Below are 53,638 nucleotides of genomic sequence, written 5' to 3'. Positions count from 1 at the left end.
TTGTTTACGCCGACAGTGAAGCCATTTCCCGGAGACCTCCAAGGCGGTCGTTACTGACGCCGTTCAGTAACCTGCCAAGTCGCCAGCCCCTTCGCCCGCAAGGTCGCAACCGAAGGGCGGCGACGTCCAGGGCCGGGAGCGGTGAGGCCAGGTTCCCAAGAGCCGGACACAAGGTGAAGTTGCGCCTGTTGGATCTGATCGAAATTATTGGTGTAAAGGCGATTGATAATACTCTCGACGGCCATCCGCCCCAACAGTTCGTAGTTTTGCCAGATGCCGCTCAGCGCGGAACCCGCCCGATCCACACCGAGCAAGATCATGCCGGTCGAAACAGGTATCAGCTTTTGTATGTCAAATTCGTTGTTGTTGAGAATGACGACGTCCGGCTTCCAGGTTTTCAGCCAGCCAGGCAGGACGGACGGCAGCTCGGTGTCGCGCATCGGCATGAGCGGAGGAATGCGCTGGTCGAAATGGTATTGTTCGATGGCCTGGCGGTACCCACCCAACCAACGGTGCTCCAGACGCCGGGAGTCTTCCTCGCAGACGACGATACCGACGCGCCGGTAACCGAGCCGCGCGCATTGCGCGACGGCCAGCGAGGCGGACTGAAAGTGGTCGTTGGCGACGCGCGTGACCATCGGGAACGTGATGCTCATGCCAAGCCCCGCCACGGCCATGTTGGAGATGTCGAAATCGAGCCGGGTTTCCTCATGGGGCAGGGGGCCGATCAATACGCCGGTGATGTTGCGTGTATCCAAAATCTCACGCATACGGACGGCGGTCATCCCCGGGGCGCGAAGATCAAATTCCTCCAGAGCGAAATCCTTCTCGGCGGCATGGGACCGGGCGCCGTGAAACATGCTCACAAAGCTGGCATAACGGCGCCAAGGGTTGCTCTGGGGATGACTCGCGAGCCAGGCGATCCTGGTTTGCGCACCGGTAAAGGATTTGCGCTGACGGTGCAGGCTCATGAGCGAGGCGACCATCGGATTGGTGCGGTAACCGAGTTTGCGCGCCACGGCCTGAATGTGGAGTCGTGTGCTTTCCGGGATGGTCCGATCTCCGCGCAACGCCATCGATACCGCGGCCCGGGAGAACCCGGAGGCGCGGGCGACCTCCTGCATGGTGGGAGCGGGTTTCATGATGTGTGTGGTGAAAGCCGCCACATTGTTTTTTCCTCGTGCCAGGTTCCCTCGATCAGGATGCAGCGGTGCGGTGGGTTTTTTCCCGCGTGGCCACGGGCAGCGTCAGGTCGTCATTCAACACCGGCGATATCGTCGAATAATGATAACCGGTTCGCCAAGCGATGTCTCGAAGGGTGACTCTGCGCTCCATGCGCAACAATTTGCGTGACCAGCTTGTTGATGTCGATTCCAACCTGAGCGACCTGCCACACACACCCAATGCCCACGCCCTGCCCACAACACCGTTTTGTCTGTTTCAGAAAACCATCCGTGACGATCCGGGCCAGCGGCTCATAGGCTTCCGGCACATGAAAAATCCCAGGGACAAACACTGCATCGCCCGGCTGATTGACTCGGTGCTGCGCCGGCCTGCGTCCGGGCGGGTGTTTCTCTCGCACGAAAAGGCACGCCACTGTCTCACCGCTCTCGATTGCCCGCGTTTCAGCATCTGTCTGTGGGGGGAGGCACGTTACCACATCTGGCAAAACGGCGTGCGCTCGGAAGTGCGCTTGCGGCGCGGCGATGTCATTTATGCCAGCGCCGGGTGCATGATGGAACCCGCGCCAGAGGCAAATTATCTCTCGCTCGGCGTGGTGCCGCACGCCCATCTGACGCGCTTCCTCGTCGCGCAAAAACGCTGGAGTCACGCCAACGCCAACGCGAACGGCCCCCTCCCCCCCCCCTCCCCCCCTGTCACCCGGCACCAATTTCTCGTCACCCACCACACGCAAAAAACTCTCGACGCTGACGGACGGCATCTCTGCGAAGCCATCGACCGCTGCGCGGGACGCAACCCGGAGGACCGCTGGTTGCGGGCCTTGTTTCGGGCGCTGCTCATTCGGTCTCACGAACTGTTGCTCGCGGACAGCGAACCCGGGCGGGAGGGGGGGGAGGAGGGGCGCTCACATTTTCGCTGGCAGGCGGCGTGCCAGTTCATCCGCGACCACTTGCACGAACCCTTGGGGCGGGAGACGGTCGCCAGCTTCCTGCAACTACACCCCAATCACATCTCGCGTTTGTTCGCCCGGTTTTCAAAGGCGCCTTTCAACCAATACGTCATGAGCGAACGAATACGGCGTGCGCGGCATTTGTTAAAAAACCCCGGACTCAATCTGGCCGACATCGCGGCAGCGTGCGGATTTTCCGATCCCAATTACTTCAGCCGTTGTTACCGCAAGGTCGTCGGGCGGGCACCGCGGGTGGACCGGTGAAAAATTCGCAAGACGCGGCAGGTTACATCTGTGCTAGAAATGCGCCGGTTTTCAGTCCGTCCGGACGCACGCAAAGCGCGTATGCTGCGGAGCATGAACTCCTGCTCCACCGTTCACCAAATCCACGAACCTGCACGCGACATCCCTGTCGTGCGCGAAACCGACATCCTCGTCTGCGGCGGCGGCCCGGCCGGCATCGCCGCGGCCTTCACCGCCGCCCGGACCGGCGCGCGTGTGTTGTTGCTCGAACGCCACCCCTTCCTCGGCGGCATCTGGACCGCCGGCGGGCTGACCATCATTCTCGACAGCCAGAACAAGTCCGGCCTCATCCGTGAGCTGGAGACACGGCTCAAAGCGCGGGGTGCTTGCGGTTATTTCGAGCCATGGAAGGGCGGTCCAATTTATGGTATCGAAGCGATGAAGGGCCTGCTCGACGAGATGGCGCATGAGACGGGCATCGAGGTCCAGCTCTATACCCATGTCACTGCCGTCGCCCGCGAGGGCTCGCGTGTGACCGGCGTTTTTACCGAAAGCAAATCCGGACGCGAGTTCATCAAAGCTCGTATCGTAATCGACACTACGGGCGACGGCGACGTGTGCGCGCAGGCCGGTTGCGCCTTCAAGCACGGGCGTCCCGAAGATGGCAAGGTGCAGCCGATGACGCTTTATGGCCGCATCGGTGGCTACCGGGGCAATGGAGCCCGTCACCAACCGATGCTCGGTATCGCGCAGGCGGCCGGGTTTCAGCTCAGCTACGAGCGCGTTTCACTCTTCCAACAGCCCGGCCAGCCCGGCGTGTTCATGCTCATGGCCACGCACCTTTGGGGTAGCGGCATCGACGTGCGCAACCTCACGCGTGCCGAATTCCAAGGACGCCGCGAAATCCGCGAACTCGTCCATATCCTCAAGACCCGCGGCGGCGACGACTGGAAGGACATTTACCTGATCGACACCGGACCCTTCCTCGGCGTGCGCGAGGCGCGCCGTATCCTCGGCCGGTATTACCTCACGCAGGAAGATCTACAGGCGGGGCGACGCTTTGAGGACGGTATCTGCCACGTGCGTTTCAACGTGGACATCCACCATCCCGATCCGACGGAGGGGCGCGGTCTCTACCACCTGCCGATGCAGCCTTACGACATCCCCTACCGCTGTTTGCTGGCTCAGGATGTGGACAACCTGATGATGGCCGGTCGCTGCATTTCGGGCGACCATATCGCCCATGCCAGCTACCGGGTGACAGGCGACGCGGTGGCCACCGGCGAGGCCGCTGGCCTGGCTGCGGCCCTCGCGTGCCAATCAAACATCGATCCGGTCAACATCGACACCGCGCAACTGCTCATGCGACTGACGGAGATCCGCAATCAACACCTGCCGGATGTGTGATTGGCAAAGCCGTTGCCACTACCGGGTGCCACTACCGGACGTCCTCGAAGAGCGGCACGTTTTCGTAGTGATGGACTTCGAGCACGAGGCCACCGGCGCGGTCGTCGGCCTCGTGTCCGCTGGTCACCACGTCCACAATGTCGAAACGATGATGCTCGGGCGGCGGATGCAGACGGTTGAGGTAGGCGCGGCAGGCGCGGCGAAGGACGGCTTTTTTCTTTCGCGTCACGGTGTGGTAGCCGGGCACGAGCGCGGAGGTGGCGCGGGTCTTGACTTCCACGAACACCAGCACGCCGTCGTCTTCGCACACGAGGTCGATTTCCTCGCGGCGGTCGCGCGGATTGCGCCAGTTGCGCGCAATGATCGTGAGTCCCGCAGTCCGGAGATGAGCGGCGGCGGCGCGTTCACCGGCATCGCCTCCCGCCACGCCGGGAAAGGTCCGCGCAAACAGGGATCGAAATCGCGTCCACCAACTCATGGACGCGAAGGAAAGAAGTTACGCTTCGAAATGTCGAAGCCGGAAAGTCAGCGCTTCAAGGCGGCGTTGGCGCGGATGAGGGCAAGGCGTTGATCGACGGCGCGGCGCGTGGTGAGCGCGTCTTCGGGGGTGTTGAGGCACCAGTCGATGAGCTTCGCCGTCGTGGTGCGCGCCACGTAGCAACGCGTGTCGGAACCTCCGTAATAGAGCAGGATCGTCTGCGCTTTATCGGGAAGCTGCACCCAGCCGTTGGTGAAGGTGACGTTGGACACGTCGCCCACGCGCTCGCCTTCGTAGGGTGCGAGGAAATGTCCGCCGGGCCGCGCAATGATGCGCGAAGGATCGTCGAGCGCGGTCATGAAGGCGTAGAGCACGTAACGCAGCCCCGCCGCGCAACCGCGCACGCCGTGCGCCATGTGGAGCCAGCCTTGCGGCGTCTTGATCGGGGCGGGGCCCTGGCCGTTTTTCGATTCCTTGATCGTGTGGTAGGCGCGTTCGTCGATGATTTTTTCAGGACCGGTTTTGCCCGTCGTGATGTCTTTGCAGAGTGTCCAGCCAATGCCGCCACCGCTGCCGACGTCGATGAAGCCGTCCATCGGACGCGTGTAAAAGGCGTATTGGCCGTTTACATACTCGGGATGGAGCACGACGTTGCGCTGCTGCGAGGCGGGGGTGCGGAGGTTGGGCAGGCGTTCCCATTTTTTGAAGTCGCGCGTGCGCACGAGGCCCGCTTGCGCAACGGCGCTGGAGAGATCGGCGGGTGCGGCCTTGGGGTCGCGCGATTCAGCGCAGAACACGCCGTAAATCCAGCCGTCTTCGTGCGGGGTGATGCGCATGTCATAGACGTTGGTTTCGGGCGCGATTTCGGGGAGGTCGATGGGCTCGGGCCAGAAGCGGAAGCCGTCAATGCCGTTGGCGGACTCGGCGATGGAGAAAAAACTTTTGCGGTCGTAGCCTTCGGTGCGCACGACGAGGCACACTTTGCCTTTCCACAAAAACGCGCCGGGGTTGAGCGTGGCGTTGATGCCGAGGCGCTCCATGAAAAAGGGGTTGGTGGCCGGGTTGAAATCGTAGCGCCATTCGAGGGGCGTGTGGCGGTCGGTGACGACAGGGTAACGGAAGCGTTCAAACACGCCGTTGTCCCACACGGAATCGACAGGATTTTTGCGGCGCAAAAACGCCTCGTGCGCAGCGCGGATTTTTTTGACGCGTGCGGTAAAGGCGGGCGTGGGTGTGGTTTTGGTGCGGGTGGCTTTGCTCATGGCGGGATGGGAACGGTAGGGAGGCCTCTCCGAGTCCTCGGCTGCGAGCGTGAAACGCAACGCAAGCGGATGGTGTTGCGCAACGCGTTGCGCACGTCATAAGCGCATACGTCCACAACCAATGCCTCCGATTTCCGATTCCAGCCATCAGCCGTCCGGCGTCAGCCATGTGCCGCTGTCAGCCATCGCGCGCGAGGCAGGCGTGGCGACGAGCACGGTGTCGCGGGCGTTGCGCGGGGATACGCGCATCGGCATCGATACACGCGAGCGTGTGCGGGAGGTGGCGCGACGCCTGGGCCACCGGGCGCATCCGCTCGTGGCCGCGCTCATGGCGCAGGTGCGCAATCATCGCCCGCCCACGGCAAGATGGAATCTTGCCTGGCTCGACTTTCACGATTCGCCGCAAGGCTGGCGGGCCGATGCGGTGTCGGTGGCGTTTTACAACGGGGTGCGCGCGCGGGCCGAGGCGGCGGGCTACGCGATCGAACGCGTGTGGGCGCGCGATCCGCGGTTGCGCGGCGCGGGCGATGCATCCGCTGGCGGCAGGCCGGCGGGCGGCACGCTGCCCCATCCGGCCCGCCTCACCGACATGCTGCTGGCCCGCGGCGTGCGCGGACTGTTGTTGCAGGGATTTGCCGAAGGCGCGGACGGTTCGGCGACCGCCATCCCGGTTGACTTGAACCAATTCGCCATCGTGGGCGTGGGCACGGCGTATCATTCCCCCGCGTTGCACTTCGCCAGCAACGACCAGCATCTGTCCACGCAACTGGCGGTGCGCGAGCTTCGCCGCCTCGGGTACCGCAGGATTGGATACATCGGGGAGCCGTTGACGGAGACGGTGGTGGCGAATCGTTTCGCGGCCGGCTACCTGGCGACGATGCGGCAGGAGTTTCGCCTCGCGCCGTTGCCTCCGCTCGTGACGCTGGACGACGATGTGGTGGCGGCGTGGGTGAAAAAATACCGTCCGGAGGTAATTATTTCGACGGAAAAACACATCCCGCGCGTGCTGCGCGCACATGGCTTCTCAGTGCCGCATGACATCGGTTTTTCCCACTTGCACGTGGCGGAGGCCGACCGTGTGACAACCGGCATTTGTCAGCAAAGCGAAGCCGTGGCCGCCGCGGCGACGGATTTGCTGATCGGCGCGCTGATCAACAACGAAACCCGCGTGCCCGAGCATCCGCGCGGTGTGCTCATTCCGGGTCGCTGGAGGCCGGGGAGGACGGTGCGGGATTTGCGTAGTTAAAAACTAACTACGGTTCATTCCTTCCGTGCCTTGGGCAGGATCAGATTGAGCACGATGCCAAGAATGCCGGCCAGACCGATGCCTTCGAGGGCGAAGGATTGTTTGTCGCCGATCACCATGCCGCCGATGCCGCACACGAGGATGAGCGACACGATGGTCATGTTGCGCGGTTCGAGCAGGTCTTGTTTCGCACGCACCAGGGTTTGCAGCCCCACGGTGGCGATGGCGCCAAACAGCAGCGTCATGATGCCACCCATCACCGGCACCGGAATCGAGCCGAGGATCGCGCCGACTTTGCCGACGAACGCCAGCGCGATTGCCGTGACCGCCGCCCACGTCATGATGGCCGGGTTGAACGCCCGCGTGAGGGCAACCGCACCGATCACTTCGCTGTAAGTCGTGCACGGAGGACCGCCCAACATGCCTGCGACCGAGGTCGCCAGTCCATCGCCGACGAGGCAGCGGTGGATGCCGGGATTGGCCACGTAGTCGCGGCCCGTAATCTGGCCGATGGCCTGGACTGCGCCGTAGTGCTCGATGATCGGCGCGAGCGCGACCGGAGCGATGAACAGGATGGCCGACAGGTTCCACACCGGCGCGGTGAAGGCCGGCACGGCGATCCACGCCGCGTTTTTGATGCCGTTGAAGTCAACGTATCCAAATGCCATTGACGCCACATAACCCGCGCCGATGCCGCACAGAATCGGCAGCAGTCGCAACATGCCGCGCGCACGCAATGATACGAGAATCATCGTGGCCAGCGATATGCCCGCGATGGTGAGCGCCTGCCAGGTGGGAATCGTGCAGCCGGGCGTCTTGCCCATTGCCATGCCCGCCCCCACCGGCGCGAGCAGCAGGCCGATCACCATGACCACCGGGCCAATGACGACCGGCGGCAGGATTTTTTGCAGGAGGCCAATGCCACGCCATTTGATGAGCGCACCCACAATGAAATACATCACACCCGCCCCGACTAGTCCGCACAGCGTGCCCGGGATACCCCATTGCTCCACACCGGCTGAGATCGGCGCGATGAACGCGAAACTTGATGCGATGAACACCGGCACCCTGCCACGCGTGATGATCTGGTAGATGAGCGTGCCGAGACCGGCGGTGAAAAGCGCGACATTGGGATTGAGGCCGGTAAGGATGGGCACCAGCACGAGCGCTCCGAAGGCGACGAAAAGCATCTGCGCTCCGATGAGCGCGTCGCCGAAGCGGAATTTGTAGTCGGCCGCGGAGGAGGCGGTCGTGGCCGGCGCGGGTGTCACGGCTGGCGAAGATTCAGACGAGGGAGGCGGTGTGTTTTGCATAAAAGCCGGGAAGCGTAGTGAGGAGAAAGCATGCGGACCTCAATCCCTCCGTGGCAAAAACGACACATGCCCGCGCACCCGCGCGATCGTCGCCGGCGGCAGATACCCCGCAAACGCCACCGTTGGCATCACCAACGCCCGGCGGCCCAAGATCGACCCCGGATTGAGCACCGAATTGCAACCGGCCTCCGCCCCATCACCCAACAACGCCCCAAACTTGCGCAAACCCGTATTCACCACGCCACCGTTTGCCGTCCCTTCAGTCGTTGCGGGCAGACGCACGGTGATCGCTTTCTGGTCGAGCCGCAGATTGGAGCAAATCACTCCCGCTCCCAAGTGGGCCTTGTTGCCCAGGATCGAGTCGCCCACGTAGCTGAAATGCGGCACCTGCACGCCATCGAGCAGCAGACAGTTCTTAAACTCGCACGCATTGCCGAGCACACATCCCTCCCCCGTGATCACATTGCCGCGCACGAACGCCCCCGGACGGATTTCCGTTCCCGCGCCAATCCATGCCGGGCCGATGATCGTCGCATAGGCCGGCAGCTTGACGCTCGGATCAATCCACACCGTCCCCTCAATCCGCACCGCAGCGGACACCGCTTCTTTCACCGCATGTGCCGGAGGGGGGGGGGGGGGGGGAGGGAGCGATTTCAACGCCGGCCCGATCTGTCGCAGCCATTCCCAAGGCGCAACCTCCGCACGAAAAAACTCCGCAAAACGCGAAAGCGAGGCCGGCAGTTCAAAGAGATCGGAGGCGAGCATGATGGCCAGCGAAACGCCAAACTCCCGCTGTTCAAATCCCAAACTCTCGCGCGAAGCATTCCTACGCCAATGTAGCCATTTGATACCTGGTAGGGAGGCCTCTCCGAGGCCTCCGAAACCACGCTCCATCCACCTATGAGCTTTGTATCCTCTCACCACGCACAACGGAGGCCTCGGACGGAGCGCAGCAGCGCGGAGATGGCATCGCCAAAGGCGATGGCCCGAAGGGCTGCCCTCGACAGAGGGCACAAAGGCCTCCCTACCGTTAAGACAACGGACACATCTCAACTTATACCGCCCTAGCTTTTCAGAACAGGCGAAGCCTGAAGCATCCGCACGCGGCGTTCTTTTCTGGGGAATTGCAGCGTGACCACCGTGCCCACGTCTTCACGACTCTCGATGCTCACCTGGCCGCCGTGCTCGCGCATGATGCGCTGCACAATCATCAATCCCAACCCGTTGCCATCGGATTTGGACGTCTGGAATGGCTGGAACAATTTCACCAAATCCCGCTGCTTGATGCCGCTCCCTGTGTCACCAAAAAGCAGATACACATGTTCGTCGTCCGTGTGCGATTTGATGCGCAGACGCCCGCCCGGCTGCATCGCCTGCACCGCATTCTTGATGATGTTAAAAAACACCTGTTTCAACTGCTCCCTGTCCGCCATCACACGCGGCAAGTCCGGCGCTGTCGTCGCATCTATCTCGATTCCCCGGTCCTCAAGCTCGCGCTGCTGAAAATGCAGCACGTCACCCAAAATTTCCATCAAATCGGTCTCCGTCAGATCGGGTGGACGCGGACGGATCGCCTCCAGAAAATGCGTCACGATCCCGTCCAGCCGCGTAACCTCCTCCTGACATATCCGAATCGAGTCTCCCAGTGAGGCGCTCTCGCGCGATGAGGCCTTCAACTTCTTCAACTTCCGCTCGATCAATTGCAAATGGATCGTCAGCGAATTGAGCGGATTGCCCAGCTCATGCGCCACACTCGCCGCCAGCAGCAGGATGGACGATGTCCGTTCGCTCTCGATCCGTTCCTCCGTGGTCTGTTTATCGCGCGTGATATCCGAAAGGATGACCGCAAAATGCGGTCCACCCGACCGCCCCTCCCCGTGAAACGGCACCATGTAAAGCCGCACCATGCGTGGCTCCGGGTACGTCAGTTCAAACTCACGCGCCATCACCGGCGCCGTCCCATCAAGCGATGGCTCCAACGACGGACGCAACCCCGGCACCAGCCGCCACAACACCATGCCCTGCAACTCCTGCCCCGGCAGTGCGATGAGTCCGTGCGCCGCCACGTTGGCGTAGTCGATCTGCCCGTCCGTGCGGATGACCAGCACGCCTTCCTGAAGCGTGTTAAAAATCTCCTCGAACAACTCGCGTTCCCGCGCCAGTCGCTGCACCAGATTGGTTAGGTTGACCGTATCAAGCGAATCCACTCGCCCGAGCACACGATCAAGCGAAGAATGTTTTTTACTTGGTATCGAAGCCGACATGACGAGATGATTGAAATCACGCGCACTTAAAAAATCAACCCACCTGCCGCTGCCTTCGAAGCCAATGGAGAACCTCCGATTCCGTATCATTGAATACCTGACGCAGAAAGGACGGCCCAACCAGAACGCCCCAGTAACGTGGGACCGTCAACGTCTTACCTAGGTCTTCCCCCGCGTAAAGAGGACGCGCCTTGCGTATCAACGTTTGGCCCACGTCTTGCCACATCCGCCAATCCCGCTGCTCGTTGGCATCCGCCAGCGTCGATCTAGCCACAAGGGCAAGATCGCGATTGGACAATACAAATCAAAGAAAGACTATTCGTTTGTTAGTGTGCGGATTATTTTGCAGGGATTGCCAACAGCCAAACTATTTGGAGGAATGTCTTTTGTAACGACACTGCCTGCACCGATTACACTGTTCTCACCGATAGTTACCCCCGGCAATATAATCGCTCCTGCGCAAATCCACACATTATCACCGATATTTACCGGGTGGGTATATTCCAATCCTGCCAGACGTTGTCTAACATTCATTGCATGTTCTTCTGTTATAATGCAGACATTTGGTGCAATGAATACGTTATTTCCAATTGTAATTTTCCCACTGTCCATAAGCTTGCAATTAACGTTGAGGAAAAAATTATCGCCCACCTCCGTATTATACCCATAAGTGCAAAAAAGCGGTTGCTCCACAACGCAGTTATCTCCAGCCTTGCCTAACAACTCGCGTATGGCAATTTGTCGTGCATCACGGTCGAGTGGATTTAATTTATTGTAATCATACAACTTCTTAATAGTAATGTCGCGATCTGCTACAAGCTCAGGGTCACTGGGCTGATATAACATTCCCGCATGCGATTTTTCTTTTTCCGTCATAATGAAATCTCCTTATTTTTCATTTTTTATAAAGATATAACAAAATATAATACAGGCGTCCAAAACAAAGTGATGATCCCCCCTGCAATAACCGATAATATAACAAATGACTGTGGATTCATTGGATCTAATTTTGCCTAGAGCATTGTCGGTTCAATTTGTCGCAAGATTTAAGAGATCACGCAGAGACACAGAGACGCAGAGAAAACTCATGTCACTAGGTATAAGTAAATTAAAAATATTACATTTCCCTCCCTCTGCGTTCTCCGCGCCTCCGCGTGAGACAAAATAAACCGAAAATGCTCTAACATCATAGATGAGCCACAGCCGCTCTCGCGGCTGGTTAGCCTTCTTTGGGGTGGCGCTCCGCCCACGCGAGAAATGCGAGAACGATGTCCTCCAGCCTTCCTGGCGCGCCTCTTCCGACGAAATAATCCTCGGTCCGACTGCACACCATCCAATCGATGGAAGATTCGTAATGGTCTTTCTTCTCTTCAAACGGCACCGCCGCGAGTGGCGTGTCCCGAAGATCGACCTCAATGGCGACGCCGGGATTATCGAGAGTCGAAATCTTAAAGCCGTAGCTGTGCTACCAATCGCCGTCGCACTGGGAGGCATACCATTCTGACAAACGCTGGAGCGCGTCGAGGTGCAACGCTTTGCTAGACCGCTCCCCCGCTGACTTGAGCGAGAATACTGTGCTGTATCTCCGGTGATAGCCTCCGAGCTTTCATGGCATGGCCTAACAGGTCAGCGTCGCAGCCATTCTGCTTCATCCATGTAATCATTGGTTCGTATCGGTCCGGGCGGTTCCGCAGCAGTTCTGTGGCGAGACGCAGTTCCAATGCAACCGTCGGCACACGGTACGGCCCCACCGCAATCAGAGTCTGATACTTCCATGGGCCGTCTCCAAACGTCTCGATATAAACAGAATCTGTAGTCACCTCAACCGTGCTCGCCTCGACTTTGATAGCGTTTACATTGTAAGCGGCGTAATATTGCTTGGCTCCCTCCAAGAGAGTTGGTGGCGTGAGAGCGGGAAAAGAAGAGAGTGCCACAGCAAAGGCGTCCACATGGGTACGTTCCTTCATCAGGAAGTCCACATCGCCTGCGGCGGACAAGGGAACGCCATGCAACATGGCGGCAGCTGTCCCGACCAAACAATAGTTGACTTGCTCGAAGTGTGACGCCGCATGCTCAAGAACCTTTTCCAAGGTTTCCCGTAGGCGCGGCTGATCAAGCGGTTCTATCGATTTTATTTTGACGATAGTTGGTACGTCTGCCATCTCATTCCTCCTGTGTTCGCCATTACTTCGGCTTTCGTCCAATGCACGCAACGTCGAGCCCACCCACGACTGCCCGTGGCGCGACTCCTGCAAGGAGCGAAGCGACAGCAGGAGGCGTGACGCGGGTAGCCGTTGGGTGCAGCGCCTTGTTAGCTTTATTTATTTGCATTCTGTAGAGCACGAGAATCTTCTTCTGTATATTCTGAAAGTGGAGATATGGCAGGTGCAGAAAAATCAAGCATTATGACATTGAAATGTTCTTTACTCTTCAATGGCCAGTTCATTGCCGCTTGGCAGGCGTCCACGCCCCAACGTCCGCCACTCCAGTCCTTCTGCCATTCAATATGAATCCGTTGAAGTCCATAATCTCGTTTCGCAGGCCAGACATGAGGAATTGTAACTTTGGTGAGGTAGTATCCGTTCTTCTCAATTCTTATTTCGGTCTCTTCTCCTTTTGTTTTTGTGAGATTGAATTCACTCGTGGCAACTTGGAATGCCTCTTCTCGGCGTGTCTTGCCGCCTCTGATGATGTCGAAGCGGGGTGACGAATGGACTACCTTTACGGCAAGATCGGAGACAGGCTTCCCTTGCTCATCTACAAATGACAGGGGGATTTCGTATGTGGCGGTACTTGCTCTCGGTGTAACATAAAATCCAAATACTCCGCCAACAGTCAGAATAATCGTCGGAATAACGTATGCTAGCTTCAGTGCTGCACGACGGGGCCGCTGCCATAATAAAATCCCAAGTCCGACTATAAAGGGCGCCATCACCAATGAAACAAATGTGTATGGAAGCGCGATAAGCGCTTCCATACCTTGCGATGGAATTCTTGGTGCGTTCGACCACATCACAAGAAAATAACCCGCGACAATTCCGCACAATGTGATTGCGGGCAGCCAAAAGACGAAATATGCAGGGCGGGAGCGCATTTCTGTTAGCTAGAGCAACGTTCAAGATGAGCCATGCGAGGCTCTGAGTTTAGATTACTAAAAATGCCTTGCGAAAACCAGCGTAGCAACAATCGCATTGGCTCTGGCGCCTTGTTAGGCGTCTTTCCTTGTATTTTTCTCTATTGCGATTTGGCACAGCGCTTGTTGTGCCTGTAACTTCAGCGCAAAAGCTTTAGCGCGTGCAGATGATAATGATATGAAACAAAGAAGAATTGCGCAAACCATTGCGATAAGCAGTTCGTTTCCAGGAGACGTAACACGTCCTAGAAAATAACCACCAAGCAAACCAACAAGTATGCCTCCTAGTGCATAGCTCAGGAATAGCTGCTTCGCTTGTGTATAGAGCTTATTTGCAAAGCTCTGAATAACATCTGGATTGTAGTCTATATTTTTAGCCATAGAATTCGATTTTTTGCCTAACATCAAAGATGAGCCATGCGACTGCGAACACAAAATTGCGGTCTCGATTGCGTGTAGAAGCGCCGAACAACGCGACGCCAGTCGCGTTGGTTCTAGCGCCTTGTTAGGCCTCTTTATTCTTCTCGAATTGGCACAGGACTCTCAGAGAGTCGTAAGATATCATCTATGCTGCGCACCGGAAACAAATCACCATAACTTCCTATAATTACAACATGCCCATCTTGTAAATTAATAGAGAAACAAAAGATCTTTTTTTTTCTTATCATGCATTGGAATTACCGTCGGTTGTTGAAACATAACGCCAAGAGTTGTTTTAGATATTTCCAAGACAATTCCGTTCTCCTTTGGCATCATCATCCATCTTCCCATATGTTTATCCCAATCAGTTTTTGTATGAATAAGATGCTCGGGAGATTTTTCTGCATTCGTCCAAATAAAAAAACGATTTAACGGCTCGATTTTTTCTCCACAAATCAGATTTTCGGACGATAACACTAAAAACAATCTTCCAATAATATTCTCAAAGCTAGGTTTTTCATTGTTTTGGGCATAAATGCAGATTGGAAATATGAACAATATAATGAGAATGCTTTTAGGTTTCATGCTCGGTATTTTGCTTAACGTCCAAGCTCAGCCATGAAGGTAGTTGGCGCGGCTCGTGCGAAAGCACGAGACTTAACAGCTACCGGAATTGGCTGTATCACCTTGTTCGGCTCATTTTTCATTTCTGATTTCTGACGGTGACAAAACCAGATGTCCATTCATCTTGATTCAAGACATAGCGGTCAATGATAAATCCGTCTGGATGCTTTTTGAAGCCTGGGAGCTTCGACGACCGCGCCTGCGCTTCTTCTGCTGCTTTCCGGCTGGAGTATACTCCAATGAGCTTCGTGTCTTTTTCATCGGTGCTAATTTCATGCACGTGATAGAGCAAATAAACGGCTTTGGCTCTCATTTTATGTATAGCGACGAAAGCGTATCTTCTTCTGCCGAACGTCAAAGCTCAGCCACGGAGGTAGATGGCGCGACTCGTGCGTCAGCACGAGGCGTGATAGCTACTGGACGGCTTGTTAGGCTCCTTCTTCATTTTCTGTATAGCAATCAATGGGTAAATCGCACTCAAGTTCTGATAACATCCTTATCTCTTCACGGGAAAAACCAATCGCACACTGCGATCGACAAAAATAAGAAATATGCAGCCGAAACTCTTCGGCTCCCGCTGCACGTAACGCTTTCAGGTGTGGTGAAACTATACGATGCAGGTAAGCAATCTTTTCTTTTTCGACTTCGGGAACTTGGAAATCTGCTACTCCATAAGGAACGGGCCGATCTTTATAGCGGCCAAGCTTGCCGATAACCCCCGGATTATGGCTGGATGAGTATGGCGCAGTCACTCTCGATGGGTAGAATCGTTCGCCTTGGGCGATAAATGTCATTTGCTCGCGCTCGATCATATTTCTGCCTAACGTTATAGATGAGCCATGCGAGATGGCGAGTAACAAAAATCAAAATGCTTTACAAATACCTGCGTAGCAACAATCGCATTGGCTCCATCTACTGGTTGGGCTCATTCTTCCTTACATTTAAATTCTGAATACAGTTTAAGTAGTTCGGAAATCGCAGGGAGGCGCCCAAGCTCTTTCTCTATAGATTTTAACCTCTTGCAGATTCGTTTTCGACTCTGACTCGCAGCCTCTTCTTTAAATAAATCGGTTTTTGAATCGTCTTTTGCAAGGTTTTCCATTTTTGCCTTTTCCTCTTCCGCAATCTTTTTAAGAGCGGTCACTTGCTTAACGCTGATTGAAGCTGCAAGTGCTTCAGTCGAAACATTATTAAGTCCACTAAATGATCCATCTGAAGTAACGGATTGGTTTTTGTCACCTCCTTTTCTGAAGTGTAGGTATAGGCTTGATAAGGCAATAAACAGACTACTGATTAATTTCCAATCAATCTCTAGTGATTTACGCTCGGGCGTTTTCCCATCGAGCACTATGTTTATAGTATCGGCAAATAAAGTATTGTTACGGATTTCGAAATTCTTGAATTCTTGGGCAGAGGGCGCAGTCGCCAGAATCTTTGGGAAATCCTGATTTAGTATCGTCATGAGCCCATCTGAGATTAACTTCCTCTCATGGCTATCGCCTATGTCATCGTAAATATTTTTTATTTCCTTATTTAAGGCGATGAGTTCTTTTTTTAGGTGCTCAGACTTCCAATTTGCAGAAAAGGTGGAAAGACCCGCTAGTTTGATAATCAGGCGCTTAAGGCGACCTGGAACACCCAATCGAGCTTCCTTAGCATCAACTCGATACATGGGTCGCTCCGATGCAACTATGCCATCAACTACAATCGATCTCGAAAAATACTTCGAGCTTTCGTATGCTTGATCAACTGCCTCGCGAAAATTTGCGGACGAGAGCAGAAACGCAGCAAGACTTCCTAAAATAGTGCATTTAATTGTTAACGATCCACTCTCTACTTTGAGTTCATAGTTTACGTCCGCTTGGAAAAAATACGGCGATCTTAGTCTGATGCTAGCCTCGAGCATGCGCCTAATCTTGGCTTCGGCGTCAGAGGTAAGCTCATAATCCGCTATGTAAATGTAGGATTCGCTTAGAATCAGTTTATCTATATAGTTTGCCATTTTTGTTTTTAATTCTGCCAACGTTTAAGGTCAGACACGACCCGCACAGAATACTGGGTGGAATCGCATTGGTAAAGATAATCGAAGTCGTGGAGCTGCGGGTCGTTGTCTGTAGTGCCTAGTTGGGCTCCGTGGTTTTCATCATTCGATTTTAAAATAAGCTATCTGGTTTTCGCTTACCCAAAGTGAAATAATTCCTTCTTTATCGGTTTCTTGCGAGACCGCCTTCCAGATATAGCGCACTTCCGTTTCTGATATTTTTATTTTAGAAATATAATCCAATGTATAATTCGTCTTAAAATCTCTAGCCAGTAATTCTCTGGAATGCTCCAATATGATCACCTTGAAATCATCGGTTAGATGCGTGATTCTGCCGAATGTGGCGTAGTCTCGGGACTGTATAGCAGTAAGTGCATCTTTCAGTAAGGCAGTGGCTTCAGCTGGTGGCTCATCTGATTCGGACTGACTGTCGGCTGGCATGAAATAAAACATGCTGGCTGCGCCGACTAGGAGCGAAATAATGATGCCCACGCATAGCTTCATATTTTTGCCCAACATCGAAGATCAGCCACGGAGGTAGATGGCGCGACTCGTGCGACAGCACGAGGCGTGACAGCTACCGGAGTTGGCTGCATCGCCTTGTTGGGCCTTTTATTTTCCGGTCTTCTCTTTGAGATCATCCTTTTCGAGGGTCGCTTCGAACTTCCGCATCTGAGCCAGAACGCTATCCATGTCCGCGCGCCAGAATGTGCCATCCTCGAATCGGAGCTCCGAAACATAAACCACGCCCGTCCCATACTTCTTAAACAGGAAGGCAGCGTAGGGCGACTGAGTCCAAACACCATCAGTCTCCACTTTAGGCGCAAGCTCTTCGATGGAGACTCCGCCAAATCTTCCCATGAAATTGTTGAACGCATCGAAGGCCGCAATTCCGATCCTCAATGCCACAATTTTCTTCTCAGAAACGTTCGAATACTTGAGTGAGTGTTTGATGCGGTCCGAATGTGAGTCGTAGCGACCACGGGACTCCGGCTCAAAGACGGCTTCGTAGCTTGTGATCTTAAGCGGTGAACCCTTTTGCTCGAGAACGACTGCGGTTTCGGCGCTCGCTATGCTGGCCGCTGCAAGCGCGATTATGGTTAGTATGCTGGATTTCATAGGAAGAATTGCTTAGCCCAACGTTACAGCTGAGCCACGCGGAGCTGCAACGGTTAAATTGCAGGACAATCGTCCATCCGCGTTGGCTCTAACGACTGGTTCGCCTCTTTCTTCATCGAAACTCTCCGCCGCGCCACTTCCAAAATCCTATTGGCAAATCAAGCAAACAGGGGGAAATATCTATGCGCTCTAAAATCTTTCTTTCTCGGTCGCACACACGAACCGCCAATGCAAACTCTGCTGTATGGTTCGGGCCTGCTTCTGTGCGCCAGAAACCTTCTAGCAAATCCATAACATTGTGTAGCGCGGTATCAACTGCTTCGGAAACTGTCGTATCGTATGCTTCTTGTGTGGTCGGCAATGGCTTAGAAGCCGCAATCTTTAAGGCTTCCGCCCGGCAATGGCGCATGAAATAATATCCAAATACATAGGCGGCATCTTCTGCGCGGTCTCCTTGTGTAATCCGCCACTCTTCATAAGGTTTTGGAGTGCTCACGTTGCTCATCTTAGGCGAACGTCGAAGCTCACCTACGCCTACCCGCGTCACACTTCCTGCACGGGAGCGAAGCGACCAGCAGGAAGTGTGACGCGGGTAGGCGTTAGGTGCAGCGCCTTGTTAGCCATCACTTAAACATAAATGGAATCTTGGCTCCCGTCAGAAACGCCGCCCGATCAGAAACGAGAAATGAGATAATCTCAGCCACATCTTGGGGAGTGGTAGTCGATCTCCGATCCCATGCAGCGGCATGGTCAGACAAGGCAACTGCTTCTTCCAACGACGCAATCTCACCGACCGGTCCGGGGCAGACCAGATTCATCGTAATTCCCAACGCCCATAGTGATAGCCATGCTTGGTCAAAATATGCCGCTCTTGCTCCTTTCGCAGCGTTGTAGGCAAAAGCAGGAGAAGGTTTCGAGAGGTTTACGCCAATGCCAACAATGCGTCCGAAAGACCGGGACTTCATAATTGGGACTACCTGTTCTATCAGGTAGCAGATGGGAGCAAGTTCCGCATGACTGTCCGATAAAACATCGCTCCCGGATAACTTGTCCAACGAAGCAGGGTGCCAGCCTGCCCCTGGACCAATAACAAGAATATCGACCGTGCCAAATGCCTCAATAGTCCGTTCGACCAAACGGGTGCAGTCGTCAGCCACAGTAACGTCTGCTTTGCATGTGATGGCGTCTCCACCTCTTGAGGTAATCTGGTCAGCTACGCGAGCCGCATCTTTATCTGAGCTGCGATAGTTTACCACAATGCGAGCACCGTCTCGTGCAAGCGTCAATGCCGTGCTGCGGCCAATTCCTTTTCCCGCTGCACCAGTTACAATAGCAACTCGGTTTTTCATATTTTTTGCTAACGTTAAAGATGAGTCATGCGAGATAAGGAGTAACGAAAGCCAAGGATGCTTTCCGAAAACCAGCGTAGGAACAATCGCATTGGCTCTAGCGACTGGTTGGGCTTTTTCGTTTTAAGGCGAGCAAAGTGAAGCCTTGCTTTGAATCTTCGCTGGCGATCACGAGCACAGTGGAGGAAATGAGAATGCCGTCCTTCTCCACAACGCAGTCTTGGGGCACGAAAATCTCGAAGCCGCGAAGTTCATTCGGCGAAACGTAGAATCCGCGTGAGACGAGAAACCCATCCACGCGCCTTTCAGCCAGACGAATCGGAAATCGCAATCCTTCTTTCGGCAGCTCTCGCTTCGCAATAAGAGTCAAGAAGGCGCTGTAAGTGCCCGAAACCAACGTTTCTTCTTTTTCTTGGCACGCGATCATCGTCGCGCGGTAGCTCTTGTCGGCTGCGATTGCCCCCGACGTGATCAATAGGAGGAACAGTAGTCGGTGCATTTCTTTCGCCCAACGTCCAAACTGAGCGAGCCGGTTGCCTGGCGCGATCGGTGCCCGTGCGCAGCACGGAAATAGCACTGATCGTGACAGGCAACCGGCTTCGCTCTAGTGCTTTGTTAGCCTCCATATTTTTCCGTTCTTCTGCCTAAATGCGATGATTTTTTTTATGTCGAACGGTTCGTCGATCATCGCATCCTCTCCATTATAGATAGAAATATTCGGAATGATGCGACCGTCATCAAGGCATATATCTAATATCTGAGCCCCCATGCTGGTTTCCGGAATTTCAGCAAGCAAGTCTCTGATGTCAGATGATAGGTGAATACGCTGCTTCATCTTTCAGGAATAATAACGGGGCCGGTAACTGTGCCGCTTGGGCTTCCATCCACGAAGATAACCTCTACACCGCCGCCAGGTTCCCCATATGCTGGTTCGACTATGCCTCTTTTCAATTTTGTATTTCCAGGTGGCTTAATGGTGAATACCTTATTTGCTGGCGCTTTATTCTCAAGCGCATATCGTAATACTGCTTCGATACCTGTCCCCACATTTAATGCATCCTCGGCTGTGGTGGCGTATGTTCCAGCCGTGAGCCCCCTCATCGTGGTGACACGGAAATCGTTCGCATATGCGCTAAACCTTTTGAAAACTTCTCCGTGCGTAGTATAAGAATCTTCTGCATCTTTAGCACCTGCACGCTTCTCATTCACGGTCGACATCGAAAAGCTGTGCAGTCTTATTTTCCGAATACCACGAATTTCGCTAGCCGGTCGCTCAATAAGCGACGCACCAATTACCTTTAGTGCATTAAATCTGGCATTAAATAACAACTGTTCGTATTGGGCGAAGAGGTTCGGAATAGACTGCGCATCTGAAAATTTCAAAAACACCTCGCCGTTCAAGATTATGCCCTCTTCTGTTCCGTTTGAATTTAAACGGACGCTACCGACCTGATAGCCCATTCCGTATTCGGGAAGTCGGCTAAGCTGCGCTTTTAATTCGGGGCTTACGATGATCATGGTTTGTTTTTGGCTAACGTCAAAGATCAGCCATGTAGGTAGATGGCGCGTCTCGTGCGTCAGCACGAGGCGTGACAGCTACCGGAATTGGCTGCATCGCCTTGTTAGGCCCCATTTATTTTTTAGGGTGTTTTGAAGAATTCGATAGCATCTCGAATTGAGTCCACGAGCTTCGTATTACCGCTACTTACCGCCTGATGAAGGAGACCCGAAAGGATCGCATTGCGGGTGGCTTCGGGGATCACGCAGGGGCTCAGCACCGCGCGCGAAAGCGGATAATCGCTCCAGTGAACTCCGAGGGCCTTATCGCCTCCGTTGTTTTGATTCTTGTGGTCGTAGTGTCCGATAATGAGAACCAAGCCCTCATCATCGTATATTTGTTTTGGATTCTTCCAGTAAGATATCATGTTGTTTATTTGTTTCTGCCTAACGCTCAAACTGAGCCATGCGGTTGCTTGGCGCAGATCATGCCCGAACGAAGTGAGGAAAAAGCATGATCTGTGACAAGCAATCGCATTGGCTCCAGTGCTTTGTTGAGCAATTTTATATTCCAAACATACCCGAATTAATATCAGGCCAGAGAGAAACAGCAGCTCCGGTCCGCATAGTTGCTTTGACGCCTCCGTCGGATGATATAATAAACCCAACCGCCTCCTCGAACGTTGAGCAGAATCTAAAGGCGGATCTATGCCGTGTGCCGTAATCTGCAATCATCTTCTTTTTTCCATTCGGCAGCAAGACCTCGGTCAGATTCTGCGACTGCGCCAATACTTCGGCCCCGAATCCTAACACTCGAAAGCGGTCGGTGATTACAACTGCACCATCTACTCCAGTAAGCCCGGCTATAAACTTTACGGAGTCGGCGATTGCCTCTTCCAGGCTCTCCCTTCGGAAATCATGCATCGTCAGATCATTCAATCTATCTTTGGTAAGATCCATTCCATCTGAGAGTGGAAAGTATAGGTCATAGTATTGTCTATGCACCGCAACGGAGTCGACGAGAAGGCGCCAGACAACGTCGTAGCTCACCGGGTATTTAATGTTTATGCGGTCAAGCAGCCTGGTGTCGTTATGTTTGATGTAATCTGGGACAAAGAAAATGGTCCCACCATGGTCCTTTTCTCTTACATGAAACAGCAGTCGCTCTATGAAGAAATTATAATATCTATTCGGAAAGGATTCATCATGACCCTTCGGGTCATACTTCTCGGTCTTCAGGGCTTTTACCACGTCACTATGGAAACGTGTGGCGGCAGGCTCAAAAAAATCGGCAACACTACCGGACGTGAGTGCATCACGGCTTGGTTCAATAATAGTGCCATTACGCAAGTTCAGGTAAATCTCGCCTTGGGCGGAAATCGTTAACTGTCCGGGCCCTAAGCATGAAATAGTAACGAAATTTGGCGGTGGCATTCCGTGATTGGATTCATGATGCATAAAGTCCCACCATGAACTTCCGCTATTTAGTAGCCCCCAAATATACAGTGTTCGATCTCCTTTGACCTTCCTTTCGTAAACACATATCAATGCCTGGGTGACATCTAGGGCAGGAGCGATTCGTAAAAGCTCGGCGATCGAAAACGCACGAGGTGATTCGAATGTTATCGGTTGCCGCGCTTCATGTCCGGGCCTCGGATGGCCTACCCCCTTCAAATCATTTGGAGATACAAATAGTATACGAAAATGTAGCTTTCGCCCTTCCTCCGTTAAAAAGCTTGCATGATAACAGGTTTCAAGGAGCGCCAATAGTGTCGTCTCGTTGATCTTTGGAGGTATTTTAGTGTGTGGAGATCGAGATACTCTTAGTTTTTCGATCAAGGGTTTTACGATAGTAGGAGGGTATATCATAGAGTTGTGCCTAGCGGGCTAGTTTGGTTTGAAGTCGGTTTGCCTTGGTTTTCGTGCCCAACGTCCAAGATGAGCCATTACCTATGCTGGCGCGGAGCGTGCGCAGCACGATCCGTGACAGCGTAGGTAATTGGCTCTGGCGCTTGGTTGGGCTCTTTCTTAATAGAGTTCATAAACGGCTGCGAACTCCTCGTAAGCGTCGAGAAGGATATGGAAATAACTGTCGGCAAGAGAACAGCCCTTCGGATATTCAAGAAGGAGTCGACCTACGCTTAAGCCCTTCATCTCTGTGCTGGGAACACCAAGCGAAGCCGCAAGCTTGCTTATCGAAGTCGACGCCGTCGCCGGATCATGCGCCACACGATTCCGAAGCTCGTGAGCCACGGTCAAAGTCTCAAACAAGATATCTCCGAGTGCCTTTCTCAGATCTCCGAAAAGAGACTCTTTCGTGAGCAGGTTCTTTCCGCGAATCGCTAGTCGCTCAGGGATAGCCCAGCCGAAAATTCCTTTCGTGCCACGATCGGCATTCCCGACCACGAACTCGCTACGTGTGGTCGTAATCTTATACCACCTGCAGACATCATATTGAAATGCGAGGTAGGCGAATGACTCAAATTTCGCAGACACTTCAAGGAAGATGAAAGCGATGATCTCTCTTCGATCTGTCGGAGGAATCATCGTAGTAACTCCAGCGACCTTTTCATAACGCCCATGCTGCACGAGCGATTCGCTAAGCGCTCGTGCGCGTTGCAACGCTTCGCGGAAGTCAGCGAGATAACGGCGTTTTGTCGTGATGGTCATTTTCTTTGCCCAACGTCCGAGATGAGCCATGCGAGATGGCGAGTAACGAAAATCAAAAATGCTTTACGAATACCTGCGTAGCAACAATCGCATTGGCTCTGGCGTCTTGTTCGGTGGTTTGTTTTTCTTTTCTTATTACCAGCGACTTTCGCTTGCCGATTTGCTTCTTTTTCAGGCTGACGGTTTTTTGCGGTGCCTCTCAGTTTTTTCAGGCTGACGGTTTTAGTTTTTAATATATCGCCTCCCCCCCCCCCCCCCCTCTTACCGAACGTTAGAGATGAGCCATGCGAGATGGCGAGTAACGAAAATCAAAAATACTTTCCGAAAATCTGCGTAGCAACAATCGCATTGGCTCCAGCGCCTTGTTAGGGAGTGTAGTCACGAGATAAGATTGACTGAGTTTTTTTGTGATGGAGAATGTCAGCATGGCGAAAGATCAACACCGTCACGACATTTCGGACCGAGTTTGGAGCGTTCTGGAGCCGCTGCTACCTGGAAGGAAAGGAGCGTGGGGAGGGGTGGCGGAGGACAACCGCAAGTTCCTCAACGCGGTTCTGTGGATTTTACGCACTGGTGCGCCTTGGAGGGATCTTCCAGAGGATTACGGAGGGTGGAGCAACACGCACAGGCGTTTTTGTCGCTGGAGAGACAAGGGGCATTGGGAGCGCCTGTTGTCGGAACTGATGAACGAGCCCGATTTTGAGTGGCTGATGATTGATGCCAGTCATGTCAAAATCCATCCGCATGCAGCGGGAGCCAGAGGTGGAAACGAGGCGATCGGTCTGACAAAAGGGGGCGAAACACCAAACTACATTTGGCCGTGGATGCGCATGGTATGCCGGTGCGAGTCATTGTTACAGCGGGTTCCACGGCTGATTGCACACAGGCTGGCAGGTTGATTGAAGGCATTGCCGCAGACCATCTGATCGCCGACAAGGGATATGACACCAACGCCATCATCGAAATGGCGCAGGCCGCAGGCATCTGCCCGCAGATTCCTCCAAAGACCAATCGCATAGAACAACGCGAATATGACCCTTATCTTTATCGGATCAGGCATCTGGTAGAAAATGCATTCCTACGACTCAAGCAATGGCGCGGCATCGCAACCCGATACGCAAAACGAGCCTCCTCTTTCCTCGCTGCCGTCCAATTCAGGTGTGCCATCCTCTGGGCTTCAATCTCGTGACTACACGCTCTAGGCGACTTCCTTATTTTTTTGTTTCGTTTTCCGATCATTCCACAACGCATACGCTGCGACTGCAATCGTCAGGGCGGGCGGTAACCAAGAAACCCACGAATTTGTGAATCTTTCTTCCGTTCGTTCGGCGACCTCTGCGATCTCTTGATCGGTTAATTTTTCTCTGGCGCTTTGGGGCAGCGTAAGACCTCGATAATAGGCATGAGTGAGGATGTTCTCGGCATATAGCGAAAGCGTCCATATAATGGCGATGAATATGATAGTTCGGAGGGCGTTTTGCATATCTTCTGCCGAACGTCCGAGATGAGCCATGCGAGATGGCGAGTAACGAAAATCAAAAATGCTTTACGAATACCTGCGTAGCAACAATCGCATTGGCTCTGGCGTCTTGTTCGGTGGTTTGTTTTTCTTTTCTTATTACCAGCGACTTTCGCTTGCCGATTTGCTTCTTTTTCAGGCTGACGGTTTTAGTTTTTAATATATCGCCTCCCCCCCCCCCCTCTTACCGAACGTCAAAGCTCAGCCATGGAGGTAGTTGGCGCGCAGCCTGCGTTAGCAGGATGCGTGACAACTACCGGAATTGGCTGCAGCGCCTTGTTAGGCCGGTTTGGTTTTTTCTTCTGGTTTTTCTCTCTTCGCTTTCGTTTGCGCTTTATTAGACTCATTCACTCCCTATGCGCGTGCTCTTTGATAATGCGCGCAATCTTCGCATTGAGCTTGGCTTGCTCATCTGCAAATTTCGCCTGCTCCTTTTCAAATCTTGCCTGCTGTGCTCGTAATGCCTGTGCTCCTTGTGGATCAAAGCGATCACCGACATAATTTGCCGGATTTTCTTCCGGAAAATCCTCGAAATAATCATACCATTCGCTCATTTTGTGCGCCTTTGTTGATGTTGCTTTTGTAGTGTTCTTTTTGCCTAACGTCGAAGATCAGCCATGGAGGTAGATGGCGCGGCTCGTGCGTAAGCACGAGGCGTGACAGCTACCGGAATTGGCTGCATCGCCTTGTTAGGCTCCTTTCTTTTCTGGTTTTCGATTGAAAAATGATGCTGTAAGGAAGGTAAATAATCCCGGAATTAAAATAAATAGAGCTACTCCTAAGGATGACAATAGGGGCTCACTCCAATATGTGACGATGCCGACTGCCAGAATAAGTGCAGCTATGGCTGGAGAAATGACATTACATGGACGCCGCCAGATTGGACTATCGGCGCTGCACAAAAGATAAAGTATGAGAAATCCTATGTTTGCCGCAGTGGCGAAATGGGTGGCCGCGCGAATACAGCGGATCACAACACGGAAGGCGTGGGTAAAGCTTAGCTGGAAAAGGGAGATTGCCAGATAGAATATGAGCCAGCCTACAGCTAGTGCGATCATGCCTTTTAACAATTTTAGAATCCAGTATCTTGTCTTCATTTTGCCTAACGTTAGAGATGAGCCATGCGAGATGGCGAGTGACGAAAATCAAAAGCCTTTACGACTACTTGCGTAGCAACAATCGCATTGGCTCTAGCGCCTTGTTAGGCTCACTTTTCATTTTCTGATAGCTTCTTAGCGACGGAATCTGCTACTGGCTTCCAATCTCCATAGTTCGATGATCCATCACGATAGCCGGATAAAAACCTTTTCTTTGCGTTTGTGGCGTATTCTTCAATTGCCTCCACTCCTCTTTCTTTTAATAATGATTCAATTCTCATGATCGTCATGGTCTCAAATAAACCTTTAAGGGAAAGCTCTGTGACCGCATTTTTACTAAAACCGCGCATTTGCTCCATCAGCATCCGAAAATCATCCTTAGTAAGTTTCTGGAATTCCTCCTTAAAATCTTCAGAAATGACCTCAGAAATGGCATCATGTATCTTCGATACTTTTTTGGCTTCGCTGTGCCCCCATAGACGACCGATCGCTAGACTTACCAAAATAAGGAGAACCGAAAGAATTACTGTAAGAATTTTCTTTTTCATGTTTTTTGCCTAACGTCCGAGATGAGCCATGCGAGATGGCGAGTAACGAAAACCAAAAATGCTTTACAAATACCTGCGTAGCAACAATCGCATTGGCTCTGGCGTCTTGTTCGGTGGTTTGTTTTTCTTTTCTTATTACCAGCGACTTTCGCTTGCCGATTTGCTTCTTTTTCAGGCTGACGGTTTTTTGCGGTGCCTCTCAGTTTTTTCAGGCTGACGGTTTTAGTTTTTAATATATCGCCTCCCCCCCCCTCTTACCGAACGTTAAAGATGAGCCATGGAAGTAGATGGCGCGCAGCCTGCGCAAGCAGGATGCGTGACAGCTACTGGAATTGGCTCTAGCGCCTTGTTAGGCTCAGTCTTCATTCCTTCTTTTTAAAATGACCTTGCCAGCCCAATTTGCTTTTAACGTGTCATGATCTATAATTTGTATTTCTGGCGGATCATATAAAACTCCATCCTGATTATTTTTAAGATAAAAAACAATATTTCTTCCTTCAATTCGATAATTATGCGTAGAATCATCTTTCAATTGGCTTCCTGTAGAATCAACGAGATAAATCGCAGCACTACCTTCGGAGCGGAAGTTAACCTCAAGATAAACCGAAGGGTTACGATTATCTGCAACGGGCCGAATTGATTTAAATACCCCATCAATACTGTGAATCTCTTCTTGCCGCGCACAACTACCAGTCAACATGACCATCATTATTACTAACAGTTTATAGAACATTTTTTTACCTAACGTCGAAGGTCAGCCACGGAGGTAGATGGCGCGGGCTGTGCGACAGCACAGGCCGTGACAGCTACCGGAGTTGGCTCCATCGCTTTGTTAGACTTAGTTTTCTTTTCGCTAATTCATAAGCTGTAATTCCACTTATCAAGAGTATACCAGCAAACCAGAAGGGAGCAGCTATCAATAATAGGCGGCGGCGGTGCCCACTCTCCCATTCGTAGTGCTGCCGCTCCCACCAGAAACCGAGGCGGTTCCAACGGCTAGCGATCAGCCATCCCCATGAACTTCCTTCTACGTAAGGCTCGCTCTTCCAGTCGATGTCCCAATCTGGCCCACGGGGGGAGGTGAGGTCGCGGAACATCTCGTCGATGGGCTGGCTATCAAACCAGAACCACAAACGGAAGCCGTGAGGACCCCAGCCAACCTTGAAACTCCTGTCTATCGTCACGAGCGACTGAGACACTTCCGTGCGGCTGATTTCCAGCGACTCGTCGAGAACGCGGCTCCTTAAGTGGAGGTGAACAAGTGACCCGGCCACCAGCGCGAAAGTGATTACCCGGAGCCTCATTGTATTTTCTCTGCCGAACGTCGAAGATGAGCCATGCGAGTCTGTGACCCACAAACACTAAAAATTCTTTGCGAATACTTGCGTAACTTCGATCTCATTGGCTCTAGCGCCTTGTCAGGCTCCGTTCTTTATATGAATATGTTCCGTTTGGACCAATATCATCGTCATATTTTCGAACAATAGTGAAAGTTCGTTTTTCCCTATCCAAGTTAATCTCTTTAATCTGAGAACTCACATTACTCTCTTCTGGAACATCGTTAAATTTTTCATATACTCTAAACTCTCCTTTGATGTATTTTTCTTTCACGCCGTCCAATTCAAAGCGATAATTAACACTCAATCGTCCTACCTTCGCAAAGCAGGGTGCAATAATAATCCCTGTTTTGGAACGAGTAAAATTAAATTCTGTTTCGGAGGATTGCCGAAATTTTGTCGAAGTGACACATCCGGTTAATGAGATTGCCAGCAATATCAAGAATATCGTTTTCATATTTTTGCCTAACGTTAAAGATAGGCCATTACCTATATTGGCACCTGATTGGGCGGTTTGGTCATGAGCGTCCAAAAACATAAGGTGCGAAAATCAGGATTCCAATCGTCGCCGCTCCGATAGCGGCAGCGAGAACTGAAAATGCAGCGATGTCCTTCGCGTGCTTGATTCGCTCGCGCCACTCAAGGCTTACTTCATCTGCTAGAAACTCGAGTGCGGTATTCATCGCTTCAGAAAGCCAGATGATGGAAATAGAGAACACAATGAGTGCCCACTCAAGACTCGTGATGTGATAGAGGAACCCAAGGGAAACTGTGACGACGGTGGCGACCACGTGGAACCTAGCGTGTGGTTGTGTCGCGATGAGTGTGCGCGCTCCGTGGAAAGCGTGTTTAAAGGCCTCGATTCGCGCTTTCATGTATCGGCTTGCCCAACGTTAAAGATCAGCCATGAAGATGGATGGCGCGACACGTGCAAAAGCACGTGGCGTGACAGCTACCGGAATTGGCTGCATCGCCTTGTTAGGCTTCTCCTTCTTTTTCATTCTTTTTCTTTCTGAATGCAAGCCAAGCCATCACCAGCGGGAAAACCAACGTGAGAGCAAAAAAGGCCTTCAGTCTATCATTATCGACGGCGCTAGAAAATGCCTCGCCGAAAGCCAAAAATAAGTGAAGACCTCCACAAATAGCACCAATAAGGACCGTGGAGAGAATAATCCAAATCGTAAGGCCGGTAGGTCCCATACCGGTTTTCATGAATCGGGAAAGCAACCAAGCGAACGGAGTTGTAATCAGAAGCCATGCGATGGCCCAAGAGGCAATATCGAATACAAGCCAGCGGAGGCACTCCGCTAGTGCTTGAAAAACCAACTCAGTATTCGATGCTGTTCCCATGTTTGTTTCTGCCGAACGTCCGAGATGAGCCATGCGAGATGGCGAGTAACGAAAATCAAAAATGCTTTACGAATACCTGCGTAGCAACAATCGCATTGGCTCTGGCGTCTTGTTCGGTGGTTTGTTTTTCTTTTCTTATTACCAGCGACTTTCGCTTGCCGATTTGCTTCTTTTTCAGGCTGACGGTTTTAGTTTTTAATATATCGCCTCCCCCCCCCCCCTCTTACCGAACGTTAGAGATCAGCCATGCGAGATGGCGAATAACGAAAATCAAAGAACCTTTGCGAATACTTGCGTAGGAACAATCGCATTGGCTGCATCGCCTTGTTAGGCTCCGTTCTTCTTTTCTTGAATTTTATATTCCTCCACCTCGCAAAAATTCCCATATTGCAGATGGAACACGGAACACCCAAGGCGCTATGAAACCTAGAAAAATAGGTGATGCAATATTTCTAGATCCCTCCCTTTCTCTGTTGTATATGAACGAGAAGATCCCTCCGAACAGGGTTCCCGCACAAATCAAACCAATAATTGCGGCACCGACATTCCATTCTTCCCTTATGCTCGGAATATATATGGCTACGATACGGAACAGGAGATAGCCAACAGCAAGGGATATTCCAAAAACCAAACAGGTTTTCGAAAAGCTATCTTTGGATTTGTAGTGATTGGCATCCATGTTATTGCCTAACGTCAAAGATGAGCCGCGTGGCTGCAAACAAAAAAGGGGAATCGCTTTCTCAAAAATATCACGAACAACGTGGCGCCAGCCACGTTGGCTCCAGCGCCTTGTTCGGCAGTTTGTCTTCTTTTCTTTTTCAGGCTGACGGGGGGGGGAGGGATAATAATATACTACAACTCCGCCACCTGATCTTCTTTTCCGTGCCTCTCAGCTTTGCCGAACGTCCGAGATGAGCCATGCGAGATGGCGAGTAACGAAAATCAAAAATGCTTTACGAATACCTGCGTAGCAACAATCGCATTGGCTCTGGCGTCTTGTTCGGTGGTTTGTTTTTCTTTTCTTATTACCAGCGACTTTCGCTTGCCGATTTGCTTCTTTTTCAGGCTGACGGTTTTTTGCGGTGCCTCTCAGTTTTTTCAGGCTGACGGTTTTAGTTTTTAATATATCGCCTCCCCCCCCCCCTCTTACCGAACGTCCGAGATGAGCCATGCGAGATGGCGAGTAACGAAAATCAAAAATGCTTTACGAATACCTGCGTAGCAACAATCGCATTGGCTCTGGCGTCTTGTTCGGTGGTTTGTTTTTCTTTTCTTATTACCAGCGACTTTCGCTTGCCGATTTGCTTCTTTTTCAGGCTGACGGTTTTTTGCGGTGCCTCTCAGTTTTTTCAGGCTGACGGTTTTAGTTTTTAATATATCGCCTCCCCCCCCCCCCCTCTTACCGAACGTCCGAGATGAGCCATGCGAGATGGCGAGTAACGAAAATCAAAAATGCTTTACGAATACCTGCGTAGCAACAATCGCATTGGCTCTGGCGTCTTGTTCGGTGGTTTGTTTTTCTTTTCTTATTACCAGCGACTTTCGCTTGCCGATTTGCTTCTTTTTCAGGCTGACGGTTTTTTGCGGTGCCTCTCAGTTTTTTCAGGCTGACGGTTTTAGTTTTTAATATATCGCCTCCCCCCCCCCCCTCTTACCGAACAGTGTTATTATCCTGCACTGAGTGCAGGAGTGGAGGAGGTGTCGGAAGTGGGTTTAAAATCGCTTAAGTTGTTCATGGGACGCTCTCATTTTGTCTGAGTGCTGTATTTCTGGATTGATATGTGATCCGAAAAAGCTGCACTGGATTGATGGCAGGCAAATGGGATAATGAACAGATGGCAATTTCTTTTCCGCAATGGAATGATTGTCTGACTTCATCGGATTGGGACGAAATAACCAAATCGAAGATGCGACAGGCAATTATTGGCTTTTTGCGGTGGTGCAAACAAAGGCAAACTTTTGTATGCGTGGCATCAATCAAGGTTTTAGGAGGCCCTAAAAATTCATTTTTGCACAGAAGGTAACCAAGAAAACAAAGATAAAGGCAGGGAGCATAATGTGTTTTAGTTTATTTATTTTCAATGGGTTGTTGAGAACAAACATTTCATCTCAATTGGTTTTCTTCGTTACCTTCTGTGCAATTTTTAGAGGTTCCGGAGGGGACGCCGAGGTTGATGGCGGAGCTGGCTTACGGGAGCGGGTTGCGGTTGATGGAATTATTGCGGTTGAGGGTCCATCATCTGGATTTGGAACGGGGGCAGATCAAGGTTTACTCGGGAAAGGGGGACAAGGATCGAATGACGGTTCTGCCGTCCCGCCTGACGGCGGGGGTGCGCTCGCCTTTGGATGGTTGAGGAGGGGGGAGGGGGGGGGGAGGACGAAATATGAATTGAGATTTGTGCGAGCTTCGCCCTGTCACGTCCCGAGGATGACGTGCTGGAGGCGGGTGCTTGGGTATGTGCAGGCTGACACTGAGGACGCGGTTTCGCGGCGATGCTGAGTGGAGGAATTTTGAGGGATCGCGTGCGCTGGGAGGTGAAGCGGGTGGTTTGCTTAATTGCGCATGAAACTGGATTATGACCGTCGGGTGACAAGTCATCTTTATGGGATGCAAACAAAAATTTGCGCGGAACAGGCTGTATGCGGGCGGGACGCCCGCGCCACTTTTATTCCAGCACCCGCACGCCGCCCAGGTCGGCGCTGGCGACCATGCTGGCGTAGGCTCGGAGGGATTTGGGGACGATGCGGTCGCGGATGGGCTTGTAGGCGAGTTTGCCCTTGGCTTTCTCGGCGTCGCGGCGGGCGTCGAGTTCGGCGGCGGTGAGGCGGACGTTGATCGCGCGGGCGGGGATGTCTATCTCTATGATGTCGCCGTCGCGGACGAGGGCGATGTCGCCGCCGGAGGCGGCTTCGGGAGAGATGTGTCCGATGGAGAGGCCGGAGGTGCCGCCGGAAAAGCGTCCGTCGGTGATGAGGGCGCAGGCTTTGCCGAGGTGCTTGGATTTGATGTAACTGGTGGGATACAACATTTCCTGCATTCCGGGGCCGCCCTTGGGGCCTTCGTAGGTGATGACAACGACGTCGCCCGCCTTCACTTGGTCGAGGAGGATGCTTTGCACGGCGGCGTCCTGGGAGTGGAAGACTTTGGCCGGGCCGGTGAACTTGTGGATGCTGGCGTCAACGCCGGCGGTTTTCACGACGCAACCTTTTTGGGCGATGTTGCCCTTGAGGACGGCAAGGCCGCCATCCTTGGAGTAGGCGTGGGCGATGTCGCGGATGCAACCGGCGGCGCGGTCGGTGTCGAGCGTGGCGTAGGCGGCGTCCTGCGAGCCGAGGGTGAGGTTGAAGCGGTTGCCGGGGGCGCTGCTGAAAATGCGGTGCGCCTCGTCTTGTGTTGCAGCGGCGTTTTCCTCACGCGGAGACGCGGAGGCGCGGAGATTTTTTTGGATACTGTATTTTTGAATGGCAGCGCCAAGCGTCAGGCTGTCCACGCGTGGCAGGGAGGTGTCAACGAGATCGGCTTTGGCGAGTTCGCCGAGGATGCCGAGGATGCCGCCGGCACGGTTGACGTCCTGCATGAAGTATTTGTCGGAGTTGGGGGCGACTTTGCACAGGCAGGGGACGCGACGGGAGAGGGCGTCAATGTCGGCCATCGTGAAGTCCACGCCGGCCTCGGAGGCGATGGCAAGGAGGTGGAGGATGGTGTTGGTGGAGCCGCCCATCGCGATGTCGAGCGCCATGGCGTTGAGGAACGCGGGGCGGGTGGCGATGGAGCGGGGGAGCACGGTGGTGTCGCCGTCGCGGTAGTGGCGGCGGGCGTTTTCGACGATGAGGCGGGCGGCGTCCTGGAAGAGGCGGGTGCGGTTTTTGTGGGTTGCGACAATGGTGCCGTTGCCGGGGAGCGCCAGGCCAATGGCCTCGTTGAGGCAGTTCATGGAGTTGGCCGTGAACATGCCCGAGCAGGAGCCGCAGGTGGGACAGGCGTTTTGCTCGACGGTGAGCAGGTCGGCGTCGGACACGGAGGCGTCGGCGGCCTTGACCATCGCGTGGATGAGGTCGAGGCCGCGTCCGTCGGGGGCCAGGCCGGCTTCCATGGGGCCGCCGGAGACGAAGACGGCGGGGATGTTGAGGCGCATGGCGGCCATCAACATGCCGGGGGTGATTTTGTCGCAGTTGGAGATGCAGATCATGGCGTCGGCCTTGTGGGCGTTGACCATGTATTCGACGCTGTCGGCGATGAGGTCGCGCGAGGGGAGCGAGTAGAGCATGCCGTCGTGGCCCATCGCGATGCCGTCATCAATGGCGATGGTGTTGAACTCGGCGGCGAAACAGCCTTGCGCCTCGATTTCGCGTTTCACGGCCTGCCCGATTCCGTGGAGGTGGGTGTGGCCGGGCACGAATTGGGTGAAGGAGTTGACGATGGCGATGAGGGGCTGGCCGAATTGGGCGTCCTTCATGCCGTTGGCACGCCAGAGGGCGCGGGCTCCGGCCATGCGCCGGCCTTCGGTGCTGATGGAACTGCGAAGCGGGATTTTTGCGGAAAGGGCGGCGGCGGTGGTGGCGGCGGGTGTTTGAGTGCTCATGGCGCGATGGTTTGATGGGTGGTGTTCTGCGAAAGGATATTTCCTACCTGGTAGGGAGGCCTCTCCGAGGCCTCCGCCGTGCGTGGTGTGAGGAGGCGAAATTCATAGGTGGTTGGAGCGTGGTTTCGGAGGCCTCGGAGAGGCCTCCCTACCGTTAAGTAGCCCCCCCTTTTGTTGCTCACGTTACATCCAGCACGGCGTAGGTGCGTTTGCCTTTGCGCAGGAGGAGATACTTGCCGAAGAGCAGGTCGGCGGGCGTCACCATGCGGGCCGATTCGCCGACGCGCACGTTGTTCAGGTAAACGCCGCCGCCCTCAATGTCCTTGCGCGCCTGGCCCTTGGACGGGGCGAGGCCGGCGTGAACGAGCAGTTCGGTGAGCGGTGCGCCGGCAACTCCGGCGTCGGGAGTAGTTTCAAGGCGGATACGTTCGAGGGGCTTGGTCGGCACTTCGCCGACGACGTCGCGGAAGGTTGACTCGGTGGTGTCGCCGATCTCGGCGCCGAAAAGGATGTCGCTGGCCTTGAGCGCGGCGTCGAGCGCGGCCTGGCCGTGCACGGTGCGCGTGATTTCGCGGGCAAGGGCGCGGTGCGCCTCGCGCGCGCCGGGATTGGCGGCGTGCTTTGCCTCCAGTTCTTCGATCTCGGGGCGGCCAAGGAAGGTGAATTTTCTAAGGTATTCGCAGACCTTGGCATCCTCGGTGTTCACGAAGAACTGGTAGAATTTGTAGGGGCTCGTTTTCTCCGGATCGAGCCAGACGGCGCCGCCTTCGGTTTTGCCGAATTTGCTGCCGTCGGCCTTGGTGATGAGGGGGAAGGTCCAGCCGTAGGCGGGGACGCCGAGTTTGCGGCGGATAAAATCGACGCCGGCGGTGATGTTGCCCCACTGGTCGGAGCCGCCGATCTGGAGTTCGCAGCCGTGGTCGCGGCGCAGGATGTAGAAGTCGTGGGCTTGGAGGAGTTGGTAGCTGAATTCGGTGTAGCTGATGCCGGTGTCGCCTTCCATGCGCGAGCGGACGGAGTCTTTGGCGAGCATGACGTTGAGCGAAAAATGTTTTCCGACGTCGCGCAGGAAATCCAAAAAGCTGATACCGCGTGTCCAGTCGGCATTGTCCACGAGGCGGGCGGGGTTGGGCGTGTGGGCGGGATCAAAGTCGAGCAGGCGCGAGAGCTGTTGTTTGATGCGGGCGACGTTGTGCGCGAGTTGTTCGGGTGTGAGGAGGTTGCGTTCGGCGGATTTGCCGGAGGGGTCGCCGATCATGCCGGTGGCGCCGCCGGCGAGGGGGAGGACGCGGTGGCCGGCGAGTTGGAAGCGGCGCAGGGTGAGCTGGCCCATGAGGTGGCCGACGTGGAGCGAGTCGCCCGTGGGGTCGAAGCCGATGTACAGCGTCACCGGTCCTTCGTTGAGGCGCTTGGCGAGCGCGTCGAGGTCGGTGCAGTCGGCCAGCAGGCCGCGCCATTGGAGGTCTTCGATCAGGTTCATGAGTTTTATCTTAGCGTTAATGTGTGTGTTTTTTTCCCTGAATTACCCACCGAGGCACCGAGGTACAGAGGCATTATTTCCAAACCGGAACCGCGAATGAACGCGAATGGTCGCTAATGAAGGCAGAGAAAACATGGATTCTATTCGCGTTCATTCGCGATCATTCGCGGTTACGGTTTGTCTGCCTTGGGTTTGAATAGTCGCCGTTTAAATTGCACCCGGTCTTTGTTCCTTTGTGTCTTTGTGGTTCACTTCAGGATCATGTCCTTCACCGTGCGGCCGGCGGGGATCATGGGGAGGACGTGTTCGGTGTAGGGAACGACGACGTCGAGCAGGTACGGGCCGTCGTGGGCGAGCATTTCCTGGATGGCTTCGCGCAGTTCCTCTTTCTTGATGACGCGACGGCCTTTGACGCCGAAGCCTTCGGCGATTTTCACAAAATCCGGATACAGGCCGCCGGGGTTGTCGGGGCCGCCGATGTTGTCGTGGTGGCCGAGGATGGTATTGCCTCGGACACTACCGTAAAAGCGGTCTTCCCATTGCACGACCATGCCGAGGTGCTGGTTGTTCAGGATCATGACCTTGGCGGCGATCTTTTCCACGGCGGCGGTGGCGAGTTCCTGGATGTTCATCAGGAAGGAGCCGTCGCCGTCGATGTCGATGACTTGCTTGTCGGGGCGGGCGATTTTGGCGCCGAGCGCCGCCGGGTAACCGTAGCCCATGGCGCCGAGGCCGAGGGAGCTGATGTAGCGGCGGGGCTCGTTGAAGCGGTAAAATTGCGCGGCCCACATCTGGTGCTGGCCGACGCCGGTGACGATGATGGCGTCGCCTTGGGTGAGTTGGTAGAGCGTTTCGACGGCTTCCTGCGGGATGATGTGGCGGCTTTCGTCGTAGGCGAAGGGGTAGTCGCGTTTCCAGGCGTTGATCTGGGTGTGCCACGATTTGGTGTCGGGCGCGGTGAACTTGGCGCCTCCCGCTCCGGCGGCGAGTTCGTTGAGGCGGCTGAGCGCGTGCTTGAGGTCGCTGACGATGGGGTGGTGGACGCGTTTGTTTTTGTTGTGCTCGGAGGGGTCGATGTCGATGTGGACGATGCGCGCGTGGGAGGCGAATTTGCTGGTGTCGCCAGTGATGCGGTCGTCGAAACGCGCGCCCAGGCACAGCACGAGGTCGGCCTGGTCAACGGCCCAGTTGCCGTAGGCGCTGCCGTGCATGCCGAACCACTGCATGGAGAGGGGGTGGGTCTCGGGGAAGGCGCCTACGCCCATGAGCGTGGTGGCGACGGGAATGTGGGTGAGTTCGGCGAATTTTTTCAGGTCGCCATGCGCCTCGGCGGAGATGACGCCGCCGCCGGCGTAGATGACGGGGCGTTCGGCCTTGGCGATGAGGTCGAGCACTTCGTTGAGTTCTTCGTCGGTGGCGTGCGGGAGCGCGTTGAGGGTGGGGTTGGCAAACTCCACTGTTTCGGGGAAGACGGGGGTGAGCTTGGCTTGCTGCACGTCCTTGGGGATGTCGATGACGACGGGACCGGGGCGGCCGGTGCGCGCGAGGTGAAATGCTTCTTTGAATACACGGGGCAGGTCGTGCGCGTTGAGCACGAGGTAGGAGTGCTTCACGATGGGGAGCGTCATGCCGAAGAAGTCGGTCTCCTGAAACGCGCTTTTGCCGATGAATTTCGAGAAAACCTGTCCCGTGATGGCGATGAGCGGGGTGGAGTCCATGAACGCGTCGGCGATGGCGGACACGAGGTTGGTGGCGCCGGGGCCGCTGGTGGCCATGCACACGCCGACTTTGCCGCTGGCGCGGGCGTAGCCTTCGGCGGCGAAGGAGCCGCCTTGTTCGTGGCGGGGGAGGATGACGCGGACTTTGTCGGACCGGGCAAAGGCTTGGTGCAACTCCTGCGACGCTCCGCCGGGATAGGCAAAGATGACCTCGACGCCTTCGTGCGCCAGGGCTTCGACGACGACATCGGCACCGTTCATGACGCGCTCCTTGCCGGGTTGGGCAAACGGAGGTTGGGACTTGGCGGGAGAAGAGGACGTGGTGGTCGTTTTCATGACGGCGGTCGTGTAATGCGGAAGGGGAAAAGCAAAATCTGCGCGGTCCGCCCGACGCAAGCCTCAAGGCGGGCGGGGGGGTGGGGGACAGGCGGAAAAGGTTGGATTTGGCGCGGTAGCGCGCTGGGAGCGCCGGCATCCTGCCGGCATCGTGCTGATGGCAAAGTGGCGCGGGCGTCCCGCCCACGCCACTTTTGATGCCGACCCAACGACGCTGCGCGTCGTCTGCCGGCAAGATGCCGGCGGTCCCAGGCGCTGACGCGCCAGAGTTGCCCCCCCCCCACTTCTCCTCTCCGCTAAATGGATACGGCCTCGGACGGAGCGCAGCAGCGCGGAGATGGCATCGCCGGAGGCGATGGCCCGAAGGGCTGCCCTCGGCAGAGGGCACAAAGGCCTCCCTACCAAGTAGCAAATGGCTACAGGAGGTGCGGTGCTGACCCTCGTCTGGATTCGTCGCAGACGGTAACTCCGCGCAGGGAATTCGGGAGGCTTGATTCGCAAGAAAAGGCCGGCGTAGTTTGCCGAAAACTACGCCGGCCTTTTTTTTCACACCCACACACCCACACTCCCATGTCGTTGCCACACGGTTCCTCGGAATCTCCTGCCAGCCCCGCCCCAGCTTCGTCCGCCAATCCCGTCCAGCCAGCCCCGTTGCCGCCCGCGCGCGTCCCAGCCTGGCGCGAGGTGTTGCATCCGGCGGTCGTCGTGGGGGCGCTCGGTTACTTCGTGGATATTTATGACCTCACGCTCTTCAGCATCGTGCGCGTGCCGAGTCTCAAGAGCATGGGTTTCGCGGGCGACGAACTGGTGCACCACGGCATCTGGCTGCTCAATTTGCAGATGATCGGCATGCTGCTCGGCGGCATCGCGTTTGGCATCCTAGGCGACCGCGTGGGGCGCGTCACGGTGCTCTTCAGTTCCATCCTGCTCTACTCGATCGCCAACATCGCCAACGGCTTCGTGGCCTCGGTCGAGGCGTATGCGGTGTGGCGGTTCATCGCGGGGTTTGGTCTGGCGGGCGAATTGGGCGGGAGCATCACGCTGGTTTCGGAGGTGCTTTCCAAGGAGCGTCGCGCCTACGGCACCGCGTTGGTGGCAACGGTGGGGGTGATGGGGGCGGTGGTGGGTGGCGTGGTGGCCGAGATGGTGGACTGGAGGGTGTCCTATTTTGTGGGCGGGGGACTGGGTTTGTGCCTTCTGGCGTTGCGCGTGAGCGTGGCGGAATCGGGCATGTTCAACCAGATGAAGAAGCATGCGAAGGGTGTGGCGCGTGGTCAGTTTTTTTCGTTGTTCACGAGTTGGTCGCGGTTCGGCAAATACGCGCGGTGCATCCTAATCGGGCTGCCGAGCTGGTTTGTGGTGGGGGTGCTGGTGACGTTTTCCCCGGAGTTTGCGGCGGCGCTGGGGATTCGCGGCGAGGTGCGCGCGACGGTGGCGGTGTCGATCCTCTACCTCGGGCTGACGGTGGGCGATCTGGCGAGCGGGTTGCTCACGCAGTGGCTGGGGTCGCGCAAGCGTGTGGTGCTGGGGTTCATCCTGCTCACGGTGGCGGGCGTGACGGCCTATTTTTGCTCGCGCGGGTTGGAGGCGCGGTGGTTTTACACGATCATCTTTTTCCTCGGCACGGGCATCGGTTACTGGGCGGTCTTCGTGACGATCGGCGCGGAGCAGTTTGGCACCAATCTGCGGGCAACGGTGGCGACGACGGTGCCCAATTTCGTGCGCGGGGCGGTGGTGCCGATCACGCTGGCGTTCCGGTTGTGCCAGCAACAGTTCGGCCTGATGACAGGAGCGATCATCGTCGGCGTCGTGTGCCTCGTCATCGCACTTTGGGCACTCTCCGGACTGGAGGAAACGCATGGCAAGGATCTCGACTACTTCGAACCGGTGTAGTTGCCGGGGTGCTGGCATGGATATTGGAATGGGTATTCAATGAAAATGGTTGTGATGCCGTCCTGCCCTTATCTTCCCGCGCCGCGTCCCGGCATGGACTGGCGTGCGATGAACGCCCACGGTCCCATGCGAGACGGCGGGTTTTACCTCACGGCGCTGACCTATGCGCATACGCTCTGGCAGCGCGGGCTGGCGGCGCGCGCGGTGTTGTGTCTCGACCGTGCGTTTGGCGCCGAACTCGCGGCGGATGCGCCCGTGCTGCACGCCTGGCCTCTGCCTTACGCGGCGATGGCGTGGCTGGTCACGCATACGCCAGCGGAGGTTTTTATCGGCAATCCGCGCGTGCATTTTCAACATTACGCCGATCGCATGAACGAGCCGCGCAAGGAGCAGCGCCGCTGGCGCGCCTGGGCCTGCTGGGCGCTGGTGCGCAAGGTCCGTCCCGACTGGCCCGCCGACTCAAAGCATGCGGTGGTGGAGCCTTCCGTGGAGCAAATCGCCGCTGGTCTCCGCGACCACGGCTTGCCGGGCGAGGATGGTCTGTGGCGGCGGGTGTTGGAATACGGAGGGCGGGTCTCCTGACCCGCCAGACGCGGCGCAGCCGCGCCTTTCCGGATGGGCGAGGCTCGCTGACGCGAGCCTCGTCGGCGGGTCAGGAGACCCGCCCTCCATTTTACGCCAGCCCGCAGGCTTGACGGGCGCGGGTTAGAACCTTGGACGCGGTCTCGCGGGCACGGTCGGCTCCGCTACGCAGGAGCGCCTCGACGTGGTCGAGGTTGGCGGCGAGTTCGGCGCGGCGTTCGCGGTAGGCGGCGAAGTGCGTCCAGTAGTGTTCGAAGAGCGTTTTTTTCAGGTCGCCGTAACCGAGGCCGCCGGCGCGCAGGCGTTGCTCGGTGTCGGCGGCGATGGCGGCGGGGGCAACGAGTTTGAGGAGTTGGATGGCGATGTTTTGGTCGGCGTCGGGCTTGGGTTCGGCGGGGGTGCGGCTGTCCATGACGATGCTCATGATCTTTTTCCGCGTCTCTTTTTCCGCGCCAAAGATGGGGAGCGTGTTGCCGTAGCTTTTGCTCATTTTCTGGCCGTCGAGTCCGGGCACGATGGCGGTCTCGTCGCGTATCTCAGGTTCGGGTACAACAAACGTGTCGCCGTAGGTGTGGTTGAACTTGATGGCGATGTCGCGCGTCATTTCGACGTGCTGCTTCTGGTCGCGGCCAACGGGGACAATGTTGGTGTCGTAGAGCAGGATGTCGGCGGCCATGAGCACGGGGTAGGCGAAGAGGCCAAAGTTGGGGGCGATGCCTTTGGCGAGTTTGTCCTTGTAGCTGTGGGCGCGTTCGAGGAGGCCGACGGGGGTGTGGGTGCCGATGATCCACATGAGTTCGCAGACTTCGGGCACGTCGCTCTGGCGGAAAAATGTGCTCTTTACCGGGTCGAGGCCGCAGGCGATCCAGTCGAGGGCGACGTCAAGGGTGTTGCCGCGGCGCGCTTCGGCGTCGGTGAGCGAGGTCATGGAGTGGTAGTTGGCGATGAAATACGTGCAGTCGCCGCGTGCCTGGAGCTCAACGGCGGGCTTGATGGCGCCGAAGTAGTTGCCGATGTGAAGCTGCCCGGAGGGCTGGATGCCGGTGAGGATGCGCATGGTCGGGATGAGTCGGGTGAAAATGTGTGTGTGCGTGCGTGTGAAAGGGAACAACGCTCAACGTTCAACGCCGAACGCTCAACGCTCAAGTTGAGCGGGCTCACACGACGCGGTCGCGAAGGGGGGGGGAGGGGGGAGTTGTTGCGCCTGATTCGAAGAGGCGGAGATTTTGCACGAAATGCGCGGCAATGGCCTCGTCCTGGTCGCGTCGTCCGCCGGCGGCGTGGGGCGTGATGTAACAGTTGGGGGTGGTCCAGAGTGGGTGCGAGGGCGGCAGCGGTTCTTGTTCAAAGACGTCGAGATAGGCCGCGCCGAGGCGTCCGCTTTCGAGCGCTTCCTGCAAGGCGCGATTGTCCACCGTGGTGCCGCGTCCGATGTTGTAAAAATGCGCGCCGGGTTTCACCGCCGAGAGACGGCGGGCGTTGACGTAGTTGAGCGTGGCGGCGTTGTCGGGGAGCACGTTGACGACGTGATCGGCTTCGGCGAGGACGGCGGTGATTTTATCGTCTGCGATCACGTGCACGCCGCGCTCGCTGTAGGCGCGGCGGCGCACGGCGTAGATTTTCATGTCGAAGGGGGCGAGGAGTTCGACGAGGCGGCGGGCAATGGCGCCGTATCCAAGAAGCACTACGGTCTGCCCGTTGAGCAGCACGCAGCGGCGGCGCAATTCCATGAAGCGCCATGTGCGGTTGCCGAGTTGTTCGTCGCGGGCGGGCAGGAGTTGGCGTCCGAGCGTGAGCATCATGGCGAGCAGGTGTTGGGCGCACGGCTCGGCAAAGACGGACGAGGCGTTGGTGAGCGCGATGCCGGCGTCCTTGAGCGCGTCCATGAAGGCGGGTGTGTCGTAGCGTGTGTAACCGGCGCTGGTGAGCGCGATCCAACGCAGGCGTCCGCCGTCGAGACAGGTGGCGGGGTCGGGCTGGCCGAGTGCGATGGTCGCCTCGCGCAGCGTGGGGTCGGGCGCGGCGACGGTGAGCACCGAGGCGTTGGGGGATCTGTCGCGCGCGGCGAAGATCACACGATGCGGCACCGCGCCCGCTTGCGTGACTTGCGCGAGGAAGCGTTCGCGGGTGCGTTCGTCGAACGCGTAGTTGCACCAGATGGTCTGCGGCTGCGGTTTCATGAACCGGCAACGTTTGCGCAGCGGCAGGTGGCGGCGAGTGAAAAGCTCACGCGGAGGCGCGGAGGCGCGGGGGGGTGGTGGTGGGGGGGGGGGATTATTTTTTAACAGAAGTTGTAGCCGTCGTCTTAACGGTAGAGAGGCCTCTTCGAGGCCTCCGAAACCACGCTCCAAACACCTGCGAATTTCGTATCCTACTTCACGCTACGCACGGCGGAGGCCTCGGAGAGGCCTCCCTACCAGGTATCAAATAGCTACAGCTTAAATGAAACTGCTCTATTTGTTGATTCGGTAAAATGTCACCGAATGCGGCGGCAGGGTGAGGGGGGCGCGCAGGGTGGCGGCAGGGATGTCGCTTGTTTCCAAACCGGTTGGGCCTTTCTCGGAGATGCGCGCGGTTGTCACCGTGGTGGTTGAGGGAGACTGGCCGACGAAGGTGAGTGTGACGGTGTTGGCGGCGTTGGAACGGTTGACGAGCACGAAGGCGCGGCCGCCGTCGGCAGATTCGACGGCGAAGGGGACAACGGCCTTGGGATGGGTGGTGGTGGCGCGGGCGCTGCGGCCAACGAGCCAGTTGTTGAAGTAGTGAAAGACATGCGCGGGCGGGCGGAGTATGTATCCGTTTTTTACATCCATCTTGCCGTAGGTGCCTTCCTGGTCGTTCCAGGCGTTGGTCACATCGGCGCGGGCTTTGACGGCAGCGATGAGGAAGAGGCTGTCGAACACGGCGCCTTTGTGGTTTCGCATCCGGGGTTCGCTTATCTTCCATGTCCACGAAATGTTGTATTCGTTGAGGTGGACTTCGATGTGACGGTCGGGACTGAGTTCGTCGAGCAGGGCGCGGTGTTTTTTGATGAGCGAACCGAGCCAGGCGGCCTTGTCGTAAATGAGGGCGTCGGGCTGGTCGGGCGTGCCGGTGGCGTAGCCGTGGAAGGAAAAGAAATCGAGCTGCGCGCGGGTGAGCTGGATGAATTCGCGGTGCATGGGGAAGACGTTTTTCTCACCGCTGGCGGCGGCGGGGCCGCCGGTTTTGATGGTGGGGTCCACTTTCTTCATCGCTTCGGCGCAGAGGAGAAAAATCTTTGCCAGTTCGCGGGTGAGCGGCGGTTCGCCGACCTTTTGTTGAGCGCGCCAGTAAACGAAATCGCGTTCGTTGGTGATTTCGAAATACCGCACGCCGAGGCGCAGTTCCACGTTGAGGATGCGCACGAGTTCGGCGCAAAAATCGGCAAAGGCGTCGTATTGCGTGGGGTCGAGCCGCTTGTCTTTGTCCATCCAAGGGGGCCAGTTGGGGATGTTGACCACGATGTCGGTGCCGGGGGCGATGGGGAAGTTTTTGAAGGAGTCGCGGATGGTTGCGCGGTTCCATGTTTTGTTGGCGAGATCGACCCAGCCGCCGGCGTTGGGGTTTTTCTTCAGGTCGTTTCCGGTGATGGCGCGCGGGACAATGCCTTTGTGGTAACGCAGGACTTCCGCGTTCATGTAGGCCATGTTTTTCCCGTAGAGGGGATCGACGGAGAGGAGGGGGCGCGCGCCCGCGGTGGCATTGATGGAGAACTGGCGGCGGGTCGCGGGTTGCTCTGGTTTCGTCCAGTCGATGGCAATGGTTGCGTGTATTGGTTTTTCGGATGCGGCGGCTTTGGTTGCTGTTGTTGGCGCGGCGTCATCGTGGAGGGCGTCCTGTTCTATGGGCGCTTGTTGTGGCTTCGCGGGCTGCGCGGCGCAGAGCAACGGCATGAGGCCGATGGCAAGAAGGGCGGAGAGGGGGGCGGGGAGATTCATGTTTCGAGATTAGTCAATGGAGCGGTTGCGGCGGATGGCGAGGGTGGCAATGCCGCAGATGACTCCGGCGAGCAGCGCAATGGTGGAAGGCTCGGGGATGGGCACCGTGGCGTCGATAGTCAGCAAGGGTCGCAGGGCCAGCGTGTCAGCTTCGCTGCTGTGGAAGGCAACGTTGGGGTAACGATCCTTGTTGGATACTCCAAGATTGAGGATCACGCCGTAGTTACCGGCGGGATTGTCGAGCCATGTTTGCACGAGGCTGGGGGGCAATGTGAAGGTGATCTTGTCATCGGCTGCAAGGGCATCTTCCCCCGTGCCCACCGTGTAGGTAATGGAAGATTCAAAAACCGGCGTCAGATTGCGGTCCTCTGCACCTTTCGCACCCGCCACTGACCAAGTATCATCTGTCGTGGCCTTGTTCCAGTTGGCGACACCGCTTGTTCCTGCTTTTGTTCCTTCATCCCATGGGGTGAGGAGTTGGTAGGCGAAAAACTTGACCAATGCATTCCCGTTGGAGGAGGTGGTTGAAGAGATGGTCAGCGTGATTGAGGCTGAATTGATCGTTGCACCGGCGGGAAGCGCGAGGTCTTCGAATCGGATGAGGATGTTGCGCACTTCGCGATCAATGCGAAAACCGGCTCCAGCGTCACCGCCTGTCGTATATCTGGTGTTAAGTGTCTTACTGGCTCCGTAGTTGTAGTTGCCGGCGGAATCCGTGCTTCGGATCTCTGTGTCGCGTGTGCCGACGTAGCCGTTGACGCCTTCTTGATAAGTGAAGGTGACGGCGTGGGCGACAGCGGAGGCGAAAACGAAGAGGCTGCCGAGGACGAGGCGGGTGATGGTTTTTGTGATGGTGGTATTCATGATGTGGTGACGAGTTCGGGTTGGTGTTTTTGGGCGAGTGCGTCCGCCAGCCGTCGGGTCTGGCTGGCGAGCGCGGAGAGATTTATTTTGTGGTCGCCGCGATACCAGTGCCGCCAGACGCCGGTCTCAGAGGCGGCGCGGGTGGCGATGGCGCGGTCGAGCGCGTCGGCGGCGGCATGCAATCCGTCGGCGGCGAGGGGGGGGAGGGGGGGAGCTTCGGAGAGTGCGCGGAAGGCTTGCAAGAGGGCGGCAAGCCATTGGTTGAGGCCAAGCATGATGGCGGCCTGCACGATAAAATGATGGTGAAAAAACGATGCCCGCTCCGGCGGGATGCGCGACGCGAGGGCGCGGGCATTGGCGATGACGGCGGGCCAGCGGGCGAGTCCGTGCGCGGTCCAGGTGGTGAGGTTTTGGAGTGTTTGCGGAGTGAAGTTTTCCAACCAGGGGGGGGGGGGGGGGGCGGGCCTGTGGCCCGAACGTCGAACATCCAACGTCGAACATCCAACATCCAATATCGGAAGAGAGGGGGAGGGGGCGTCGGTGGATGTTGCGAAGCGTTGCATGGCTTCAAGGCAGACGAGGCCGGATTCGCGGAGGGCTCCGTCGTGGTAGAGCGCGGGGTGCGCGCTGTCGCCGGCGGGGAGTGGGGGCATGGCGTCGTGGAAATCTTGATACAAGCGGATGGCGTCGGGCGCGGCGTCGTTGCCAAACTGCCGGGCGCACCAGTCGCGCATAAACGCGTCGTGGTCGAACGCGGCGAAGTCCCAGGTGAGCGCGGCCATGGCGCGGATGCCGAGAACGACTTCGCGGAGGTTGGCGACGTTGGTGATGGCCAGGGCGGTGTCGCCGCGAGTCACGGCTTCGCCGACGGCGTGCTGGATTTTCGCGGGTGGCACGCCTTGCGCGAGGTGCGGGCCGCTGCGCCACACGGCGACGTGATAGTAGATGCCATAGGCGTGGCGTGGCTGGCGCGCAACGGAATGGAAGTCGGCCCCCCAGCGTTGCGCATAGAAGGGCTGACCGCCGGCGGCGCGCGGAGTTTGCAGGGTGTCGGCAAAGAGGATGAGGGTTTTGGGAGGGAAGTGGAGGTGGCCGGCGTTGTGCAGCACAGTGCCTTCCTGCCAGAGCGTGGTGGTGGAGACGAAGTCGTCGCGCCCGAGCACTTCGGCGACGATGGCGTGCTGGTCGGCAATGGCGCGGGAGATGAGCGCGCCGCGGGCTTCCATCGTCGGGGGGACGTGCGAGTCGTTTTCCCACACGGGGCGGTCACCGCGTCCGCGCAGGCCGAGTTGCCAGACGACGCCGGGGTGGCGCGCCCAGCGGGTGGCGTAGTGTCGCCAGGTTTCGCGCACGAGGTCGGGTTCGGTGACGTAGGAGGGCGGCGTGGCGCGTCCGCGGGCGCGCCAGTAACGTTCCATGGCGAAGTGGCTGACGCCGAGGGGTTCGATGTGGTGCTGCGAGATGTGCAGTCCGCGTTCGGTGGCGAGGCGCACGAGGGCTTCCTCGGCGGGGTTGTCGATGTCGAGGAAGGAGGCGGGGATGAGGAGGTTTTGCTTGAGGCGGAGGGCGGTTTCGACGACGCGCGCCATCACGCCGGGATGCACGACTTGGTGGTAATAGGGATAGTCGATGGTGCGGTGGCCGCCGCCGTCGCGCCAGCCGCAGAGGAGGTCTTCGTCGTTGATGAACCAGCCTCGATAACGAAAGGTGTGCGGCTGGTCTTCGTGGGTGCGGATGGCGGAGCGCGGGATGTGGAATGCCCCGGCAGGGGGGGGAGGGGGGGAGTCGGTCCATAGATACAGCGGATCAATGCCGAGGATGCGTTCGCAAAATTCGTAAACAGCCCACATCGCTCCGTGCGCGTCGCTGCCGCAGAGGAGCACGGTGGCGTGCGTGTTGTTTTCTTTTGTATCCAGGAATTGGATGCGCCAGCGTTCCGTGGCGTCCGGCGCTTCGAGGCTGGCAAGGTCGATGCCGGTGGAGGCGGCGAAGGCGCGGATGGCGGGGTTTTGCACGGTGCCGATCACGATGGATGGAGCGGCGGCGTCCCGTCCGGCGGCGGGGACGCCGCCGCTCCAGCTTTGCCGGACGCGGCAGGATGCGCGGAGACAAGCGGCGCCCGTCCGGAGAGTTTTTCGATGTCGGAGGCGAGATCGGCGACGGCGCGGAGCAGGCAGGCGGGCTCGGCGGAGTCGCAGTGGAGGGTGGGGAGAACGGTGGAGTCCCAGAGTATCATGGAATTGGTCGGCAAAGAGGAGGGGGGGATGGGTGGCGTGCGGTGGGTAGATGCGGAAACGAACGGGCAACAGTTTTGCCGGAGGTGGCGTTGATGATCGACAACTGCATCACTCTAATAGTAGAGTTGCCGGTATGAATCCGGACGCAGGCAAAGGTTCCAAAGGCGGCGCGGTGACGATGCGCGACGTGGCGCGCGAGGCGAAGGTGCATGTGACCACGGTGTCGCTCGCGTTGCGCAACAGTCCGCAACTGCCCCCGGCCACACGCGCACGCATCCAGGCGCTGGCGCGACGCATGGGCTACCAGACAAATCCTCTGGTGGTGGCGTTTGTGCAGCGGCGGCGGGAGGCGCATCCGGCGCGATTTCAGGGGACTCTGGCGTTCATCACGCGGTCGGAGGCGGGGGGGGAGTGGCGGGAGTTGCGCGACAATCCTTACGTCCTCCGCATGTTCAAGGCGGGCGCGGAGCAGGCGGAGGCGTTGGGTTTCAAACTGGAGCCGTTTGAGATCGCGGACTATGGAGGCAGTGGCGCTGCTGCCGCGACGCGGTTGGAGCGGGCGTTGCATGCGCGCAACATTCGCGGGCTGTTTTTCCCGCCCCCCCAGCACGCTTCCGCCGACGGCAGAATCATCGATTTGAACTGGGAGCACTTCGCGGCGGTGACTTTGAGTTCGAGTGTCACCAATCCGGCGATTGACCGGGTGGACTCGGATCATTTCGCCGGATCACAACTGGCGGTGCAGAAGCTGGCGGCGCGGGGTTATCGGCGTCCGGGATTTTTCCTGATGAAGAGCACGTTTGAAAGACCCCAGCAGCGCTGGTGGGGGGGCTTTCTGGCGACGTGCGATTACATGCGCGGATTGCAACGGGTGCCGCCGTTGATCGCAGAGGAGGACAGGCTGGCGGAGGCGTTTGGCAGGTGGTTCGTTCGCTGGAAGCCCGATATGCTGATGTCGAACGGTCTGACGTTGCAGCATTGTCTGCCGGTCCTGAAGGAGTTGGGGGTGTCAATACCGCGGGATGTGGGCCTCGTGGAGGTGAATTTGCACACGCATGACGGCACGAACACGGGCATTTATACGAACGTGGAGGAGCGGGCGAGGATCACCGTCGATCATCTGGTGAACAATCTTTACCGCAACAAGCTGGGTTTGCCGGAGACGCCGCGCATGATGCTCGTCGGCCCGGTCTGGCATGAGGGGACGACGCTGCCGGAACGACGGTGAGGGGAACGCGACGGGGGGGGGGAGGGGAGGGGAGGGGAGAGGAGAGGACGTTGTGCGTCGTTAGCGGGCGGGAGGTCCGCGCCATACGTAGGGGCTTCGCTTGCGAAGCCCGCGAATTTGCAAGTGTGCTCCGTCCGGCAGACGCGGGCGTCGCAAGCGACGCCCCTACGGCAGGCGGGACGCCCGCGCCACTGTTACTCCCCGCACTCAGTAGTCGGTGCGGAAGTGTTTGTAACGCAGTTGGCCTTCGGCGAGGGCGGCGGCGTGGCCGTCGGCAAAGACGGCCTGCGTCTTGCCGTTGTGCCGCCAACTGAGACGGTAGTTGAAGTCGTTGTCGGTGGGGTCGCCGTTTTTTTCCGTGTTGGGGGAAATGGTTTCGGCTTTTTCCGCGCCTTCCTTGTCCCAGCCCTCTTGCTTGGTGAATCCCCAACGTGTACGGCCGAGCATTGACGTGATTTGGCTGACCGCTCCGTCCGCCACGAGAATGACCTGGCTGGGACGTTGCACGGCGGACATCGGACGGCGCGCGCTGGGGTTGTCATTCTTTTGCTCGGGCATGAGGTGCGGATTGGCAATATAGTTGGAACCTTTGCCGGTGTCGACCGCCTTGGTTTTTTCCTGTTGGCAAAAGAGCAGCGGGATTGAGCGGGTTTTGTCGGAGGAGCCTTTGGGAATGGCGAGATAGGCGTAGATGAAATTGTGCCAGCGGATGTCCGCGTTGTTCCTGTTGTCCAATCCGAACGGGTAACGCATTTTCTCGTCGTAGGCGCAGGCGGTGATGGCCATGCCTATCTGGCGGAGATTGGAAAGACATTGCGCGGCGCGCGCGGACTCCCGCACGCGACCAACGGTGGGGATGATGATTGCCGCCAAAATGCCGATGATAGCGATGACGGTCAGCAGTTCGATCAGCGTGAAACCTGAATGCTCGCGAACGCGGGATGAGTCTGATGAGAAAGCAGTTTTCATGAAGGGGAAAGAGGTGGGCGTAATACTGAATGACACCAGTAGGCATCCCCCCTCGCAGGGTCAAAAGCATGGATACTCTAATGGTAGAGTAACCTTATGGCCACCGATTGTAGCCGTTGTCGTAACGGTAGGGAGGCCTCTCCGAGGCCTCCGAAACCACGCTCCAATCACCTACGAGTTTCGCATTCTCACACTACGCACGGCGGAGGCCTCGGAGAGGCCTCCCTACCAGGTAGGTGATGGTTACAGCGGCGCGCCCGTGCCGATGCCGCGGTGATTGCTGGCGGCGAAGGAGGGGGGGGGGCGAATGTCATTTGTTTTTAACTACAAACTTCACCGGATTGAGCGAGGAGGGATATCGCCGGTGGGTGGCGCCTTGGATGTATTCGATGCGCTTGGAGGTTGTATCCGGAATGTTGTTATAGAGCACGGTGACGCCGGAGGGCGGGCAAACGTAATCGCCAAGACCGGAGGTAATATAGGTGTCGGCGCGGATACGTTTGGCGTGGTTGACCGGGTCGAAGTAGTCGAGCGCGCGCGTGTAGTCGGGACGCCAGCCTTTGAGCCGGTTGATCGTTATGCCGCCGAGGTCGCAAACCCAAGGTTTGCCGGCGGTGCAACGGGTGACGTCGGGATCGAGCCCGGCGACGAGGAGGGCCTGAAATCCGCCCTGACTTCCGCCGGTGACGGTGAGGTTTTTGCCGTCCCACTCGGGTTGCGATTTGATGAACTCAAGCGCGCGCAGGGCTCGAAGGGCGATGCCATAAAAGTAGGCGGTCTCAGGAGTGGCGTTTTCCTGCTTGTTGAAAGCATAATTCTTGAGCGTGGTCTCGCTCAAGTTGGCGTAGAATTCAGCGGGTTGTCCGTTCTCGATGCCGTGGGCATTGATATCGAGGACGAGTTTGGGATTGGCGGGATCGTTGGCGTCCTCGTCGCGGCGGATGGCGGAGCGTTTGCCGTATCCGTGAAATTTGACGAAAGCGGCGGCGGACTTGGGCGCGGCATTTTTCGTTTTGCTGAAATAGCCCGAGACGGGCTTGGGGGCGGAGTCGCCGGCAAGGATGGGACCGGTGCAGGCGACTTTGATGTCGAAGGTTTCAACGTTGGGATGGGTTTCGGGAAGCGGCTTTTGTTCGAGAACCGTGAGGGGGATTTTGGCGAGTTTGGCTTTTTGTTTCGCCCACCAGGCGTCGAAGTCGGCGGGTTCGGGTATGCTCGTCAGTTTTTCCGGCTGCACGCCGGCGCCGCCGTCGAAGGCGACTTTCTTTTTTTTGTCGTTGCCGTTGAGGATGATTTTGCCGTCGGCATCAAGGGCCTTGACGAGGATGCGGACGAAGCCGGGCTTATCGGTCGAGGTGGTGATGACGAGCGGTTCAGCGGTGGAGAGGGCTTCGCCTTTTTCGGTGAGTCCGTCATCGCCGGTGCGTGTCCACGAGAGGCGTGTCCCGGTGACGGGTTTGCCGTCTTGTTGGAGACGGATTTCAAAGGTCATTTTCTCGCCGGGTGCATAAAATGGCGTTGGTTTGTCGTTTTTGCCGAGGAGCAGCAGGTCGCCTGCAAAGCCAAGGACGGCACTGAGGGTGAAGAATAGCGGGAGCAACAGGAGGGCGCGGATGCGGGATTTCATAGGAGGGAAACGAAGTGTCTCTCTCCCGCAGAGGCAAAAACAGGCGAACTCTAATGATAGAGTGAAAGTTCGGCGAGGGGGGGGGGGGGGGGGGGAGGCGTCAGGCCAGTTCCAGTCCTATCGGGCAGTGGTCGCTGCCCATGACGGCTGGCTCGATCCAGGCGCGCTTCAGGCGCGGGCGCAGCGAGGCGGAGGCGAGGAAATAGTCGATGCGCCACCCGACGTTTTTGCCGCGCGCGCCGGCGCGGTAGCTCCACCATGAGTAATGGCCGGGGCCTTTTTCGAATTCTCGAAATGTATCCAAAAAACCAGCACGCAGGAACTCGCGGAACCCGGCGCGCTCCTCGTTGCTGAAACCGGGATTGCCCACGTTTTCCTTCGGGCGCGCCAGGTCGATCTCCTCGTGCGCGACGTTAAGGTCGCCGCACATGACGACCGGCTTGCGCGTTTCGAGTCCGCGCAGGTAGGCGAGAAAATCAGCGTCCCAGCGCTGGCGATACGGCAGGCGCGCGAGTTCGGGCTGGGCGTTGGGCACGTAGGCATTGACCAGATAAAAATCCGGGAACTCCGCCGTCAGCACGCGCCCTTCGGTGTCATGTTCGTCGCGTCCGATGCCGGCGGTCACGGCCAGCGGAGTCAGGGCCGGAGAACTTCCCGCGCCCATGCGCGTGAAAATCGCGGTGCCACTGTAACCTCTCTTCTGCGCGGCGTTCCAGTGCGCGGTGTACCCGGCGGGCCACTCCACATGCTGCACGTCACCGGGCTGGCACTTCGTTTCCTGCAAACAAATCGCGTCGGCGCCGGAAGCGGCAATGTAGTCGAGCAGGCCTTTTTGCAGGACGGCGCGCACGCCGTTGACGTTCCAGGAAACAAGTTTCATCGCGGCGCAAACTCACGGGACGGCGGGGCGGTTTCAAGTTTCAACGTTGCTTGGAGGCCGGACAGGATGCGTCCCAATGTGCTGTTAAGTATGGAGTGCGGCGATTCATCGCCGCTTTGACGGGCCGTTTTAACGGTCCGCCCCTGTTCCGCCCCTCCTCCCCCCGCCGCCGCAGGGCGACGCGATAAATCGCGTCGTCCAAAGCGGTGATTAATCACCGCACTCCAAGAATCGCGCAGTTGCCAGCCGCGCCGCGCCCCGGCAAAATCGCTCCCTTTTTCCGCAACACCACGCCATGCCAACGACGACTCTCACGCACCTGCCACTGGGCCAGCGCATTCCCGACCGCCTCCACGGCGTCTCTTGCAGCCTGCCCACGATGCGCGCGGTCATCGGTTACGAGGAAAAACACTCCGACGTCGTGGCGCGCATGACCTCCGGCTACCCGCGCTTTGTCGTTCACCCGCTCATTCGCCGCGCCGCCGCGCACCTGATGGCGCAACGCGGAGACACCACGCATGATGTCTGGCTCGCCACTTCGCTTTGCGCCGCCACCGCGTTAATTGACCACCTCGCTGATCCGCGAGCCACGCTCCTCTCCGACGCGCCTCTGCCGGGCGTGCTTGTGCCGCGCGACCGCGAGCCAGAGTTGAGCCGCCGCGCCAAGACATTTTTACAAAACACCGGCACCTTCCTCTCTTCGCGCGCTGCCGAGGACTATCTGGTCCGCGAGGGTGTGCTGCCCGCCATCGAACCCGAGGCGGTTATCACCGGCCCGGGCGCGGAGCGGCATGTGATCAACACGCTGGCCGGTTATTACGGCGGTGAACCGGACGACGTTTTTATTGCTCCCAGCGGTATGAATGCCATCCACGCCACGCTGACCGTTGCCACACGACTCCAGCGCGCCCGCAACCCCGCCCGGCGCAAGTGGGTGCAACTCGGCTGGCTCTACCTCGACACCATCGCGCTGCTCGAAAAACACCACACCGCCGCGCCCGGCGAACACATCACGATCCACGACGCCGCCAACCTCGTCGCGCTCCGTGAACTCTTTGCCCGCGAAGGCGCCGCCATTGCCGGCGTCTTTGCCGAAGTGCCGACCAACCCGCTTGTGCAGACGCCCGACGTGTCTGCCCTCGCCGCGCTTTGCCGCGAGCATGGCGCGCTCCTCGTCCTCGACACCAGCGTCGTGTCTCCGCTCAACCTCAACGTGCTCCCGCACGCGGATGTCGTTGTGCAATCCCTCACCAAATACACCGCGAGCGAGGGCGACGTGTTGATGGGAGCGGTCGTTGTGAACGCCGGGCATCCGCACGCGGCGGCGTTTCGTGACGCGCTGCCAGAGACGCTGGAGCCGGTGTATCCGCGCGACATCGCCCGCCTCGCCGCGCAGATTGGCGACACGCCGGAGGTGATCGCGCAGATCAACCGGACCGCACCGCGTATCGTCGAATTTCTTAAAACACACCCGGCGGTGGATCGCGTGTATTGGACAGGACAATACGAGATGGAATCCGGCGTCCGGCAGGGGGGGGGGGGGGGGGATTCCGGCGCCCATTACGCCGCCATCGCGCGCACGCCGCAGTCGGTCGGGGGCATGGTCAGTTTCACGCTCAAGCCGCACATCCCGCTCGAACAGTTTTACGACCGTGTGCGCTTCGCCAAGGGGCCGAGCTTTGGCATGAAGACGACGCTCATCTCGCCGTTCATCTACCTCGCGCACTACGACCTCGTGACCTCCGAATCAGGTCGCGCGCAGCTCGCCGCCGCCGGCATTCCCGTGGGATTGTTCCGTCTCTGCATCGGCTGCGAACCGGCGGACGAACTCGTTGACGCGCTGGCCGAGGCGCTCGCGTGACATAGAGCGACTGCGCGGCGGCCGAAGAAACTGTTTAGTCCCAGAGAGAGGTGGTGAGGGAGCACATTTCGATTTTTTCTTTGCGATCTCGGACTCAAGGTAAGAAACGACCAATCCCTCCGCATTCTCATCCAAGCAGGCAAGAATTCCTCTCATGCCACGGATAAAGGAAGGCTACCGGAACAGTGTTCAAAAAACGGGACAGTAACGGGACAGTCAAAAAAATATGCCCTCAAAAATCGAAGAGAAAATAGGTTCTTCGACGTTTTCAGTGGGAAGACAGGATTGCGCTATGGAGTGCGGCGATTCATCGCCGCTTTGGACGACGTGATTAATCACGTCGCCTCGCCTTCCCCTCTTGCACCCACTCTAC

62 protein-coding genes and 1 pseudogene are annotated in these 53,638 nt (G+C 56.8%); 14 read left to right on the top strand and 49 right to left on the bottom strand.

Annotated features, from left to right (window positions below; all coding sequences use genetic code 11):
* Positions 1–50: 50 nt before the first annotated feature.
* Entirely contained in the window at positions 51–1,142 is a 1,092-nt protein-coding gene (locus OBACDRAFT_RS09845) for a LacI family DNA-binding transcriptional regulator (protein ID WP_052361615.1), read from the bottom strand.
* A gap of 55 nt (positions 1,143–1,197) precedes the next feature.
* Positions 1,198–1,335 carry a helix-turn-helix domain-containing protein gene (locus OBACDRAFT_RS28135; RefSeq protein WP_125069147.1) on the bottom strand — a complete coding sequence of 46 codons (138 nt, stop codon included), beginning with the start codon at positions 1,333–1,335 and terminating at the stop codon, positions 1,198–1,200.
* Here OBACDRAFT_RS28135 and OBACDRAFT_RS09840 point away from each other — a divergent pair.
* Positions 1,334–2,395: a helix-turn-helix transcriptional regulator gene (locus tag OBACDRAFT_RS09840; RefSeq protein ID WP_232766958.1), complete on the top strand. Its 1,062-nt coding sequence runs from the start codon at positions 1,334–1,336 to the stop codon at positions 2,393–2,395. The genes OBACDRAFT_RS28135 and OBACDRAFT_RS09840 overlap by 2 nt on opposite strands.
* A gap of 93 nt (positions 2,396–2,488) precedes the next feature.
* Complete coding sequence (locus tag OBACDRAFT_RS09835) at positions 2,489–3,781, top strand: FAD-dependent oxidoreductase (protein ID WP_232766957.1); 1,293 nt, start codon at positions 2,489–2,491, stop codon at positions 3,779–3,781.
* Between the two features lie 31 nt (positions 3,782–3,812).
* On the opposite strand, the gene OBACDRAFT_RS09830 is transcribed toward OBACDRAFT_RS09835, so the two are convergent.
* Together OBACDRAFT_RS09830 and OBACDRAFT_RS09825 are read right to left on the bottom strand one after the other, a co-directional pair.
* Positions 3,813–4,259 (bottom strand): YraN family protein, encoded by a 447-nt coding sequence (locus tag OBACDRAFT_RS09830; protein ID WP_052361614.1) that lies wholly within the window; start codon positions 4,257–4,259, stop codon positions 3,813–3,815.
* A gap of 47 nt (positions 4,260–4,306) precedes the next feature.
* Positions 4,307–5,521 carry a glycoside hydrolase family 130 protein gene (locus tag OBACDRAFT_RS09825; protein ID WP_043585178.1) on the bottom strand — a complete coding sequence of 405 codons (1,215 nt, stop codon included), beginning with the start codon at positions 5,519–5,521 and terminating at the stop codon, positions 4,307–4,309.
* 121 nt (positions 5,522–5,642) lie between these two features.
* Between OBACDRAFT_RS09825 and OBACDRAFT_RS09820 the strand changes: the two genes are divergently transcribed.
* A complete protein-coding gene (locus OBACDRAFT_RS09820; protein ID WP_043585114.1) occupies positions 5,643–6,767 on the top strand; it encodes a LacI family DNA-binding transcriptional regulator in 1,125 nt (374 codons plus the stop codon).
* Positions 6,768–6,781: 14 nt separating this feature from the next.
* On the opposite strand, the gene OBACDRAFT_RS09815 is transcribed toward OBACDRAFT_RS09820, so the two are convergent.
* The 23 genes and pseudogenes from OBACDRAFT_RS09815 to OBACDRAFT_RS09735 form a co-directional block, all read right to left on the bottom strand.
* A complete protein-coding gene (locus OBACDRAFT_RS09815; RefSeq protein WP_052361613.1) occupies positions 6,782–8,080 on the bottom strand; it encodes a uracil-xanthine permease family protein in 1,299 nt (432 codons plus the stop codon).
* Between the two features lie 39 nt (positions 8,081–8,119).
* Positions 8,120–8,845, bottom strand: a complete 726-nt coding sequence (locus OBACDRAFT_RS09810) for an acyltransferase (protein ID WP_043585174.1) — start codon at positions 8,843–8,845, stop codon at positions 8,120–8,122.
* Between the two features lie 299 nt (positions 8,846–9,144).
* Positions 9,145–10,344, bottom strand: a complete 1,200-nt coding sequence (locus OBACDRAFT_RS09805) for a two-component system sensor histidine kinase NtrB (RefSeq protein WP_043585172.1) — start codon at positions 10,342–10,344, stop codon at positions 9,145–9,147.
* 145 nt (positions 10,345–10,489) lie between these two features.
* A pseudogene (locus OBACDRAFT_RS31220) lies at positions 10,490–10,618 on the bottom strand (IS4 family transposase); the annotation flags it as partial.
* Positions 10,619–10,659: 41 nt separating this feature from the next.
* Positions 10,660–11,220, bottom strand: a complete 561-nt coding sequence (locus OBACDRAFT_RS26435) for a sugar O-acetyltransferase (RefSeq protein WP_081721942.1) — start codon at positions 11,218–11,220, stop codon at positions 10,660–10,662.
* A 343-nt stretch (positions 11,221–11,563) separates the two neighbouring features.
* Positions 11,564–11,761, bottom strand: a complete 198-nt coding sequence (locus tag OBACDRAFT_RS31215; protein WP_425601736.1) for an Imm53 family immunity protein — start codon at positions 11,759–11,761, stop codon at positions 11,564–11,566.
* A 121-nt stretch (positions 11,762–11,882) separates the two neighbouring features.
* Entirely contained in the window at positions 11,883–12,506 is a 624-nt protein-coding gene (locus tag OBACDRAFT_RS09795; protein WP_052361612.1) for a hypothetical protein, read from the bottom strand.
* 155 nt (positions 12,507–12,661) lie between these two features.
* The gene (locus OBACDRAFT_RS28130) at positions 12,662–13,357 is read right to left on the bottom strand and encodes a hypothetical protein (RefSeq protein WP_198529872.1); all 696 of its coding nucleotides are present in this window, start codon (positions 13,355–13,357) and stop codon (positions 12,662–12,664) included.
* Between the two features lie 195 nt (positions 13,358–13,552).
* A complete protein-coding gene (locus OBACDRAFT_RS28125) occupies positions 13,553–13,858 on the bottom strand; it encodes a hypothetical protein (protein WP_157837007.1) in 306 nt (101 codons plus the stop codon).
* Between the two features lie 249 nt (positions 13,859–14,107).
* Entirely contained in the window at positions 14,108–14,482 is a 375-nt protein-coding gene (locus tag OBACDRAFT_RS28120; RefSeq protein ID WP_157837005.1) for a hypothetical protein, read from the bottom strand.
* 118 nt (positions 14,483–14,600) lie between these two features.
* A complete protein-coding gene (locus OBACDRAFT_RS09785; RefSeq protein ID WP_043585108.1) occupies positions 14,601–14,834 on the bottom strand; it encodes a DUF7336 domain-containing protein in 234 nt (77 codons plus the stop codon).
* A gap of 115 nt (positions 14,835–14,949) precedes the next feature.
* Positions 14,950–15,381 (bottom strand): hypothetical protein, encoded by a 432-nt coding sequence (locus OBACDRAFT_RS28115; protein WP_157837004.1) that lies wholly within the window; start codon positions 15,379–15,381, stop codon positions 14,950–14,952.
* Between the two features lie 65 nt (positions 15,382–15,446).
* A complete protein-coding gene (locus tag OBACDRAFT_RS09780; protein WP_043585106.1) occupies positions 15,447–16,523 on the bottom strand; it encodes a hypothetical protein in 1,077 nt (358 codons plus the stop codon).
* A 141-nt stretch (positions 16,524–16,664) separates the two neighbouring features.
* Positions 16,665–17,003, bottom strand: a complete 339-nt coding sequence (locus OBACDRAFT_RS09775) for a hypothetical protein (RefSeq protein ID WP_157837002.1) — start codon at positions 17,001–17,003, stop codon at positions 16,665–16,667.
* Between the two features lie 171 nt (positions 17,004–17,174).
* On the bottom strand, positions 17,175–17,681 hold the full coding sequence (locus OBACDRAFT_RS09770; RefSeq protein WP_043585102.1) for a hypothetical protein: 507 nt from the start codon (positions 17,679–17,681) through the stop codon (positions 17,175–17,177).
* 112 nt (positions 17,682–17,793) lie between these two features.
* Complete coding sequence (locus OBACDRAFT_RS28110) at positions 17,794–18,186, bottom strand: hypothetical protein (RefSeq protein ID WP_157837000.1); 393 nt, start codon at positions 18,184–18,186, stop codon at positions 17,794–17,796.
* A 118-nt stretch (positions 18,187–18,304) separates the two neighbouring features.
* Positions 18,305–19,030 carry an SDR family NAD(P)-dependent oxidoreductase gene (locus OBACDRAFT_RS26425; protein WP_081721941.1) on the bottom strand — a complete coding sequence of 242 codons (726 nt, stop codon included), beginning with the start codon at positions 19,028–19,030 and terminating at the stop codon, positions 18,305–18,307.
* 97 nt (positions 19,031–19,127) lie between these two features.
* On the bottom strand, positions 19,128–19,505 hold the full coding sequence (locus OBACDRAFT_RS09765; RefSeq protein WP_157836998.1) for a hypothetical protein: 378 nt from the start codon (positions 19,503–19,505) through the stop codon (positions 19,128–19,130).
* Between the two features lie 129 nt (positions 19,506–19,634).
* Positions 19,635–19,865, bottom strand: coding sequence for a hypothetical protein (locus OBACDRAFT_RS09760; protein ID WP_043585098.1), 231 nt, complete (start codon positions 19,863–19,865; stop codon positions 19,635–19,637).
* On the bottom strand, positions 19,862–20,548 hold the full coding sequence (locus tag OBACDRAFT_RS09755; RefSeq protein ID WP_157836997.1) for a hypothetical protein: 687 nt from the start codon (positions 20,546–20,548) through the stop codon (positions 19,862–19,864). The genes OBACDRAFT_RS09760 and OBACDRAFT_RS09755 overlap by 4 nt, the downstream gene beginning before the upstream one ends.
* Before the next feature lie 122 nt (positions 20,549–20,670).
* Positions 20,671–20,955 carry a hypothetical protein gene (locus OBACDRAFT_RS09750; RefSeq protein ID WP_043585168.1) on the bottom strand — a complete coding sequence of 95 codons (285 nt, stop codon included), beginning with the start codon at positions 20,953–20,955 and terminating at the stop codon, positions 20,671–20,673.
* A gap of 136 nt (positions 20,956–21,091) precedes the next feature.
* A complete protein-coding gene (locus OBACDRAFT_RS27525) occupies positions 21,092–22,366 on the bottom strand; it encodes a putative sensor domain DACNV-containing protein (protein ID WP_157836996.1) in 1,275 nt (424 codons plus the stop codon).
* A 189-nt stretch (positions 22,367–22,555) separates the two neighbouring features.
* Positions 22,556–23,227: a hypothetical protein gene (locus OBACDRAFT_RS09735; protein WP_043585091.1), complete on the bottom strand. Its 672-nt coding sequence runs from the start codon at positions 23,225–23,227 to the stop codon at positions 22,556–22,558.
* A 28-nt stretch (positions 23,228–23,255) separates the two neighbouring features.
* Between OBACDRAFT_RS09735 and OBACDRAFT_RS28105 the strand changes: the two genes are divergently transcribed.
* On the top strand, positions 23,256–23,414 hold the full coding sequence (locus tag OBACDRAFT_RS28105; protein ID WP_157836982.1) for a hypothetical protein: 159 nt from the start codon (positions 23,256–23,258) through the stop codon (positions 23,412–23,414).
* 208 nt (positions 23,415–23,622) lie between these two features.
* A protein-coding gene (locus OBACDRAFT_RS26420) for an IS5 family transposase (RefSeq protein ID WP_088179262.1) occupies positions 23,623–24,386 on the top strand; the annotation gives its coding sequence in 2 pieces (ribosomal slippage) (positions 23,623–23,995 and positions 23,995–24,386; 765 coding nt in all).
* A 9-nt stretch (positions 24,387–24,395) separates the two neighbouring features.
* Here OBACDRAFT_RS26420 and OBACDRAFT_RS09720 read toward each other — a convergent pair.
* Positions 24,396–24,710 (bottom strand): hypothetical protein, encoded by a 315-nt coding sequence (locus OBACDRAFT_RS09720; RefSeq protein ID WP_043585089.1) that lies wholly within the window; start codon positions 24,708–24,710, stop codon positions 24,396–24,398.
* Positions 24,711–24,738: 28 nt separating this feature from the next.
* Here OBACDRAFT_RS09720 and OBACDRAFT_RS28100 point away from each other — a divergent pair, with 28 nt between their 5' ends.
* Positions 24,739–24,876 (top strand): hypothetical protein, encoded by a 138-nt coding sequence (locus OBACDRAFT_RS28100; RefSeq protein ID WP_157836986.1) that lies wholly within the window; start codon positions 24,739–24,741, stop codon positions 24,874–24,876.
* Between the two features lie 187 nt (positions 24,877–25,063).
* Here the strand turns inward: OBACDRAFT_RS28100 and OBACDRAFT_RS26415 are convergent, their stop codons facing one another.
* The 7 genes from OBACDRAFT_RS26415 to OBACDRAFT_RS09700 form a co-directional block, all read right to left on the bottom strand.
* Positions 25,064–25,270, bottom strand: coding sequence for a hypothetical protein (locus OBACDRAFT_RS26415; RefSeq protein WP_081721940.1), 207 nt, complete (start codon positions 25,268–25,270; stop codon positions 25,064–25,066).
* Positions 25,271–25,405: 135 nt separating this feature from the next.
* The gene (locus OBACDRAFT_RS28095) at positions 25,406–25,813 is read right to left on the bottom strand and encodes a hypothetical protein (protein ID WP_157836994.1); all 408 of its coding nucleotides are present in this window, start codon (positions 25,811–25,813) and stop codon (positions 25,406–25,408) included.
* Between the two features lie 110 nt (positions 25,814–25,923).
* Positions 25,924–26,361 (bottom strand): hypothetical protein, encoded by a 438-nt coding sequence (locus OBACDRAFT_RS09715; RefSeq protein ID WP_043585087.1) that lies wholly within the window; start codon positions 26,359–26,361, stop codon positions 25,924–25,926.
* A gap of 355 nt (positions 26,362–26,716) precedes the next feature.
* Positions 26,717–27,094 (bottom strand): hypothetical protein, encoded by a 378-nt coding sequence (locus OBACDRAFT_RS28085; RefSeq protein ID WP_157836990.1) that lies wholly within the window; start codon positions 27,092–27,094, stop codon positions 26,717–26,719.
* Between the two features lie 674 nt (positions 27,095–27,768).
* Positions 27,769–28,236, bottom strand: coding sequence for a hypothetical protein (locus tag OBACDRAFT_RS28080; RefSeq protein WP_157836988.1), 468 nt, complete (start codon positions 28,234–28,236; stop codon positions 27,769–27,771).
* Positions 28,217–28,573 carry a diacylglycerol kinase family protein gene (locus OBACDRAFT_RS09705; protein WP_043585083.1) on the bottom strand — a complete coding sequence of 119 codons (357 nt, stop codon included), beginning with the start codon at positions 28,571–28,573 and terminating at the stop codon, positions 28,217–28,219. Before OBACDRAFT_RS09705 ends, OBACDRAFT_RS28080 begins: the two co-directional genes overlap by 20 nt.
* Positions 28,574–28,676: 103 nt before the next feature.
* A complete protein-coding gene (locus tag OBACDRAFT_RS09700; protein WP_043585081.1) occupies positions 28,677–29,081 on the bottom strand; it encodes a hypothetical protein in 405 nt (134 codons plus the stop codon).
* Between the two features lie 28 nt (positions 29,082–29,109).
* On the opposite strand from OBACDRAFT_RS09700, the gene OBACDRAFT_RS28075 reads away from it, so the two are divergent.
* Entirely contained in the window at positions 29,110–29,247 is a 138-nt protein-coding gene (locus OBACDRAFT_RS28075; protein WP_157836986.1) for a hypothetical protein, read from the top strand.
* Between the two features lie 156 nt (positions 29,248–29,403).
* Here OBACDRAFT_RS28075 and OBACDRAFT_RS28070 read toward each other — a convergent pair whose 3' ends face one another.
* Both OBACDRAFT_RS28070 and OBACDRAFT_RS28065 read right to left on the bottom strand, forming a co-directional pair.
* On the bottom strand, positions 29,404–29,727 hold the full coding sequence (locus tag OBACDRAFT_RS28070; protein ID WP_157836984.1) for a hypothetical protein: 324 nt from the start codon (positions 29,725–29,727) through the stop codon (positions 29,404–29,406).
* Positions 29,728–29,937: 210 nt separating this feature from the next.
* Entirely contained in the window at positions 29,938–30,219 is a 282-nt protein-coding gene (locus OBACDRAFT_RS28065) for a hypothetical protein (RefSeq protein ID WP_157836983.1), read from the bottom strand.
* Between the two features lie 28 nt (positions 30,220–30,247).
* On the opposite strand from OBACDRAFT_RS28065, the gene OBACDRAFT_RS28060 reads away from it, so the two are divergent.
* The 3 genes from OBACDRAFT_RS28060 to OBACDRAFT_RS09695 all read left to right on the top strand — a co-directional run bounded on the left by OBACDRAFT_RS28060 (position 30,248) and on the right by OBACDRAFT_RS09695 (position 31,402).
* Entirely contained in the window at positions 30,248–30,406 is a 159-nt protein-coding gene (locus tag OBACDRAFT_RS28060; protein ID WP_157836982.1) for a hypothetical protein, read from the top strand.
* Between the two features lie 94 nt (positions 30,407–30,500).
* Complete coding sequence (locus tag OBACDRAFT_RS28055; protein WP_157836982.1) at positions 30,501–30,659, top strand: hypothetical protein; 159 nt, start codon at positions 30,501–30,503, stop codon at positions 30,657–30,659.
* 563 nt (positions 30,660–31,222) lie between these two features.
* Positions 31,223–31,402: a tyrosine-type recombinase/integrase gene (locus OBACDRAFT_RS09695; protein ID WP_081721947.1), complete on the top strand. Its 180-nt coding sequence runs from the start codon at positions 31,223–31,225 to the stop codon at positions 31,400–31,402.
* A gap of 312 nt (positions 31,403–31,714) precedes the next feature.
* Here OBACDRAFT_RS09695 and ilvD read toward each other — a convergent pair whose 3' ends face one another.
* The 3 genes from ilvD to ilvB form a co-directional block, all read right to left on the bottom strand.
* A complete protein-coding gene (gene ilvD / locus OBACDRAFT_RS09690) occupies positions 31,715–33,631 on the bottom strand; it encodes a dihydroxy-acid dehydratase (RefSeq protein WP_052361611.1) in 1,917 nt (638 codons plus the stop codon).
* Positions 33,632–33,809: 178 nt separating this feature from the next.
* A complete protein-coding gene (gene tyrS / locus OBACDRAFT_RS09685) occupies positions 33,810–35,111 on the bottom strand; it encodes a tyrosine--tRNA ligase (RefSeq protein WP_043585078.1) in 1,302 nt (433 codons plus the stop codon).
* Positions 35,112–35,359: 248 nt separating this feature from the next.
* On the bottom strand, positions 35,360–37,165 hold the full coding sequence (gene ilvB, locus OBACDRAFT_RS09680; RefSeq protein WP_043585076.1) for a biosynthetic-type acetolactate synthase large subunit: 1,806 nt from the start codon (positions 37,163–37,165) through the stop codon (positions 35,360–35,362).
* Between the two features lie 570 nt (positions 37,166–37,735).
* On the opposite strand from ilvB, the gene OBACDRAFT_RS09675 reads away from it, so the two are divergent.
* A complete protein-coding gene (locus OBACDRAFT_RS09675) occupies positions 37,736–39,058 on the top strand; it encodes an MFS transporter (RefSeq protein ID WP_081721939.1) in 1,323 nt (440 codons plus the stop codon).
* Positions 39,059–39,112: 54 nt separating this feature from the next.
* Positions 39,113–39,640 carry a hypothetical protein gene (locus OBACDRAFT_RS09670; RefSeq protein WP_232766955.1) on the top strand — a complete coding sequence of 176 codons (528 nt, stop codon included), beginning with the start codon at positions 39,113–39,115 and terminating at the stop codon, positions 39,638–39,640.
* Positions 39,641–39,731: 91 nt separating this feature from the next.
* On the opposite strand, the gene trpS is transcribed toward OBACDRAFT_RS09670, so the two are convergent.
* The 6 genes from trpS to OBACDRAFT_RS09640 form a co-directional block, all read right to left on the bottom strand.
* Positions 39,732–40,697 carry a tryptophan--tRNA ligase gene (trpS, locus tag OBACDRAFT_RS09665; protein ID WP_043585162.1) on the bottom strand — a complete coding sequence of 322 codons (966 nt, stop codon included), beginning with the start codon at positions 40,695–40,697 and terminating at the stop codon, positions 39,732–39,734.
* 100 nt (positions 40,698–40,797) lie between these two features.
* Positions 40,798–41,820, bottom strand: a complete 1,023-nt coding sequence (locus OBACDRAFT_RS09660) for a D-2-hydroxyacid dehydrogenase (RefSeq protein WP_043585072.1) — start codon at positions 41,818–41,820, stop codon at positions 40,798–40,800.
* A gap of 273 nt (positions 41,821–42,093) precedes the next feature.
* Complete coding sequence (locus OBACDRAFT_RS09655) at positions 42,094–43,599, bottom strand: GH39 family glycosyl hydrolase (RefSeq protein ID WP_052361609.1); 1,506 nt, start codon at positions 43,597–43,599, stop codon at positions 42,094–42,096.
* 9 nt (positions 43,600–43,608) lie between these two features.
* Positions 43,609–44,463, bottom strand: coding sequence for a DNRLRE domain-containing protein (locus OBACDRAFT_RS09650; protein ID WP_043585070.1), 855 nt, complete (start codon positions 44,461–44,463; stop codon positions 43,609–43,611).
* Positions 44,460–46,490: a glycosyl hydrolase 115 family protein gene (locus OBACDRAFT_RS09645; protein ID WP_043585068.1), complete on the bottom strand. Its 2,031-nt coding sequence runs from the start codon at positions 46,488–46,490 to the stop codon at positions 44,460–44,462. Before OBACDRAFT_RS09645 ends, OBACDRAFT_RS09650 begins: the two co-directional genes overlap by 4 nt.
* Entirely contained in the window at positions 46,487–46,699 is a 213-nt protein-coding gene (locus OBACDRAFT_RS09640) for a hypothetical protein (protein WP_043585067.1), read from the bottom strand. The genes OBACDRAFT_RS09645 and OBACDRAFT_RS09640 overlap by 4 nt, the downstream gene beginning before the upstream one ends.
* Positions 46,700–46,833: 134 nt before the next feature.
* Between OBACDRAFT_RS09640 and OBACDRAFT_RS09635 the strand changes: the two genes are divergently transcribed.
* A complete protein-coding gene (locus tag OBACDRAFT_RS09635; protein ID WP_043585065.1) occupies positions 46,834–47,928 on the top strand; it encodes a LacI family DNA-binding transcriptional regulator in 1,095 nt (364 codons plus the stop codon).
* A gap of 207 nt (positions 47,929–48,135) precedes the next feature.
* On the opposite strand, the gene OBACDRAFT_RS09630 is transcribed toward OBACDRAFT_RS09635, so the two are convergent.
* The 3 genes from OBACDRAFT_RS09630 to OBACDRAFT_RS09620 all read right to left on the bottom strand — a co-directional run bounded on the left by OBACDRAFT_RS09630 (position 48,136) and on the right by OBACDRAFT_RS09620 (position 51,404).
* Positions 48,136–48,897 (bottom strand): DUF1559 family PulG-like putative transporter, encoded by a 762-nt coding sequence (locus OBACDRAFT_RS09630; RefSeq protein ID WP_052361608.1) that lies wholly within the window; start codon positions 48,895–48,897, stop codon positions 48,136–48,138.
* Between the two features lie 310 nt (positions 48,898–49,207).
* The gene (locus OBACDRAFT_RS25245) at positions 49,208–50,524 is read right to left on the bottom strand and encodes an acetylxylan esterase (protein ID WP_052361607.1); all 1,317 of its coding nucleotides are present in this window, start codon (positions 50,522–50,524) and stop codon (positions 49,208–49,210) included.
* 100 nt (positions 50,525–50,624) lie between these two features.
* Positions 50,625–51,404: an exodeoxyribonuclease III gene (locus OBACDRAFT_RS09620; RefSeq protein ID WP_043585062.1), complete on the bottom strand. Its 780-nt coding sequence runs from the start codon at positions 51,402–51,404 to the stop codon at positions 50,625–50,627.
* Between the two features lie 295 nt (positions 51,405–51,699).
* On the opposite strand from OBACDRAFT_RS09620, the gene OBACDRAFT_RS09615 reads away from it, so the two are divergent.
* Positions 51,700–53,265 carry a PLP-dependent transferase gene (locus OBACDRAFT_RS09615; RefSeq protein WP_043585060.1) on the top strand — a complete coding sequence of 522 codons (1,566 nt, stop codon included), beginning with the start codon at positions 51,700–51,702 and terminating at the stop codon, positions 53,263–53,265.
* Positions 53,266–53,638 lie beyond the last annotated feature (373 nt).

Source organism: Geminisphaera colitermitum TAV2 (genome assembly GCF_000171235.2).
GTDB classification, from domain to species: Bacteria; Verrucomicrobiota; Verrucomicrobiia; order Opitutales; family Opitutaceae; genus Geminisphaera; species Geminisphaera colitermitum.
The sequence above is the reverse complement of the archived record's forward strand: the minus strand, read 5'-3'. Positions and strand labels throughout refer to the sequence as shown.

Excerpts from the sequence above, each read along its gene's own strand:
- OBACDRAFT_RS09805 (WP_043585172.1), bottom strand. The coding sequence starts at position 10,344 with ATGTCGGCTTCGATACCAAGTAAAAAACATTCTTCGCTTGATCGTGTG.
- OBACDRAFT_RS09695 (WP_081721947.1), top strand. The coding sequence starts at position 31,223 with ATGGCGGAGCTGGCTTACGGGAGCGGGTTGCGGTTGATGGAATTATTG.
- OBACDRAFT_RS09845 (WP_052361615.1), bottom strand. The coding sequence starts at position 1,142 with ATGAAACCCGCTCCCACCATGCAGGAGGTCGCCCGCGCCTCCGGGTTC.
- OBACDRAFT_RS09675 (WP_081721939.1), top strand. The coding sequence starts at position 37,736 with ATGTCGTTGCCACACGGTTCCTCGGAATCTCCTGCCAGCCCCGCCCCA.
- trpS (WP_043585162.1), bottom strand. The coding sequence starts at position 40,697 with ATGCGCATCCTCACCGGCATCCAGCCCTCCGGGCAGCTTCACATCGGC.
- OBACDRAFT_RS09835 (WP_232766957.1), top strand. The coding sequence starts at position 2,489 with ATGAACTCCTGCTCCACCGTTCACCAAATCCACGAACCTGCACGCGAC.
- OBACDRAFT_RS09620 (WP_043585062.1), bottom strand. The coding sequence starts at position 51,404 with ATGAAACTTGTTTCCTGGAACGTCAACGGCGTGCGCGCCGTCCTGCAA.
- OBACDRAFT_RS28125 (WP_157837007.1), bottom strand. The coding sequence starts at position 13,858 with ATGGCTAAAAATATAGACTACAATCCAGATGTTATTCAGAGCTTTGCA.
- OBACDRAFT_RS09715 (WP_043585087.1), bottom strand. The coding sequence starts at position 26,361 with ATGAAAAAGAAAATTCTTACAGTAATTCTTTCGGTTCTCCTTATTTTG.
- OBACDRAFT_RS26435 (WP_081721942.1), bottom strand. The coding sequence starts at position 11,220 with ATGACGGAAAAAGAAAAATCGCATGCGGGAATGTTATATCAGCCCAGT.
- OBACDRAFT_RS28060 (WP_157836982.1), top strand. The coding sequence starts at position 30,248 with ATGCTTTACGAATACCTGCGTAGCAACAATCGCATTGGCTCTGGCGTC.
- OBACDRAFT_RS28075 (WP_157836986.1), top strand. The coding sequence starts at position 29,110 with ATGCTTTACGAATACCTGCGTAGCAACAATCGCATTGGCTCTGGCGTC.
- OBACDRAFT_RS09820 (WP_043585114.1), top strand. The coding sequence starts at position 5,643 with ATGCCTCCGATTTCCGATTCCAGCCATCAGCCGTCCGGCGTCAGCCAT.
- OBACDRAFT_RS09635 (WP_043585065.1), top strand. The coding sequence starts at position 46,834 with ATGAATCCGGACGCAGGCAAAGGTTCCAAAGGCGGCGCGGTGACGATG.
- OBACDRAFT_RS09785 (WP_043585108.1), bottom strand. The coding sequence starts at position 14,834 with ATGAGAGCCAAAGCCGTTTATTTGCTCTATCACGTGCATGAAATTAGC.
- OBACDRAFT_RS28070 (WP_157836984.1), bottom strand. The coding sequence starts at position 29,727 with ATGGATGCCAATCACTACAAATCCAAAGATAGCTTTTCGAAAACCTGT.
- OBACDRAFT_RS09670 (WP_232766955.1), top strand. The coding sequence starts at position 39,113 with ATGCCGTCCTGCCCTTATCTTCCCGCGCCGCGTCCCGGCATGGACTGG.
- OBACDRAFT_RS09650 (WP_043585070.1), bottom strand. The coding sequence starts at position 44,463 with ATGAATACCACCATCACAAAAACCATCACCCGCCTCGTCCTCGGCAGC.
- OBACDRAFT_RS09750 (WP_043585168.1), bottom strand. The coding sequence starts at position 20,955 with ATGATATCTTACTGGAAGAATCCAAAACAAATATACGATGATGAGGGC.
- OBACDRAFT_RS09795 (WP_052361612.1), bottom strand. The coding sequence starts at position 12,506 with ATGGCAGACGTACCAACTATCGTCAAAATAAAATCGATAGAACCGCTT.
- ilvD (WP_052361611.1), bottom strand. The coding sequence starts at position 33,631 with ATGAGCACTCAAACACCCGCCGCCACCACCGCCGCCGCCCTTTCCGCA.
- OBACDRAFT_RS28055 (WP_157836982.1), top strand. The coding sequence starts at position 30,501 with ATGCTTTACGAATACCTGCGTAGCAACAATCGCATTGGCTCTGGCGTC.
- OBACDRAFT_RS28080 (WP_157836988.1), bottom strand. The coding sequence starts at position 28,236 with ATGTTTTTGGACGCTCATGACCAAACCGCCCAATCAGGTGCCAATATA.
- OBACDRAFT_RS09735 (WP_043585091.1), bottom strand. The coding sequence starts at position 23,227 with ATGGCTCATCTCGGACGTTGGGCAAAGAAAATGACCATCACGACAAAA.
- OBACDRAFT_RS28100 (WP_157836986.1), top strand. The coding sequence starts at position 24,739 with ATGCTTTACGAATACCTGCGTAGCAACAATCGCATTGGCTCTGGCGTC.
- OBACDRAFT_RS09700 (WP_043585081.1), bottom strand. The coding sequence starts at position 29,081 with ATGGCTCATCTCGGACGTTCGGCAGAAACAAACATGGGAACAGCATCG.
- OBACDRAFT_RS28110 (WP_157837000.1), bottom strand. The coding sequence starts at position 18,186 with ATGAGCAACGTGAGCACTCCAAAACCTTATGAAGAGTGGCGGATTACA.
- OBACDRAFT_RS09840 (WP_232766958.1), top strand. The coding sequence starts at position 1,334 with ATGCGCAACAATTTGCGTGACCAGCTTGTTGATGTCGATTCCAACCTG.
- OBACDRAFT_RS28105 (WP_157836982.1), top strand. The coding sequence starts at position 23,256 with ATGCTTTACGAATACCTGCGTAGCAACAATCGCATTGGCTCTGGCGTC.
- OBACDRAFT_RS09760 (WP_043585098.1), bottom strand. The coding sequence starts at position 19,865 with ATGAAGCAGCGTATTCACCTATCATCTGACATCAGAGACTTGCTTGCT.
- OBACDRAFT_RS25245 (WP_052361607.1), bottom strand. The coding sequence starts at position 50,524 with ATGAAATCCCGCATCCGCGCCCTCCTGTTGCTCCCGCTATTCTTCACC.
- OBACDRAFT_RS28130 (WP_198529872.1), bottom strand. The coding sequence starts at position 13,357 with ATGTGGTCGAACGCACCAAGAATTCCATCGCAAGGTATGGAAGCGCTT.
- OBACDRAFT_RS09755 (WP_157836997.1), bottom strand. The coding sequence starts at position 20,548 with ATGATCATCGTAAGCCCCGAATTAAAAGCGCAGCTTAGCCGACTTCCC.
- tyrS (WP_043585078.1), bottom strand. The coding sequence starts at position 35,111 with ATGAACCTGATCGAAGACCTCCAATGGCGCGGCCTGCTGGCCGACTGC.
- OBACDRAFT_RS09770 (WP_043585102.1), bottom strand. The coding sequence starts at position 17,681 with ATGAAATCCAGCATACTAACCATAATCGCGCTTGCAGCGGCCAGCATA.
- OBACDRAFT_RS26425 (WP_081721941.1), bottom strand. The coding sequence starts at position 19,030 with ATGAAAAACCGAGTTGCTATTGTAACTGGTGCAGCGGGAAAAGGAATT.
- OBACDRAFT_RS09640 (WP_043585067.1), bottom strand. The coding sequence starts at position 46,699 with ATGATACTCTGGGACTCCACCGTTCTCCCCACCCTCCACTGCGACTCC.
- ilvB (WP_043585076.1), bottom strand. The coding sequence starts at position 37,165 with ATGAAAACGACCACCACGTCCTCTTCTCCCGCCAAGTCCCAACCTCCG.
- OBACDRAFT_RS28135 (WP_125069147.1), bottom strand. The coding sequence starts at position 1,335 with ATGGAGCGCAGAGTCACCCTTCGAGACATCGCTTGGCGAACCGGTTAT.
- OBACDRAFT_RS09705 (WP_043585083.1), bottom strand. The coding sequence starts at position 28,573 with ATGAAAGCGCGAATCGAGGCCTTTAAACACGCTTTCCACGGAGCGCGC.
- OBACDRAFT_RS09630 (WP_052361608.1), bottom strand. The coding sequence starts at position 48,897 with ATGAAAACTGCTTTCTCATCAGACTCATCCCGCGTTCGCGAGCATTCA.
- OBACDRAFT_RS09655 (WP_052361609.1), bottom strand. The coding sequence starts at position 43,599 with ATGAATCTCCCCGCCCCCCTCTCCGCCCTTCTTGCCATCGGCCTCATG.
- OBACDRAFT_RS09660 (WP_043585072.1), bottom strand. The coding sequence starts at position 41,820 with ATGAAACCGCAGCCGCAGACCATCTGGTGCAACTACGCGTTCGACGAA.
- OBACDRAFT_RS09815 (WP_052361613.1), bottom strand. The coding sequence starts at position 8,080 with ATGCAAAACACACCGCCTCCCTCGTCTGAATCTTCGCCAGCCGTGACA.
- OBACDRAFT_RS26415 (WP_081721940.1), bottom strand. The coding sequence starts at position 25,270 with ATGAGCGAATGGTATGATTATTTCGAGGATTTTCCGGAAGAAAATCCG.
- OBACDRAFT_RS28085 (WP_157836990.1), bottom strand. The coding sequence starts at position 27,094 with ATGTTCTATAAACTGTTAGTAATAATGATGGTCATGTTGACTGGTAGT.
- OBACDRAFT_RS09775 (WP_157837002.1), bottom strand. The coding sequence starts at position 17,003 with ATGCCAGCCGACAGTCAGTCCGAATCAGATGAGCCACCAGCTGAAGCC.
- OBACDRAFT_RS28120 (WP_157837005.1), bottom strand. The coding sequence starts at position 14,482 with ATGAAACCTAAAAGCATTCTCATTATATTGTTCATATTTCCAATCTGC.
- OBACDRAFT_RS09615 (WP_043585060.1), top strand. The coding sequence starts at position 51,700 with ATGCCAACGACGACTCTCACGCACCTGCCACTGGGCCAGCGCATTCCC.
- OBACDRAFT_RS09720 (WP_043585089.1), bottom strand. The coding sequence starts at position 24,710 with ATGGCTCATCTCGGACGTTCGGCAGAAGATATGCAAAACGCCCTCCGA.
- OBACDRAFT_RS09810 (WP_043585174.1), bottom strand. The coding sequence starts at position 8,845 with ATGCTCGCCTCCGATCTCTTTGAACTGCCGGCCTCGCTTTCGCGTTTT.
- OBACDRAFT_RS28065 (WP_157836983.1), bottom strand. The coding sequence starts at position 30,219 with ATGGCTCATCTCGGACGTTCGGTAAGAGGGGGGGGGGGAGGCGATATA.
- OBACDRAFT_RS09830 (WP_052361614.1), bottom strand. The coding sequence starts at position 4,259 with ATGAGTTGGTGGACGCGATTTCGATCCCTGTTTGCGCGGACCTTTCCC.
- OBACDRAFT_RS09780 (WP_043585106.1), bottom strand. The coding sequence starts at position 16,523 with ATGGCAAACTATATAGATAAACTGATTCTAAGCGAATCCTACATTTAC.
- OBACDRAFT_RS28095 (WP_157836994.1), bottom strand. The coding sequence starts at position 25,813 with ATGAAGACAAGATACTGGATTCTAAAATTGTTAAAAGGCATGATCGCA.
- OBACDRAFT_RS09825 (WP_043585178.1), bottom strand. The coding sequence starts at position 5,521 with ATGAGCAAAGCCACCCGCACCAAAACCACACCCACGCCCGCCTTTACC.